At 40.1% G+C, this 57671-nt stretch carries 65 protein-coding genes and 1 pseudogene (2 of these 66 only partly in view); 54 read left to right on the plus strand and 12 right to left on the minus strand.

The window, feature by feature from the left end:
* Positions 1–4, plus strand: the final stretch of a protein-coding gene (locus AC0VYJ_RS10500) for a hypothetical protein (RefSeq protein WP_194221513.1). 254 nt of this gene lie to the left of the window's left edge; the window shows 4 of its 258 coding nt (coding positions 255–258); its start codon lies beyond the left edge, outside the window; the stop codon is at positions 2–4.
* 39 nt (positions 5–43) lie between these two features.
* Here AC0VYJ_RS10500 and sspO read toward each other — a convergent pair whose 3' ends face one another.
* Positions 44–193, minus strand: a complete 150-nt coding sequence (gene sspO / locus AC0VYJ_RS10505; protein ID WP_194221514.1) for a small acid-soluble spore protein O — start codon at positions 191–193, stop codon at positions 44–46.
* Positions 194–383: 190 nt separating this feature from the next.
* Between sspO and acnA the strand changes: the two genes are divergently transcribed.
* From acnA to AC0VYJ_RS10545, 8 genes are all read left to right on the plus strand, one after another.
* A complete protein-coding gene (gene acnA, locus AC0VYJ_RS10510; RefSeq protein ID WP_194221515.1) occupies positions 384–3095 on the plus strand; it encodes an aconitate hydratase AcnA in 2712 nt (903 codons plus the stop codon).
* Positions 3096–3312: 217 nt separating this feature from the next.
* On the plus strand, positions 3313–3441 hold the full coding sequence (locus AC0VYJ_RS10515; protein ID WP_194221516.1) for an FbpB family small basic protein: 129 nt from the start codon (positions 3313–3315) through the stop codon (positions 3439–3441).
* A gap of 57 nt (positions 3442–3498) precedes the next feature.
* Complete coding sequence (sspN, locus tag AC0VYJ_RS10520; RefSeq protein ID WP_098443515.1) at positions 3499–3642, plus strand: small acid-soluble spore protein N; 144 nt, start codon at positions 3499–3501, stop codon at positions 3640–3642.
* Between the two features lie 137 nt (positions 3643–3779).
* Entirely contained in the window at positions 3780–4304 is a 525-nt protein-coding gene (locus tag AC0VYJ_RS10525; protein WP_194221517.1) for a hypothetical protein, read from the plus strand.
* Positions 4305–4356: 52 nt separating this feature from the next.
* Positions 4357–4845, plus strand: coding sequence for a polysaccharide deacetylase family protein (locus AC0VYJ_RS10530; RefSeq protein WP_430242487.1), 489 nt, complete (start codon positions 4357–4359; stop codon positions 4843–4845).
* Between the two features lie 70 nt (positions 4846–4915).
* Positions 4916–5122: a small acid-soluble spore protein Tlp gene (locus AC0VYJ_RS10535; protein ID WP_430242485.1), complete on the plus strand. Its 207-nt coding sequence runs from the start codon at positions 4916–4918 to the stop codon at positions 5120–5122.
* A gap of 116 nt (positions 5123–5238) precedes the next feature.
* Positions 5239–5679, plus strand: a complete 441-nt coding sequence (locus AC0VYJ_RS10540; protein ID WP_283152181.1) for an acyl-CoA thioesterase — start codon at positions 5239–5241, stop codon at positions 5677–5679.
* Entirely contained in the window at positions 5679–5987 is a 309-nt protein-coding gene (locus tag AC0VYJ_RS10545; RefSeq protein WP_475367321.1) for a hypothetical protein, read from the plus strand. Before AC0VYJ_RS10540 ends, AC0VYJ_RS10545 begins: the two co-directional genes overlap by 1 nt.
* 42 nt (positions 5988–6029) lie before the next feature.
* Here the strand turns inward: AC0VYJ_RS10545 and AC0VYJ_RS10550 are convergent, their stop codons facing one another.
* Positions 6030–6320, minus strand: coding sequence for a HesB/YadR/YfhF family protein (locus AC0VYJ_RS10550; RefSeq protein WP_303531430.1), 291 nt, complete (start codon positions 6318–6320; stop codon positions 6030–6032).
* A gap of 193 nt (positions 6321–6513) precedes the next feature.
* On the opposite strand from AC0VYJ_RS10550, the gene AC0VYJ_RS10555 reads away from it, so the two are divergent.
* From AC0VYJ_RS10555 to AC0VYJ_RS10575, 5 genes are all read left to right on the plus strand, one after another.
* Positions 6514–7440: an SGNH/GDSL hydrolase family protein gene (locus AC0VYJ_RS10555; protein ID WP_475367322.1), complete on the plus strand. Its 927-nt coding sequence runs from the start codon at positions 6514–6516 to the stop codon at positions 7438–7440.
* A 68-nt stretch (positions 7441–7508) separates the two neighbouring features.
* Entirely contained in the window at positions 7509–8336 is an 828-nt protein-coding gene (locus tag AC0VYJ_RS10560) for an SGNH/GDSL hydrolase family protein (protein ID WP_475367323.1), read from the plus strand.
* A 16-nt stretch (positions 8337–8352) separates the two neighbouring features.
* Positions 8353–9006, plus strand: a complete 654-nt coding sequence (locus tag AC0VYJ_RS10565) for a uracil-DNA glycosylase family protein (protein WP_404682155.1) — start codon at positions 8353–8355, stop codon at positions 9004–9006.
* A gap of 138 nt (positions 9007–9144) precedes the next feature.
* Entirely contained in the window at positions 9145–9282 is a 138-nt protein-coding gene (locus AC0VYJ_RS10570; protein WP_475367324.1) for a hypothetical protein, read from the plus strand.
* Between the two features lie 93 nt (positions 9283–9375).
* Complete coding sequence (locus tag AC0VYJ_RS10575; RefSeq protein ID WP_425589651.1) at positions 9376–9471, plus strand: putative holin-like toxin; 96 nt, start codon at positions 9376–9378, stop codon at positions 9469–9471.
* Here AC0VYJ_RS10575 and AC0VYJ_RS10580 read toward each other — a convergent pair whose 3' ends face one another.
* Positions 9472–10359 (minus strand): helix-turn-helix domain-containing protein, encoded by an 888-nt coding sequence (locus AC0VYJ_RS10580; RefSeq protein WP_430242476.1) that lies wholly within the window; start codon positions 10357–10359, stop codon positions 9472–9474.
* Positions 10360–10491: 132 nt separating this feature from the next.
* On the opposite strand from AC0VYJ_RS10580, the pseudogene AC0VYJ_RS10585 reads away from it, so the two are divergent.
* A pseudogene (locus AC0VYJ_RS10585) lies at positions 10492–10686 on the plus strand (SDR family oxidoreductase); the annotation flags it as partial.
* 93 nt (positions 10687–10779) lie between these two features.
* On the opposite strand, the gene AC0VYJ_RS10590 reads toward AC0VYJ_RS10585, so the two are convergent.
* Positions 10780–11331: a hypothetical protein gene (locus AC0VYJ_RS10590; protein WP_430246222.1), complete on the minus strand. Its 552-nt coding sequence runs from the start codon at positions 11329–11331 to the stop codon at positions 10780–10782.
* Between the two features lie 196 nt (positions 11332–11527).
* Here AC0VYJ_RS10590 and dat point away from each other — a divergent pair, with 196 nt between their 5' ends.
* The 4 genes from dat to AC0VYJ_RS10610 all read left to right on the plus strand — a co-directional run bounded on the left by dat (position 11528) and on the right by AC0VYJ_RS10610 (position 18705).
* Positions 11528–12349 (plus strand): D-amino-acid transaminase, encoded by an 822-nt coding sequence (gene dat / locus AC0VYJ_RS10595; RefSeq protein ID WP_430246224.1) that lies wholly within the window; start codon positions 11528–11530, stop codon positions 12347–12349.
* Between the two features lie 212 nt (positions 12350–12561).
* The gene (cshA, locus tag AC0VYJ_RS10600; protein ID WP_242057383.1) at positions 12562–14049 is read left to right on the plus strand and encodes a degradosome RNA helicase CshA; all 1488 of its coding nucleotides are present in this window, start codon (positions 12562–12564) and stop codon (positions 14047–14049) included.
* 213 nt (positions 14050–14262) lie between these two features.
* A complete protein-coding gene (locus tag AC0VYJ_RS10605) occupies positions 14263–17886 on the plus strand; it encodes a dynamin family protein (protein ID WP_475367325.1) in 3624 nt (1207 codons plus the stop codon).
* A gap of 3 nt (positions 17887–17889) precedes the next feature.
* On the plus strand, positions 17890–18705 hold the full coding sequence (locus AC0VYJ_RS10610) for a sulfurtransferase (protein ID WP_475367326.1): 816 nt from the start codon (positions 17890–17892) through the stop codon (positions 18703–18705).
* A 40-nt stretch (positions 18706–18745) separates the two neighbouring features.
* Here the strand turns inward: AC0VYJ_RS10610 and AC0VYJ_RS10615 are convergent, their stop codons facing one another.
* Both AC0VYJ_RS10615 and AC0VYJ_RS10620 read right to left on the minus strand, forming a co-directional pair.
* Positions 18746–19903, minus strand: coding sequence for an aminotransferase A (locus AC0VYJ_RS10615; RefSeq protein ID WP_475367327.1), 1158 nt, complete (start codon positions 19901–19903; stop codon positions 18746–18748).
* Between the two features lie 353 nt (positions 19904–20256).
* On the minus strand, positions 20257–21708 hold the full coding sequence (locus AC0VYJ_RS10620; RefSeq protein ID WP_475367328.1) for a PucR family transcriptional regulator: 1452 nt from the start codon (positions 21706–21708) through the stop codon (positions 20257–20259).
* Between the two features lie 135 nt (positions 21709–21843).
* Between AC0VYJ_RS10620 and AC0VYJ_RS10625 the strand changes: the two genes are divergently transcribed.
* The 11 genes from AC0VYJ_RS10625 to AC0VYJ_RS10675 all read left to right on the plus strand — a co-directional run bounded on the left by AC0VYJ_RS10625 (position 21844) and on the right by AC0VYJ_RS10675 (position 31676).
* Positions 21844–23214, plus strand: coding sequence for an aspartate aminotransferase family protein (locus AC0VYJ_RS10625; RefSeq protein WP_475367329.1), 1371 nt, complete (start codon positions 21844–21846; stop codon positions 23212–23214).
* Between the two features lie 18 nt (positions 23215–23232).
* Entirely contained in the window at positions 23233–23925 is a 693-nt protein-coding gene (locus AC0VYJ_RS10630) for a CoA transferase subunit A (protein WP_430246235.1), read from the plus strand.
* Positions 23895–24557 carry a 3-oxoacid CoA-transferase subunit B gene (locus AC0VYJ_RS10635; RefSeq protein WP_475367330.1) on the plus strand — a complete coding sequence of 221 codons (663 nt, stop codon included), beginning with the start codon at positions 23895–23897 and terminating at the stop codon, positions 24555–24557. The genes AC0VYJ_RS10630 and AC0VYJ_RS10635 overlap by 31 nt, the downstream gene beginning before the upstream one ends.
* The gene (locus AC0VYJ_RS10640; RefSeq protein ID WP_430246239.1) at positions 24554–25804 is read left to right on the plus strand and encodes a peptidase; all 1251 of its coding nucleotides are present in this window, start codon (positions 24554–24556) and stop codon (positions 25802–25804) included. Before AC0VYJ_RS10635 ends, AC0VYJ_RS10640 begins: the two co-directional genes overlap by 4 nt.
* Before the next feature lie 127 nt (positions 25805–25931).
* A complete protein-coding gene (gene ablB, locus AC0VYJ_RS10645; protein WP_430246242.1) occupies positions 25932–26816 on the plus strand; it encodes a putative beta-lysine N-acetyltransferase in 885 nt (294 codons plus the stop codon).
* A 12-nt stretch (positions 26817–26828) separates the two neighbouring features.
* Complete coding sequence (locus tag AC0VYJ_RS10650; protein ID WP_475367331.1) at positions 26829–28214, plus strand: sigma-54 interaction domain-containing protein; 1386 nt, start codon at positions 26829–26831, stop codon at positions 28212–28214.
* A gap of 196 nt (positions 28215–28410) precedes the next feature.
* Positions 28411–29820: a lysine 2,3-aminomutase gene (gene kamA, locus AC0VYJ_RS10655; protein WP_475367332.1), complete on the plus strand. Its 1410-nt coding sequence runs from the start codon at positions 28411–28413 to the stop codon at positions 29818–29820.
* A complete protein-coding gene (locus AC0VYJ_RS10660; protein WP_404682137.1) occupies positions 29817–30104 on the plus strand; it encodes a YokU family protein in 288 nt (95 codons plus the stop codon). Before kamA ends, AC0VYJ_RS10660 begins: the two co-directional genes overlap by 4 nt.
* Before the next feature lie 136 nt (positions 30105–30240).
* The gene (locus AC0VYJ_RS10665; protein ID WP_194221541.1) at positions 30241–30498 is read left to right on the plus strand and encodes an IDEAL domain-containing protein; all 258 of its coding nucleotides are present in this window, start codon (positions 30241–30243) and stop codon (positions 30496–30498) included.
* A 59-nt stretch (positions 30499–30557) separates the two neighbouring features.
* Positions 30558–30683: a hypothetical protein gene (locus tag AC0VYJ_RS10670; RefSeq protein WP_255622402.1), complete on the plus strand. Its 126-nt coding sequence runs from the start codon at positions 30558–30560 to the stop codon at positions 30681–30683.
* A 114-nt stretch (positions 30684–30797) separates the two neighbouring features.
* A complete protein-coding gene (locus AC0VYJ_RS10675) occupies positions 30798–31676 on the plus strand; it encodes a 5'-3' exonuclease (RefSeq protein ID WP_475367333.1) in 879 nt (292 codons plus the stop codon).
* Positions 31677–31775: 99 nt separating this feature from the next.
* Here the strand turns inward: AC0VYJ_RS10675 and AC0VYJ_RS10680 are convergent, their stop codons facing one another.
* Positions 31776–32165, minus strand: a complete 390-nt coding sequence (locus AC0VYJ_RS10680) for a reverse transcriptase-like protein (protein WP_194221543.1) — start codon at positions 32163–32165, stop codon at positions 31776–31778.
* Between the two features lie 127 nt (positions 32166–32292).
* Between AC0VYJ_RS10680 and AC0VYJ_RS10685 the strand changes: the two genes are divergently transcribed.
* Both AC0VYJ_RS10685 and AC0VYJ_RS10690 read left to right on the plus strand, forming a co-directional pair.
* On the plus strand, positions 32293–32469 hold the full coding sequence (locus AC0VYJ_RS10685; protein WP_430246252.1) for a zinc-finger domain-containing protein: 177 nt from the start codon (positions 32293–32295) through the stop codon (positions 32467–32469).
* A gap of 13 nt (positions 32470–32482) precedes the next feature.
* Positions 32483–33145, plus strand: coding sequence for a DUF771 domain-containing protein (locus AC0VYJ_RS10690; protein WP_194221545.1), 663 nt, complete (start codon positions 32483–32485; stop codon positions 33143–33145).
* A 25-nt stretch (positions 33146–33170) separates the two neighbouring features.
* On the opposite strand, the gene AC0VYJ_RS10695 is transcribed toward AC0VYJ_RS10690, so the two are convergent.
* The gene (locus AC0VYJ_RS10695; RefSeq protein WP_194221546.1) at positions 33171–33419 is read right to left on the minus strand and encodes a DUF2564 family protein; all 249 of its coding nucleotides are present in this window, start codon (positions 33417–33419) and stop codon (positions 33171–33173) included.
* Positions 33420–33572: 153 nt separating this feature from the next.
* Positions 33573–33773, minus strand: coding sequence for a cold-shock protein CspD (cspD, locus tag AC0VYJ_RS10700; RefSeq protein WP_194221547.1), 201 nt, complete (start codon positions 33771–33773; stop codon positions 33573–33575).
* A 286-nt stretch (positions 33774–34059) separates the two neighbouring features.
* Here cspD and AC0VYJ_RS10705 point away from each other — a divergent pair, with 286 nt between their 5' ends.
* Complete coding sequence (locus AC0VYJ_RS10705) at positions 34060–35748, plus strand: formate--tetrahydrofolate ligase (RefSeq protein ID WP_475367334.1); 1689 nt, start codon at positions 34060–34062, stop codon at positions 35746–35748.
* A 16-nt stretch (positions 35749–35764) separates the two neighbouring features.
* Positions 35765–36283: an acyl-CoA thioesterase gene (locus tag AC0VYJ_RS10710; protein WP_194221549.1), complete on the plus strand. Its 519-nt coding sequence runs from the start codon at positions 35765–35767 to the stop codon at positions 36281–36283.
* 124 nt (positions 36284–36407) lie between these two features.
* Here the strand turns inward: AC0VYJ_RS10710 and AC0VYJ_RS10715 are convergent, their stop codons facing one another.
* Positions 36408–36677, minus strand: coding sequence for a DUF2524 family protein (locus tag AC0VYJ_RS10715; protein WP_404682131.1), 270 nt, complete (start codon positions 36675–36677; stop codon positions 36408–36410).
* A gap of 131 nt (positions 36678–36808) precedes the next feature.
* Here AC0VYJ_RS10715 and AC0VYJ_RS10720 point away from each other — a divergent pair, with 131 nt between their 5' ends.
* The 14 genes from AC0VYJ_RS10720 (at position 36809) to trhO (AC0VYJ_RS10785) (ending at position 51364) form a co-directional block, all read left to right on the plus strand.
* Entirely contained in the window at positions 36809–37669 is an 861-nt protein-coding gene (locus AC0VYJ_RS10720) for a CvfB family protein (RefSeq protein ID WP_475367335.1), read from the plus strand.
* A gap of 77 nt (positions 37670–37746) precedes the next feature.
* The gene (locus AC0VYJ_RS10725; RefSeq protein WP_194221551.1) at positions 37747–38004 is read left to right on the plus strand and encodes a YhdB family protein; all 258 of its coding nucleotides are present in this window, start codon (positions 37747–37749) and stop codon (positions 38002–38004) included.
* Positions 38005–38104: 100 nt separating this feature from the next.
* Positions 38105–39115, plus strand: a complete 1011-nt coding sequence (locus AC0VYJ_RS10730; protein ID WP_430246260.1) for a glycoside hydrolase family 15 protein — start codon at positions 38105–38107, stop codon at positions 39113–39115.
* A gap of 297 nt (positions 39116–39412) precedes the next feature.
* Complete coding sequence (gene glgB, locus AC0VYJ_RS10735; RefSeq protein ID WP_430246262.1) at positions 39413–41320, plus strand: 1,4-alpha-glucan branching protein GlgB; 1908 nt, start codon at positions 39413–39415, stop codon at positions 41318–41320.
* Positions 41313–42452, plus strand: a complete 1140-nt coding sequence (locus AC0VYJ_RS10740) for a glucose-1-phosphate adenylyltransferase (protein ID WP_194221554.1) — start codon at positions 41313–41315, stop codon at positions 42450–42452. Before glgB ends, AC0VYJ_RS10740 begins: the two co-directional genes overlap by 8 nt.
* Positions 42453–42469: 17 nt before the next feature.
* Positions 42470–43576: a glucose-1-phosphate adenylyltransferase subunit GlgD gene (gene glgD, locus AC0VYJ_RS10745; RefSeq protein WP_475367336.1), complete on the plus strand. Its 1107-nt coding sequence runs from the start codon at positions 42470–42472 to the stop codon at positions 43574–43576.
* 15 nt (positions 43577–43591) lie between these two features.
* Complete coding sequence (gene glgA, locus AC0VYJ_RS10750; protein WP_475367337.1) at positions 43592–45022, plus strand: glycogen synthase GlgA; 1431 nt, start codon at positions 43592–43594, stop codon at positions 45020–45022.
* Between the two features lie 177 nt (positions 45023–45199).
* Positions 45200–46234 carry an EAL domain-containing protein gene (locus tag AC0VYJ_RS10755; protein ID WP_475367338.1) on the plus strand — a complete coding sequence of 345 codons (1035 nt, stop codon included), beginning with the start codon at positions 45200–45202 and terminating at the stop codon, positions 46232–46234.
* A gap of 92 nt (positions 46235–46326) precedes the next feature.
* Positions 46327–47430, plus strand: coding sequence for a sporulation integral membrane protein YtvI (gene ytvI / locus AC0VYJ_RS10760; protein ID WP_194221558.1), 1104 nt, complete (start codon positions 46327–46329; stop codon positions 47428–47430).
* 15 nt (positions 47431–47445) lie between these two features.
* On the plus strand, positions 47446–48039 hold the full coding sequence (locus tag AC0VYJ_RS10765; RefSeq protein WP_194221559.1) for a lytic transglycosylase domain-containing protein: 594 nt from the start codon (positions 47446–47448) through the stop codon (positions 48037–48039).
* A 62-nt stretch (positions 48040–48101) separates the two neighbouring features.
* Positions 48102–49226 carry a conserved virulence factor C family protein gene (locus AC0VYJ_RS10770; protein ID WP_475367339.1) on the plus strand — a complete coding sequence of 375 codons (1125 nt, stop codon included), beginning with the start codon at positions 48102–48104 and terminating at the stop codon, positions 49224–49226.
* Between the two features lie 14 nt (positions 49227–49240).
* Positions 49241–49669 (plus strand): BrxA/BrxB family bacilliredoxin, encoded by a 429-nt coding sequence (locus tag AC0VYJ_RS10775; protein ID WP_475367340.1) that lies wholly within the window; start codon positions 49241–49243, stop codon positions 49667–49669.
* Between the two features lie 59 nt (positions 49670–49728).
* Positions 49729–50169 carry an OsmC family protein gene (locus AC0VYJ_RS10780; RefSeq protein ID WP_475367341.1) on the plus strand — a complete coding sequence of 147 codons (441 nt, stop codon included), beginning with the start codon at positions 49729–49731 and terminating at the stop codon, positions 50167–50169.
* A 226-nt stretch (positions 50170–50395) separates the two neighbouring features.
* Entirely contained in the window at positions 50396–51364 is a 969-nt protein-coding gene (gene trhO / locus AC0VYJ_RS10785) for an oxygen-dependent tRNA uridine(34) hydroxylase TrhO (protein WP_194221563.1), read from the plus strand.
* Positions 51365–51399: 35 nt separating this feature from the next.
* Here trhO (AC0VYJ_RS10785) and AC0VYJ_RS10790 read toward each other — a convergent pair whose 3' ends face one another.
* Positions 51400–52263: a hypothetical protein gene (locus AC0VYJ_RS10790; protein ID WP_475367342.1), complete on the minus strand. Its 864-nt coding sequence runs from the start codon at positions 52261–52263 to the stop codon at positions 51400–51402.
* 17 nt (positions 52264–52280) lie between these two features.
* Positions 52281–53351 (minus strand): toxic anion resistance protein, encoded by a 1071-nt coding sequence (locus tag AC0VYJ_RS10795; RefSeq protein ID WP_430246280.1) that lies wholly within the window; start codon positions 53349–53351, stop codon positions 52281–52283.
* Between the two features lie 215 nt (positions 53352–53566).
* On the opposite strand from AC0VYJ_RS10795, the gene AC0VYJ_RS10800 reads away from it, so the two are divergent.
* The 6 genes from AC0VYJ_RS10800 to AC0VYJ_RS10825 form a co-directional block, all read left to right on the plus strand.
* Positions 53567–53809 (plus strand): glutaredoxin domain-containing protein, encoded by a 243-nt coding sequence (locus AC0VYJ_RS10800; protein WP_430246283.1) that lies wholly within the window; start codon positions 53567–53569, stop codon positions 53807–53809.
* A 39-nt stretch (positions 53810–53848) separates the two neighbouring features.
* A complete protein-coding gene (locus tag AC0VYJ_RS10805; RefSeq protein ID WP_430246285.1) occupies positions 53849–55000 on the plus strand; it encodes an acyl-CoA dehydrogenase family protein in 1152 nt (383 codons plus the stop codon).
* Between the two features lie 141 nt (positions 55001–55141).
* Positions 55142–55756, plus strand: coding sequence for a cell wall hydrolase (locus tag AC0VYJ_RS10810; protein WP_475367343.1), 615 nt, complete (start codon positions 55142–55144; stop codon positions 55754–55756).
* A gap of 74 nt (positions 55757–55830) precedes the next feature.
* Entirely contained in the window at positions 55831–56226 is a 396-nt protein-coding gene (gene kapB / locus AC0VYJ_RS10815) for a kinase-associated lipoprotein KapB (RefSeq protein ID WP_430246290.1), read from the plus strand.
* A 99-nt stretch (positions 56227–56325) separates the two neighbouring features.
* Positions 56326–57228 (plus strand): oxygen-dependent tRNA uridine(34) hydroxylase TrhO, encoded by a 903-nt coding sequence (gene trhO / locus AC0VYJ_RS10820; RefSeq protein ID WP_475367344.1) that lies wholly within the window; start codon positions 56326–56328, stop codon positions 57226–57228.
* 58 nt (positions 57229–57286) lie between these two features.
* On the plus strand, positions 57287–57671 hold the 5' portion of the coding sequence (locus tag AC0VYJ_RS10825) for an NRDE family protein (RefSeq protein WP_194221571.1). The gene runs 371 nt beyond the window's last position; 385 of the gene's 756 nt are visible here — the first part of the coding sequence; the start codon lies at positions 57287–57289; its stop codon lies beyond the right edge, outside the window.

Raw genomic sequence — 57671 nt, forward strand, 5'->3', positions numbered from 1 at the left:
ATAAGAATGAAAACCCGTCATCAGGTGATGACGGGTTTCAAGCCTATTGGCGTTTCTTTGTCTTTTTATTATATTGACGCTGCTCTTGTGTCATATGCTCGTTTGCATATTCATTGTCATAGCCTGCGCCGTTTCCTTGAGCATCAGCATCATTCATTCCTGGACGCACACCGTTTGCTTTTCGCTTACCCATATTCATCACCTCCCTTCATCTAACTTTTCCTATAAGGGAGAAAATATGTGGTGATAAGCTAGACTTATCAATAGCAATAACAATCTTGTTATTTACTTATGTTTAGAAATTTACTAAACTGGATAAAGGGTAGTTGAAAACGTTTTTTCGACATCCGCTTTGTTATGCAATTTGGAGGAGGGAACTACATATGGCAAATCATGAACTTTATAATTCCAAAGCAACATTCGATGCCAATGGTAAATCATACTCTTTCTATCGTCTTCAGGCGTTAGAAGAAGCAGGCATCGCTAAGGTAAGCAAGCTCCCTTACACGATCAAAATTTTACTTGAGTCTGTTTTACGTCAATATGACGGTAAAGTGATCAAAGAAGAGCACATCGAAAACCTCGCTAAATGGGGAACTAGCGAGCAGAACAAAGATATTGACGTACCATTTAAACCTTCACGTGTCATTCTTCAAGATTTTACAGGTGTACCTGCTGTTGTTGACCTTGCGTCACTTCGTAAAGCAATGGCTGATATCGGTGGCGACCCTGACAAAATCAACCCTGAAATCCCAGTGGATCTTGTTATTGACCACTCGGTACAGGTTGATAAATACGCATCTGAGGATGCGCTTGAATTTAATATGAATAAAGAATTTGAACGTAACCTTGAGCGTTATAAGTTCCTTAAATGGGCTCAAGATGCATTTGATAACTATCGCGCCGTTCCACCGGCAACTGGTATCGTTCACCAGGTAAACTTGGAGTACGTTGCGAACGTTGTTCAAGAAAATACAGTTGATGGCGAGAATGTTGCCTATCCAGATACATTATTCGGAACTGACTCACATACAACCATGATCAACGGTCTTGGCGTACTTGGATGGGGTGTAGGCGGTATTGAAGCTGAAGCTGGAATGCTTGGTCAGCCTTCTTACTTCCCGGTTCCTGAAGTAATCGGTGTGAAGCTTACTGGAGAACTTCCAAGCGGAACAACAGCTACGGATCTTGCGCTTAAAGTGACTCAGCTTCTTCGTGAGAAAAAAGTTGTTGGGAAATTTGTTGAGTTCTTCGGACCAGGGCTATCAGGCATGCCGCTTGCTGACCGTGCAACAATTTCCAATATGGCACCAGAACAAGGTTCTACATGTAGCTTTTTCCCAGTTGATGAAGAAGCGCTTGAATACATGCGCCTAACTGGTCGCTCTGAAGAGCATATTAACCTTGTGCGTGAATACTCAATTGCTAACGGATTGTTCTACACGCCGGAATCAGAAGATCCTGAATTCTCAAGCGTTGTTGAACTTGATCTTGGAACTGTAGAGCCAAGTCTTGCTGGTCCTAAGCGTCCACAAGATTTAATTCTTCTTTCCGATATGAAGAAAGAATTCAATAAAGCAGTCGTTGCCCCTCAAGGTAACCAGGGTCTAGGTATGGATAAGAAAGAATTCGATAAGGAAGCTGTTGTTAAATTTAACGATGGAAAAGAAGTAACGATGAAAACAGGTGCAGTTGCGATCGCAGCGATTACAAGCTGTACAAATACTTCCAACCCTTCCGTTATGCTTGGTGCGGCTCTTCTTGCGAAGAAAGCTGTTGAAAAAGGACTACAAGTTCCTGAATACGTGAAAACAAGCCTTGCTCCAGGATCAAAAGTTGTAACAGACTACCTTGATAAGTCTGGACTTATGCCTTACCTTAGAGACCTTGGTTTCCACCTGGTTGGTTATGGCTGTACAACTTGTATCGGTAACTCTGGTCCACTTAAAGAAGAGATTGAAGATGCGATTGCGAAGAGCGATCTTACGGTGACTTCTGTACTTTCAGGTAACCGTAACTTTGAAGGACGTATCCATCCACTAGTAAAAGCAAACTATCTTGCTTCACCACCGCTTGTAGTTGCTTATGCTCTTGCTGGTACTGTAGATTTCGATCTTCATTCTGATTCATTCGGTAAAGACAAAGACGGCAACGATATATTCTTGAAAGATCTATGGCCTTCAGCAGAAGAAATCAAGCAAGCCGTTGCTGAAACAGTAACACCAGAAATGTTTAAGCGTCAGTACAAAACAGTATTCGACGAAAACAAACGCTGGAACGAATTAAGCACAAGTGAAGGAGATCTTTATAACTGGGACGATGAGTCTACTTATATTCAGAACCCTCCATTCTTCGAGAATCTTTCTAAAGATCCTGAAGACATTCACGAACTTAAAGACCTTAGAGCGATCGCGAAGTTTGGCGATTCCGTTACTACGGACCACATTTCACCAGCTGGTGCGATTGCGAAAGATATGCCTGCAGGGCAATATCTACAAAATAACGGCGTTCGTCCAATTGACTTTAACTCTTACGGATCACGTCGTGGTAACCACGAAGTTATGATGCGCGGTACGTTTGGTAACATTCGTATTCGTAACGAAGTAGCTCCTGGCACTGAAGGCGGCTGGACAACATTCTGGAACACGGATGAAGTTATGCCGATTTATGATGCAGCAATGAAATACAAAGAAGAAGGAACAGGTCTAGTTGTTCTTGCTGGTAAAGACTACGGCATGGGAAGCTCACGTGACTGGGCTGCCAAAGGAACAAACCTTCTTGGAATTAAAACGGTTATTGCAGAAAGCTATGAGAGAATTCACCGTAGTAACCTTGTGCTGATGGGTGTGCTTCCACTTCAATTTAGAGATGGTGAGACTGCAGATACGTATAACCTTACTGGTAAAGAAACGTTTGCTGTTGAAATCACAGAAAACGTGAAACCACGTGATGAAATTAACGTAACGGCAACATCTCCAGAAGGCGAAACGCAAACATTTAAAGTACTTGCTCGTTTCGATAGTGAAGTTGAAATCGACTACTATCGCCACGGCGGTATTCTTCAAATGGTTCTTCGCGACAAAATTGCAAATTAATTTAGAAAAGGATGGCTCTTTGCCATCCTTTTTTATTGTGCTTTAATTTGTTGACAACATAGCTAGAAAGATGACGACATAGCTTAAATGTTCCAAGAATAGCAATGTTCATGGGCAGAACCCAATAAAATAAACAAAAAAATCGGATTTTTGTAATAAGTTTTGATCAATCGGGAATAATGGTTTTAAATACTGTTGAAGAGGAAAGGAGACTAACATGAGGAAATCTAAAAAAGTTTCTTTCAAAGAACTTGTTATGCAAAATAAGCTTGAATTAATGAATGATAAACAAGCGATTGAACGTATTGAAGACAAATTTGAACAAAAGCACGCAAAAAATTTGTAAGGGTATAGATATTTCTCTTTTAGTTGCACAGCCTATTACCTAAAGGAGGAGATACAAATGAGTAACCCAAAGAAATTCCCAAAATCTTTTAAGCCAAATCACCTCGCTTCTGTCAATCCAGAAGCTGAAGGGAACAAAGGAAAGCAAATGCAAACTAAAGGCAACGCTGAACCTGACTACGCCCCTCCAAAAGGGAAATAGGCTGATGACGACCAGAAAGGAAAGCTCTTTCTGGTTTATTTCAATTTTAACAACTTCTTTTCATTTCTTGTAAAGTTGTCCAAAAGTGTGGAGAGATGACGAAAGATTAGGAGACAAACGTTTTCGGGGGGAACTTTATGACAATTACAGCAAGGATTGAACCCATTTCAGTAATGGGGTCTGAAGAAGAACCAAACAAAGAGCTTCTTGTAAAAGAACTTGAAATCAAAATGCAGCAAATGGGCTATCTAGTGCCATATCGAGAAGAATTAAATTGGAGTCGCACAATTGCGAGCCTTGAATTAGGTGAAGCACAAACCCTTCAAAAATTAAAAAAAGCCGCTGCTAAAAACGATCGCGTTCTTCTTATTTACGCACGTCTTTTCAAAGGGACGATTTTTCAGCATCTTATTCTTCATCCAAATCAATCTGGAATTTATCTTCCTTTTCGATTTGATGAGCCTTTTGTCATTCAAATAGAAGGTAGAAAGATCTGGATTGGTTCTTCTGTAAGGCTTCTTGAGGAATTATCATGGCTCCAAATTAGTTTTGATCAAGGAGATCATCAGGAAAGTGTGAAAGAGTACTGGCAGAATTTGATAGAGATCTCTAGAAAAAGCGTCAACTATATGAGTCCGATTATTTTTGAAGAAGCCATTTAGAAGATTTTAGTAAAGGAAGAAAGGGTATGGGCATATAAGAGGGGTGATAGTAGTGGATAAAAAAGATAGGTTAGGCAGTGATATATACCGCATGCTTGAGGAATCTGGACCACCTTATGGGTGTGGGACTGCATCCATTATAGGTGGTTTCGCTGCCAGGCTTGCTGTTATGAGTCTTACGATTTCTGATATTGACCACGAATTACATGACGTACCAGGTACTTTCTTTCTGATGTGTGATGAAGACGACCGTGAATTTCAATCGTTTTTAGATGAGGGAGGCAATCATTCACCAAACGATGTTCCGATACGATTATTAGAGTGTACGTATCGGCTTCTCGTCGAGCTGTCTTCCTATGAGGACCGAATTCAGAGCAATGTTGTCGTAGACTATCGAATGGGGATCAGAATGTTGAAACAGGTATTTACTGCGGCTGAGAACATTTTGCTTTCCAACGGATGTAGTGCAGAAGTGCGCAAGGATATGTTGTACTATGAAGGCAAGCTAGAAGGGGCGCTTCCCAAAAGCCTTCAATCTTAATTAAAATGAATACCTATTAAGATGATTAGTCATAATAAGCTCGTACCTACTTATTTCGGGAGGGCTTATGATGGTATCTAAACGAGATGATCGCAGCGATAATGCAGAGAAGTTATCTAAAATAATTCAGGATACGAAAGAGAATATTCATGATTCTGAAGCTTCGTTAGAATTTACGGATAGCGATTTGCAGAAAAAAGCTATTCAAGATAAAAACCAGCACCGAAAAGAGAGTATTCAGGCGCTGGAAAATGAAGTGAAAGACGAAACAAAGTAATAGCGATTTAAAGAACTGAGTGACAATAAGTCACTCAGTTCTTCTCATTCATGCTTCATGGGTGGATTATGGTAAAATAACATAGACACCACGTTGAAGTTAGGAGAGGAAAGATTATGTACATAGCAACTACGTCTATTGATGTTCGATATGCAGAAACAGATCAAATGGGAGTCGTATATCATGCCAACTATCTCATCTGGTTTGAACTCGGACGAACGTCGCTAATCAATGATTTAGGATTTCGTTATGCTGATATGGAAAAAGAGGGGATTCTTTCTCCCGTTGTAGATATTAAAGCAAGCTACAAACGACCTGTCAGGTATGGGGATGAAGTAAATGTAAGAACCTGGGTCGAGCATTATGATGGACTTCGTGTGAATTACGGCTATGAAGTCATAAACGGAGAGGGCGAGATTTGTGTTACGGGCGAATCGATGCATACGTGTGTAAAGCGAGATACGTTCCGTCCTGTCTCAATACGTAGAAAATTTCCGGAATGGCATCAGGCGTATGAACAAGCGAAGAAACAATCTGTTTCTACTGGAGCAGAATAATGGCCTTTGGTCTGTCGAAGCGAGAGCTAGCAGAATGGAAGGCAGCCGTTTCGAACGGAGAGGTCGCTTTATTGACTCATTTTTGGTATGATCCTCGCTTTCCACAGTATCACTCTGTGACGAAAGCAGGGTGTCGTAATAAAGAAAAGCTTGCCCGATGGGGAGAACAGTATGCTTTAAAAAGAGAGTGGATGCATGACCGTGAAGAATTTCCGCACTTTGACCTGTTAGGGGATGACCAGATCCGTATTCTTGAAGCAGAGGGTCTTGCAGCGCACATTCACCGATTTAGATTAACAAAAAAGTGAAATAAAAAACGCGAAAGCTTCTCGCTTTCGCGTTTTTCTCAATCAATTTCCGTGTACAAATTCTATTTCCTCTTTTTTTCGGCTGAATTTTACAGCGAAATCCTGATCCTCAAAGAACCAGATATCTTTTTGTTCTACAAAAAAGGTTATGCCTTCTTCTTCAACTGTAAGAGCAGGTTCCGTTGGTTCTTCCACAGTCATACCAAGGGAAAAGCCATCTTGAACAGTGCTGCAGCCACCTACACGTACAAAAAAGCGGAGGTTGTCACCTTTTTCAAGATCCATTTCTCGTTTAAACCAGTTCAATGCGGGTTTTGTAATTGTCATTTTCAAGTGTATTTCCTCCTTTGCCGTACGAGTCTTCTCGTACTATTATAAAGAAGTAGCGCCAACTTGCAAAAAGAAAAAGGTTATAAAGCGAAATAATGGCAATAAATCCACTTAAATATGTAAACCATCTCTTAATTCACGTTACATCAGCATAGAATAAGGGTATAAAAGGAAGTGTAATGAGGAGGTTTTTGGAATGAAAAAACAGAGAATATGGCTGTTTTTATTCCTCATTCTTGCTGCGGGTATTTTACTCAGTGTTAAACCAATTATGGAACACCGTAGTCAGCGTTTGAATGAAATAAAGCAAGCCGCATCCATGATGGTTATGAATGAAGCGCCGAATGAAACGGTCATCTCATCGATCGCGAATAAAAATGATCGAGAGAAAACGGATATAGTACCTGAAGTCTCTAAAGAAAAGTCAGATTCATCAGAACCTGAAGAAGTAACGCAGCCTGAAGATCCCGATATAAGAATGGTGGGATTAGGAGACTCACTGACGAAGGGTAGCGGTGACTCGACAGGGCAAGGGTACATTGGTCGACTTGCTGCGAATATAAAGAATGAAACAGATACGTCTGTACTTGTAGAGAACTACGCTGTTCATGGAAGGCAGACGCCAAAATTATATAAGATATTAAACGAAGACGATGTGCAGGATTCCCTTTCAGAAGCAGATGTGATCGTCATGAGTATTGGTGGAAACGATCTAATGAAAGTTGTGAAAGAACATTTTCTAGATTTACAAATGGACGTTTTTCAACAAGAACAAACAAACTATGTAGAACGTCTAAGTGCCATTATGAAACGAATTAGAAGTATTAATTCCGACGCGCCGATTTTATTTATTGGTCTTTATAATCCTCTATTAGAGAATTTTCAATCGGTAACGGAAATTGATCAAATTGTGCAAAGGTGGAATGGAGCAAGTGAAGATACGGTTCTTAAAGATGGTAACACATCCTTTGTACCCGTGTATGAATTGTTTAATTCTGTAGATGAGAACTTGTTTTTTGATGATGGCTTTCATCCAAATGATCAAGGATACGAACTGATGGCGAGGCAGATTCAATATCGGTTGAAGCAGGATGAGTTATTAGAAGAAATCCCATTTGAATAGTTCATATACGAGTGAACTTCCGTTTGATAGAATAATAGGTACAATCGTTAGAGTAAAGGAAAATGACAATGAATCGATTTATGAAGCTAATCCTCATCTCGTTAACGCTCCTAGTATTTGTGGGAGCGAGCGCCTTAACCTATGTCTATTTTAAGGATGATCCAGAGCTAACGGACTCACTCCCTGTGAGTGATGAAATAAAGGAAACCTTTCAAGATGAAGAACCCATTCCTCAGAAAGTGCCAGATAATGTGCGGATTGTTGGTCTTGGTGATTCTTTAACAAAGGGCGTCGGTGACCAAGAAAAAAAGGGATATATCGGTTATGTAAGTGATTATTATTTCGAAGATGAACAGAATGGAAAGGTTACACTAGATAACTATGCGATAACTGGTAGTGAAACGGAAGATCTCATAAAAAGGTTAGAAGAGAATGAAGTTCAAAGCGGTGTCAAAAAAGCGGATTATATCTTCTTAACGATTGGTGGAAATGATTTGTTTGGTGTTGTTAAAAATCATTTCATGAATCTTGATCAACAATATTTCTCTCTTCAAGAAAAGATTTATTTAGAAAATTTGACGACGATATTAGATAAGCTTAGAAGTTTAAATGGTGATGCATCAATTTATTTTACAGGTTTATTCAATCCGTTCTCAAAAGCTTTTGGGGATATTCCAGAAATGAATGAAATCGTAGACGATTGGAATGATGGTAGCCAATTAACTGTTTCAAATTATTCTGAAGTTACGTTTGTTCCAGTTGCCGATCTCTTCCTTGAGAGTGATGAGAACCTTCTATATGAAGATGCCTTTCATCCAAATGAAGATGGGTATCATTTAATGGGGGATCGGATTGTCTCTTATTTAGAAGAAAACAACGTAGCATTTAATCAATAAAGGTAGGGAACCATTTATGGATACGGTAGAAAAGTTTGAACAGCAATACGTAGCCCTCGCCCAACAGTATGAAGTGTCGGAAGTGATGACACCAAAATCAAAGCTCATCTTCATACTAGAGTCTCCTCACGTTTCTGAAGTGGAAAATGGTGTACCGGTCGCAGGACCTTCAGGAGCTACAATGTCAAAAAAGCTATTTGGTCCGGAGTATTCACATCCACTCGGCCTCTTGCTGAAGAAACATCAGGAAGAAAGTATGGAAAGGCCATCGCTTGACGTTGTGGGATTGCTTAACGTATGCAATATTCCGATGCAATCGAAACCATATGCTGAGAGTGATCGAAATGCTAACAGTGAATTACTTGAACACTTAAGTAAAATCCGCACTTCTAATCAAAAGACTCCTTTTAAAGATAATGAGTTACTAGCTGTGCAGCAGCTTATATTAGAAAAGTTTAGAAATCGACTGAAGGCGATTTCTGATCGGGAACTAACGATCATTCCTTGTGGACGATTTGCTCAAAAGTTCTTTCAGCTAGCTAATGTGTCAAGTGAAAAATGGACGGTCATAATGGATGTTCCTCATCCTTCGTATAATTCTTGGAGTCGCGAACGTTACCAGGATGCGATTAACAATGTATTAGATGAATTCAATCGTCATAAAATATAAGAATGTTTATTTGATTCCCCAAAAAGCCCCGTTCTCTTGAGAACGGGGCTTTTGCCATTTAGTAGAGAAGCACATATAGCAAATGCATAAATATTGGATGCGTTGTAATATAAATGTAATGAAGGGAGGGGTGACAAAATGAAGAAATGGGCAGCTTTACTTCTTCTATCTCTCGTTGTAGTGAGTGGGTACGCGATCGCACCAAATGACTCATCACAAATGGTACAGGCCTCTGCTTATATGGTGCAAGATGAAGATTTACCTTATTGTCATTAATTAAAGAAAAGGGGTCTGAAGTGTGTTGGTATCTTTCCAAGTTATCATTTGTCGAATGAATAGCCCTTAACCTCTTTGAAAGGAGGACGTACAATGGAAGAACTCACATTGTTTATCACGGCTGGCCTGTTCTTCGTGTCTCTCTTCAATTTTATTGTTATCTTAATCGAGAAAACAAAGCACAAATAGTTAGGCTTCGTGGACAATACCTATTTTTTTAACATAATTTTCAACGTGAGTTTTAAAGTTATTATTTTGGTCTAGTTCAAAGATCGTAGATGCTGTCTTCAGATATTCAATTGCCAGCTCTTGATTCCCAAGCAAATAATGGAGCTTACCGCACTGGTAACTAAGTTCGCCAAAAAGATAGAGGCGCTGCTTCTCCCTGCAAAGCAGAAATCCTTCCCTAGCAATCGAGAGAGCTTTCTCATAGTTTCTGCAGGTGGATAGCGCTTTTGAGTAATTATAATAAAGGCGAATTTCGATCGTTTCATCCTTAATAATGGGGAAAAAGCGAACGTGATAAAGAGCTTTATGAAATAACGGCAGAGCACATTCCCACTCTTTTTCCTCACTATGCAAAATGGCCATACTAATTAAAATTTCGATTTCACGTTCCGAGAAATTTTTAGACGTTGTCGTAGTAAGATGAAGGGCTTCATGGAGAAGTAGAAGGGCTGTAGAGGCATTATGTTCAAGATAATACGTACAAATAGCTTTATGCCAGAGATAAAACTGCTGGTTTTTGATTGTTCGGAAAAGGGGGTTCGATTCTTCTGCTTCAAGAATATCAGATACTTCATTATACTCACGTCGTTTAATGTGCCTTCTGACTTGGCGGATCACTTCATTAACGTAATCAAGTCGAGGGGTTTCCTTCATATGAAAAAAGTAATTAATATCAACACCGAGTCTGGAAGCAAGTTGGTACAGTAATTCTGCAGATGGTGAGACATCATTATTTTCAATTTGACTAATTAATGCCTGTGTACAAATGCCTTCCGATAAATCGGCCTGTGAGAGTCCAAGGTACAATCGAAGTTCACGCATCGCATATCCGAGTGTATCCTGACGCACCTGTAATCCCCCTTTTTTATCCAATTGTATCATGGATGTTTGTTTCCTATACATATTTTTCTAAATGACGTGAAAGATTACTATAATTTTATTATGTGAACCTATAAGGTGCAGGAGTTTTCTTATTTTTAGAGAAACCTCTGTACAGAAAAATTATTAGAAAATAAACAATATCTTAAGGAGATCCTTGATCGAACGCCAATGAACAGAGTAGGTGAACTAAAAGATCTCGTAGGGGCAGCTGTGTTCTTATCCTCTGAAGCAGCAAACTACATAACAGGACAAACGTTGTTCGTAGACGGTGGAATGACGGTTTATGGATTCTAATTAGTAGTATTGTTCGTGAATAGTGGTTATATTTTGAATTTTTCTCGCACATAGCTAATAAAAAACCGTTACAATATGTAACGGTTTTTCCGATTAATCGACTAAGTCAGCTGAGAAACTAGGAGCTGTCAGTCCAGCATCTTCGTAGACAGTAGCCATTTTTTCTTCGAAAGAAGCGAATTGAGCGTCTGATTCTTCATACGTTGCTTCCGGGTCATCCGAAAGATTCGCAGCTCTTGTTTCATATGATTTTGCAAGCTCTTCTAAAGCAGCTTCGATATCACTTTTGTATGTTTCAAGTTCAGCAGGAATTTCCATGGCACGCACATCTTCAGCAACGGTCTTTGCAGCAGATTCTGCATCAGACTTCATCGTTGCAAGCTCTTCATCAGAAGGCTTTTCTTCAGCGACTTTAGCAGCTTCAAATTCATAAATTGGTGAATCGCTTTTGTTGACAGTTTGAATTAAGTTCAATTGAAAATCGAGCAGATCACTTTTTACATCTGATTCATTTGCACTGCTTGTTTCTTCTGAGTTTGCGGAATTAGTACTAGCGTTAGAATCGTTCTCATTTGAAGCGCCATTGTTACTACAAGCAGCTACAAATACAAACAGTAGCATCACGAGAGGTAAAAATCTTTTCATTCAAAACCCTCCTAATTTTTAGAAAAATCATCTTACGAGTACAAATTTTAGTTTATTAGGAAGGTTTTGTAAACTACTAAACTACTATTTGGCATAAAATGTAATAAGTAAAACTATTCAGATAAATGTGTTCATAGTCCGTGCTTAAAATATGTTAAGGTAGAGAAGGAGAAAATAGAAGGTAGGAGTGAGCATAATGATTTTATTTAATCAGGATTTGATTACAAGAGAGCAGGCAACCATTGATATTGAAGATCGTGGTTATCAATTTGGAGATGGTGTTTATGAAGTAATCCGTATTTATAACGGAAGCTTTTTTGAGTTGGATGCTCACCTGGAACGTTTAGAACGAAGCGCGAGCGAGATCAAGATTTCTTTACCGTTTACTCAAAAAGAAATCAAGGGGAAAATCGAGCAGCTTGTGGCTGCTAATCGCGTACATAGCGGGCACGTCTACATGCAAGTAACACGAGGCGTAGCTCCACGAAATCATCCCTTCCCGGCAAAATCAGAACCTGTGCTTGTCGCTTATACGAAAGAATATGAGAAAGAACCATCACGCGCACCAGGTCAAGCGATTTTTATGGAAGATATCAGATGGTTAAGATGTGATATTAAAAGTTTGAATTTACTTGGGAATGTATTGGCTAAACAATCTGCAACGGAGCAGAACGTTGACGAAGCGATTTTTCATCGTGGCGACTTGGTAACTGAAGGAAGTTCTACGAATGTTTTTATAGTGAAAAATAACATCCTTTATACTCATCCGGCTAACAACTTTATTTTAGATGGGATCACGAGACGGGTTATCCTTTCGGTTGCTTCTGAACTAGGTATTCAAATAAAGGAAGAAGCGTTTACAAAGCAGGAGCTGCTTGAAAGTGATGAAGTTTTCATTTCTAGTACAACCCAAGAAGCAAGACCAATTGTTGAGGTGGATGGCCGGCAGATTGGGAACGGAAAAGAAGGTGAGATAACCTCATCCCTTCATGCTAAGTTTGCTAGTCGTTTGTCATAACTAGAAGGTGTTGTTAAAATATTTTTAGTGTGCGCAGTTGAAATTTGCGCATATTAATGGTACTGTTATCTTTGGCTATATGTGAAAGAAGAGTTGCTTGTTCCGAGCGTTTTCCAACATTAGGGAAATGCTTTTTTTGAACACTATCAGGAGATTTTTCTCCCGTCTATAGCATTTAATGCATTTTAAAAGTAAAAAGGAGTTTTTAAAAGTTGAAAAAATTTCAAGATCTAGGTTTAAGTAATACGCTGCTAGAAGCAGTTAATCAAATGGGATTCGAAGAAACAACACCAATTCAAGCAGGTACGATTCCTCTAGCGCTTGAAGGCAAAGACGTTATCGGCCAGGCTCAAACTGGTACTGGTAAAACGGCTGCTTTTGGTATCCCAATGATTGAAAAAATCGACACTTCTCTATCTCATGTACAGGGAATCATTCTTGCGCCAACACGTGAGCTTGCTGTACAGGTTGCAGAAGAATTGAACCGTATTGGTCAAGCAAAAGGCGTGCGTGCCCTTCCTATATATGGTGGACAAAGCATCGTTCACCAAATCAAAGCACTTAAAAAGAGACCTCAACTAGTTGTTGCAACTCCAGGGCGTCTGATCGACCATATGGAACGTAAAACAATCCGTCTTCAAGAAGTATCTTTTGTTGTCCTTGATGAAGCAGATGAAATGCTTAACATGGGCTTCATTGAAGATATCGAAAAGATTCTTAAAGGTGTTCCAGACAAGCGTCAAACGCTTCTGTTCTCTGCTACAATGCCGAAACGTATCGCGATTCTTGCAGAGAAATTCATGAGCAATCCTGAAACAGTTAGAACAAAATCAAAAGAAATGACTGTTCCTTCAATCGAACAGCATTACTATGAAGTTCGTGATTCTAAGAAATTCGATATTCTTTGTCGCCTTCTTGATACTCAGTCTCCTGAGCTTGCAATTGTGTTTGCAAGAACTAAGAAACGCGTTGATGAAGTATCTGAAGGACTTAAGAAACGTGGATACATGGCTGAAGGAATTCACGGTGACCTTCCACAGGGTAAACGTGATCAGGTTATTAAACAGTTTAAAGACAGCACAATCGATATCATGGTAGCGACTGACGTTGCTGCACGTGGTCTAGACATTAGTGGTGTTACACACGTTTATAACTTTGATATTCCTCAAGATCCTGAAAGCTACGTTCACAGAATCGGTCGTACTGGCCGTGCAGGTAAGTCAGGTCTTGCTTCGACGTTTATTACTCCACGTGAGTACGATCACCTTAAAGTGATTGAGAAAATTACGAAGAAGTCTATGCAAAAACGTACGATCCCAAGCTTTGCTGAAGCAATGGAAGGCCAGCAGCAAATGGCGATTCAACAGCTTCAAAGCACAATTGAAGAGCAGGATCACTCAGTATACCGTTCATCAGCTGAACAGCTTCTCGATGATCACGATTCAGTAACGCTTCTTTCTGCAGCTCTTAAGTTGCTAACAAAAGAGCCGGATACAACTCCGGTTAAAATTACTGAAATTGCACCACTTCGTGCTAAAAAGGCTCATGGCCGTGGCGGCAGTGGCGGTGGAAACCGCAACCGTAACCGCAGTAATGATCGCGGAGGCCGTAAAGGTGGAAGCGGTGGCGGATATCGCGGAGACCGCAACAGCGGTGGCGCTAACAAGCGTCGTAAGTTCAACGACAAAGGAAATAAATAAGATATATGTAGAAGTCGGGAGAAATCCCGGCTTTTTTTATGTGGATTTTTGCTATTGCCCCTCGGAAGCTAGGCTTTTGATAGTAGCCATATATTCTTTTAATGATGGTTTTACCGTGTTCATCATGGAGTTTATTTTTTAAAATGCTGGGAAAAATCTACTGAAAGCGTTATTCTAAGAGGGACACTATTTACGGAAAGGCAGCGGGATATTATGAAGCATGATCACCAGTCACACACGAAACTAAAAGAGGACGTGCTGTTTGAACGTCTTGCACTAATTGAAAAAGAATTAGAGGCTTCGGAATCATCGAAAATCAAACAACTGATCGACAAGTTGTTGAGTGGTGAACAGCACTTCCTTTTCTCGGGCCATTTTTCTGCAGGGAAATCTTCATTAATAAACGCGTTATTTCAATCAAACCTCTTACCGTCAAGTCCCATACCGGCGAGTGCTAATACGGTTCGTATCCGTTCAGGTGAACCAGGCGCTTCCGTTCATTTCTTGAATGGAAAGAAAATGATTTTTAAAGCGCCGTATGATATTGATCAAGTAAAAGGGTATTGTTTGAACGGAGAAGAGGTCGAGCGCGTTGAATTGTCCGCTCCGTCTTCTTTAGAAGAGGACGTTATTTTCATTGATACTCCTGGAATTGATTCGACAGATGAAGCGCATAGGCTTTCAACGGAATCTTCGATGTATTTAGCTGATGTTGTTTTCTATGTTATGGATTACAATCATGTTCAATCTGAAGTGAACTATCAATTCATCCGAGAACTTTATCGTCAAAATAAAAAAATAATCTTAATTGTGAACCAAATTGATAAGCATCATGAATCTGAAATTTCATTCACATCATTTCAGAAATCAGTGGTCGAGTCTTTTGAAACGTGGGGGATGTCTCTTGAATCCTTTTTCTTTATCTCATTACGCGATTACGATCATCCCCATAACCAGTTTCATCAGTTGAAAACATACATTGACGGGCTTTCAAGGAAAACAGATGAAGACAAAGTGAAGCGAATTTTTAATGCAGCAAGAGAGTTATTGGATGATCTGAATCAAGTAGATGCTCATAACGACGAAGTAGAAGAAGCTTATGAGCAGATGAAAAACAAGCTTGCATTTTCAAAGGAACGCATTGAACTAATCGATCAGGAATTTCAGACTGAAGCGGCGGCTATCCAAAAAAGTGCAATTTTAATGCCGTATGAAGTGAGAGAAGCAGGACGAGCGTATCTTGAATCTCTTCAACCAGACTTTAAAGTAGGATTTGTATTTCGTGATAAGAAAACCCAGCAAGAACGAACGGCGAGGTACGAAACTTTCATTGCGGGTTTAAAAGAACAGGTAAAGTCGCAACTAGAGTGGCATTATCAGCAGCTATTACAACAGCTAGTTTCGACAGCTGGATTAAAAGACGTATCATCTTCTCTCATTGATCAGCCATATGAAGTTGATTTTTCAGTGATACAAGAAGAAGCTAACAAAGGAAACGGTGCAACAGGAGAAGCAGTTCTTCATTATACTGAGAATATCGCTTATCGCTTGAAGACACAGGTCAAGCAGCAAGCAGAACAAAGGAAGGACAAGCTTGTTGATCAAGTCAATTCCGACCACGATAGGCAGGCTGAGGAGCTTAAGCAGTCATTCAAATCTCAAGTCGGAGAAGAGGATGCGGAGACTTTCTTATTAGAGCTGGAAGCTGCTAGTGAGAATACTGAAGAGCTTTGGTCTATTTTGGATGGGAGCCGTGATGAAGAGGCTCGACGTGCGGGAGAGGCATTTAAGAAAAGGTACACGCAAACGGAGGATGTTACTATCGTAGAGTCGACCAAAAGCGATAGTGGACAACAGCGTAAGCAACAGGAGCCTAAAGAGGTGGATTCACCTGAAGGTCAAACTTCTCTTCCTGATCCCGAAGCGACTAGTATCGCCCTTCAAAGAATGGCAGATGAATTAGAGGATCTTCCTGGTTTTGACTATACGAGACAAAACTTGATCAAGCGTGCAAATAAATTATCAGAAAAGTCATTTACGGTCGCATTGTTTGGTGCCTTTAGCGCTGGGAAATCCTCTTTTGCCAATGCGCTCATTGGCGAAAAAATACTGCCTTCTTCTCCAAATCCAACAACGGCTACGCTTAATCGTATTTGCCCGGTAACAGAAGATCATGCTCATAAAACGGCGATGATTTATTACAAATCGGAAGAAGAACTTTTGGAAGATTTGAATCATTCCCTTTCTTATTTTGGTGAGCAAGCTTTTTCACTAAGGGATTGTCTCCAAATCATTTCACAAGGGAAATTGTTTAAGAGAGAGTCTTCTGCAACAAAACCTCATGCCCTTTTCCTAAGAGCTGTACTTGAAGGTGAAGCTGAGCTAGCATACCTCGGTAAGGAACGTGAAGTCACACTGGATGACTATGAGGATATGGTCGTAAATGAGTCAAAAGCGGCCTTCGTTGCTTCTATCTCGCTCTATTATGATTGTACTTTAACGCGAAAGGGAATAACGCTTGTAGACACTCCAGGGGCAGATTCCATCAACGCACGACATACAGGTGTAGCGTTTCAATATATGAAAGCAGCCGATGCTATTCTTTACGTCACCTATTACAATCATGCATTTTCAAAAGCAGATCGAGAGTTCCTCATTCAGCTTGGACGAGTGAAAGACGTTTTTGAAATGGATAAAATGTTCTTTCTTCTTAATGCATCTGATCTTGCTGCAGATGACGAAGAGCTCGAAATCGTTCTTGATCATGTTACAAATCAGTTACAGCAGTACGGTATTCGCTATCCTGCACTGTATCCTGTCTCAAGTCTTGCAGGAATGCTTGCTTCTGAAGAGAATGTAAGTGAAAAAGAGGCTAAGTTTCTTGCGGCGTTACCAGAAAAATTGAGACAAAAAGGCGGTATTAAGCGGTTTGAATCGCGCTTCTATCATTTTATTCGCAAGGATCTTTCAAAAATGGCAGTGGAGTCCAGCTTAACTGAATTAACAAGTGTGATGAGCGAAATCGAGCGTTGGATCGAGAACTTTGAATTAAATGCGAGTGAAAAAGAACAGCAGATCACAGAGCTTCGTAATCAGAGTGACGAAGCAAATAGGAAGATTAATCACTATTCAAACACTTCATCTGAAAAGCTGATCAAACAAGAATTAACAGAACTTGTTCATTATATTCCTCAGCGTCTTTTTTATCGATTTAATGATTTCTTTAAGGAAGCCTTTAACCCATCGACTATTCAAGGGCGTGAAGGACTGCAACCTGCTTCAGAAACGCTGGTTGAAGATATTGAACAAGATTTATTACAGGAGCTCAGGGCAGCTTCTCTTCGAATCGATCGATTTATGAAGCGAGAAATTCAAAAGAGTGAGAAAGAAATACAAAAGCTTACTCGAGAAATGCTATCTGATTTTCATTACAGCAGTCTACCTGATCGGGACATGGAAACCCCGCAGTTTGATGAGTCTCTTACATCATGGATAGCGGTTGACCGTGTTTTAAAGCACGCTCGTAGCTCCTTTAAATCTTCGAAGCAATTTTTCGAACAGAGTGGAAGAGATACGCTTCATGATGAGTTGAAAAATGAGTTTCAACTACCTGTTAATAACTATTTGAAAACAGAACATAAAGTGATTGAAGAGGCGGCTACGAATTTCTTTGATCAATTAACTGTAGAGGTAAAAGGCGAAATGATGAAAGAAGTTACATCATATGTCAAGGCCAGAACAACGATGCTAACAAGCGATATATCAAAAGATTTCCTTGAAACTAAGCGAAATAATGCTTTCGAAATTCAAACGGAGCTACTGTCGAAGGGAGAATAGGAAATGAAAAATCTAGTTTCAATTGAATGGCTATCAGATCATTTGTATGATGAGCAATTAGTGATTGTGGACTGTCAATTTGAACTTGGCAATCCAGAAAACGGTTATGCTTCCTATTTAAAAGGTCATATTCCAGGAGCGCAGTATGCTGATCTCGAAAAAGATTTATCTGGTGAAGTTGGGGAGCATGGTGGAAGACATCCTTTACCTGATCAAGAACAGCTCCAGACGCTCGTTGAAAGGCTAGGGATTGAGCAGGATTCGAAAGTGATCCTATACGACCATGAGTATGGTGCTATGGCAGCAAGATTATGGTTTCTACTCGGATTTGCTGGCCATAAAGCGCGTGCTGTTCTTGATGGGGGTCTTCAAGCTTGGAGAGGGGAGGGGTATAAACTTGAGACGAAAGTTCGTCAAGTAACTCCTTCATCGTATCCTATAAGTCTTGATAAATCGATGATTGTTTCTATGAATGATGTGAAGCAGGCGCAGATAGAAGGGCGCACAATTATTGATTCGAGAGCAAGCGAGCGCTATTCTGGAGAGATAGAACCTATTGATCCTAAAGCAGGTCATATACCGGGCGCTATCAATTACTTCTGGAAGAATAACCTTAATGATAATAAAACATGGAAAGACCCTGAAGAGAGAGTAGGGGAGAAAGAGCATGGTCATGAACCAATTGTATACTGTGGTTCTGGTGTGACTGCTTGTGTTAACCTGCTTGCTTTACAAGAGGCAGGTATTCATGCAAAGCTTTATCCTGGAAGTTATAGTGACTGGATATCCTATGAAGAAAATCAAATTGAAACAAAATAAACGAAACGCCAGCCCTTACGAGGGCTGGCGTTTATTCATTCTATCTAAGGGTGTGAATGAACTTTTCTAAGCGATCCATACCTTCTTTTAGTACATCAAGTTTATAAGCGAAAGAAATTCTTACATAGCCTTCACCGAGTGATGAAAAGGCGCTTCCTGGTACAACTGCTAAATTACCTTCTTTCGCGAGTTTCATTGCAAAGTCAAATGAAGATAAGCCGAACTCCTGAATGGAAGGCAAGATATAGAAAGCACCGTCAGGCTTGATTGGAGATAACCCCATACCAACTAAGCGATCATAAACATAATTCATTCGTTCCTTGTAAGCAACTCGCATCTCAATCGAGTCTTGCAATCCATTCTGTAACGCTTCTAGAGCGGCATACTGAGATACTGATGAAGCACAGGAGACATTATACTGATGAACTTTCAAGATATGCTGGCATAGTTCTACTGGGGCGAAGAGAAAGCCAATGCGCCATCCTGTCATAGCGTGAGATTTAGATAGTCCATTGATTACGATCGTTTTATCACGCATGCCATCAAATTGAGCGATCGAAGAATGATCACCTGAAAAGTTAAGCTCTGAATAAATTTCATCAGATAAAACAAATATGTTTTTAGCTTTAAGTAAATCAGCAAGATCGGCTAATTCATCATAAGACATCGCAACACCAGTAGGGTTAGATGGGGAAGGTAGAATAATGCATTTTGTTCGCTCTGTTAGGGCATCTTCAATTAGGTCGCGCGTCATTTTAAATCCATTTTTAGTCGTATCGACGTGTACTGGAATTGCGCCACATAATGTAATGATTGGCTCATAACCTGGATACACTGGACCTGGCAAAATCACTTCGTCACCTTCAGTGAGAAGTGTTCGAAGTGTCACGTCAATTGCCTGACTTGCTCCTGAAGTGGTAATGATCTCAGATTCAGCTTGGTAGTTAAGATTGTATTTTGATTGTAGAAAATTAGCTGCTGCCTTTCGAAGTTTTAGGATGCCGGCATTATGAGTATACGTTGTTTTGTTTTCACTAATAGCGGCTTGAGCTGCTTCCTTAATATGAGCTGGTGTCTCAAAATCAGGTTGGCCGATTGTTAATGAAATCATGTTCTCATAATCAGCTACCATATTAAAAAAAGTTCGAATCCCAGAAATCTCAATTTCCTTCACGCGAGGGTTTAATAAATGCTCCATAGGTCTGTCTTCCTTTCCGTCTCTTCTTCTCATAAACATCATTGTAGCATAATTTCTATATTATCGTCGAAATGAAGATGTTCTCTTTATAAAGACATGAAACCTCTGGAAATTCAAGTGTTGATAACTTTGGAAACTATTGATAATATAGGCTTTCTGACACTTATCAACAGATGATTTCGTATACCCGCCCCTGGTATATTTTAAATACATGGGGGTATAGGTGCCGTAGATGGGTTACCCACAAAATTCTGTGGATAACCAATATTCAGATAATTTTCTTCTGAATTGGTCTTCGCTATCGTCTCAATAAAAAAAGCAGATTCCCTATCATTGATAGGGGATCTGCTTTTTTAAATAGCTGGAAGAATGCAATCGGTCCGATAAGCAAGTAGAGCAAACTGAAGCTGCATGCGCTGATCATATGCGTATATATCAATACCGGTGAGCCTTTCTAATTGTTTGATTCGATAGTTTAGTGTATGCCTATGAATAAATAATTTATCAGCTGTCCGGTTAATGACAAGGTTGTTTTCTAGAAAAGATTCAAGTGTCTTCATTAACTGAGCCTGGTGCTTTCGATCATAGTCAACTATTGGTGATAGAAGAGGTGAATAGTAGGGTGAAAGATCTTCGCCATTTTCTTTTAATCGAATGAATAACTGATAAGCACCTAGGTCAGCGAAGGATAGATGATGTTCGTTTCGATATTTAGCAAATTGATGGGCAACCGTAGCTTCTTTAAGTGCTAGTTCAAGCTGTTGTATGCCTATTTTGGTCATGCTGACTCCAATGATAGAAGAGCTCTTTCCTTCTTTGAAAGGAATGGTGTCACCTAAAAGAAGCACAACAATATGATCCATCTTCCTCTTTATTATACCTTTTGTTCTTGTTTCGATTAATTGCTGCTGACAGTCTTGCTCAAGTTTTGTAAGGTTTGATGATGAAAGAACTGCGATTGTATTAGAACCGGTTAAATCATAGCCCATTTCTTTGCTCTTTTTTAATATTATTTTCTCGTCTTCGTAGGATTGGGAGAGTAAAATATCAAGAAAATCAGCTTCGATCTGAGATCTCGTATCTTCAATAATACGTAGTTTTAGAAATTCAATCGCAAAAATATTAGCCGCATGCTTTAAAGCAAGGTGATCGAGTGCCGTGAGTGGTGTTAGTTTCTTGATATGAATTGTTCCAATTGCTTTTCCTTCGGTTTTGATCGGATAGAATTGATCGGTAGAATCATTTTGATTCGTGAGATAAGTCTCTGCTAAAAGAGCATTATCCGCATGATAAATTGAAACAGTGCAGTTTAGTAGTTTCGATAGTGCATCAGTGATAGCTGAAAAGCCAGCATTTTTAATAACAAGTGACGTTAAGTCATCCTGAATACGCTGAGCCTGTGTAAGAATGGACAGTTGTTTATTAACGAGCTGTTCCAAAATGCTTCTTGTAACCATTGAGAAATTCATCGTTCTCGGAATTTCAAGAAGCGGTAATCCGGTTCGGTTCGCCGCTTCGATCATCGCAATCGGAACTACGTCTAGATAAAATCCAGTATGAATGGCAAGAGCAGAGAGCTGTCTGTTCGAAAGGGCATCAATGAGTTTCGCATAAGAATCGGATTTCTCGTGCCATCCGTATGCCGTCGTTATTAAAAACTCCCCTTCATGAAGCCGTGTCATATCTTCCATTACTTCCACGATTGTTAACCATTTAATATCTCGGTCAATTCCTTTTTTTCCAGCAATTAATTTAATTCCACTCATCTCAGGCAGCTGTAAGGCTTCTCGAACTGATAGTCCCATAGGCGTCCCTCCGTCTCTTCTTATCCAAAGCGTACAATAATGTCAGAATTTTTTGTAGATGATGTGGGATAGAATTTTGCTTCATTTCAACATAGGCTATACATATAGACAAAAAAGTGAGGTGTCGATTCGGTGATGAGTAAAAGAACCCACTTAATAAAACCTTTATTAGGAATGGATTATGCCTTTATTTCTCATGGAAAAGGGATCTATTTATATGATGAGGATGGTCATGCGTTTATTGATGGATGTTCAGGTGCTGTGACAGCAAATATCGGCCACGCCGTTCCTGAAATTAAGGAAGCGATGGTAAAGCAAGCCGATCAAGTATCATTTGTTTATCGCTCTCAGTTTACGAGTTCGTCTGCAGAGCTTCTTGCTGAAAGACTATGTCGCCATGCTCCGGGTGATCTGGACTGGGTGTTTTTTGTGAACAGCGGATCAGAAGCATTAGAAACCGCTTTGAAAATAGCCGTTCAGTATTGGCAGGAACTGGGTCGACCAACGAAGAACAGAATCATATCGAGGTGGATGAGCTATCACGGGATTACAATGGGTGCCCTTTCAATGTCCGGTCATGTCATACGTCGGAGTCGCTTTAGCGCGATGTTAGAGCATTATCCAGAACTCTCTCCTCCTTATTGTTACAGATGTTCTTACAATGAGCACTGTCCGAATTGTTCAAAGCACTATGCGCTAGAATTTGAAAAAACGATTCAAAGACTTGGGGCAGAAACAATTGCGGCGTTTGTTTGTGAACCTATCATTGGTGCAGCTGGGGGTGCGGTTGTTCCACCTGATTCCTATTTTAAAGAAATGAAAGCCGTATGTGAGCGCTATGATATTTTGTTTATTGCAGATGAAGTTATGACAGGAGTCGGGAGAACAGGGAAAATGTATGCAATGGAACATTGGGGTGTCGCACCAGATATCTTAGCACTCGGAAAAGGAATGAGCGCAGGTTATACACCGATGGCAGCTACCCTTGTATCTGATCGGATCATACTGGAAATTGAACGCGGATCCAAAGTTGTGCTAAGCGGTCATACGTTTAGTGCAAACCCACTCTCATCTGCTATATGTCTCGCTGTTCTTGACTATATAGAAGAAAATAATCTTGTGAAAAATGCCGAAGAAAAAGGTGGTCTTCTCTTAAAAGGATTAAAAGAGCTTCAATCGATTTATCCTTTTATTGGTGATGTAAGAGGTAAAGGGTTATTAACAGCTATTGAATTTGTTCAGGATCAACTGACGAAGGAACCGTTCTTGCTACAGAATGAAGTGACAAATCGTTTTATCAGAAAATGCTATGACTACGGTTTACTCGTTTACACGGCTGCTGGGGGATTGAATGGGATAGCGGGTGATGCAGTCATTGTGGCACCACCTCTAATCATTCAAGAAAATGAGGTTCATCTCCTTCTGAATAAGCTGAATCAAGCATTAGCTGAATTGGAGAAAGAGCTTACAATAGAAGGCCTCTATAGTAGACGATCGATAAGCTGACGAAAGGATGAGAAATCCGTGAGAAGTAAAAGATGCGCATTGTCAGAGCTCGATCTATTAAGAGATAACATGACGATAATGTGTGGTGGATTTGGTGGAGTAGGTTCACCTCCAACACTTATTCAATGGATTCTTGATTCTGGTATTAAGAATATAACGCTCATTTGTAACGATGCTGGCTTCCCGTGGATTGGACCTGGAAAGCTTGTCACCGAAAAAAGAGTTTCAACACTTATTGCATCTCATATTGGCTCAAATCCTGAAGCAGGAAAACAAATGCATAACGGAGAACTTACCGTTCAATTCTACCCGCAGGGAACGCTGGCAGAAAAGATTCGCGCTGGGGGGATGGGGCTTGGTGGTATTTTAGTAGACGTCGGGCTTGGGACATCTATTGAACACGGAAAGGAAAAGACAATCATTCACGGTAAAGAATATATGATTGAACCTGCTCTTACGGCAGATTTATCTATTATTGCCTGCAAACGTGCTGATCCATATGGAAATCTAATCTACGATCAAAGTGCACGAAACACGAACCCACTTGTCGCCCAAGCAGGTGATGTTACTATCGCTGAATCTGTTGAAATCGTACAAACAGGTGAGCTAGGTCCAGAGGAAATTATCACTCAAGGTGTTTTCGTTGATCACGTCATTGAAAGCAAGGGAGTTGATTGGAAATGGGTATGGGAGCTGAAGCGAGAAAGTTAATTGCACAACGTGCTGCTCGTGAAGTCACGTACGGCATGATGGTTAATCTTGGGATCGGTATTCCTACGCTTGTAGCTGACTTTATTCCAAATTCCCTCGATGTCATGTTGCATACGGAAAATGGCATCTTAGGAATGGGGGGGAGTCCTGAGCAAGGTAAGGAAGATGGAAATCTATCTAACGCCGGGGGATATCCAGTTACCATTCAATCAGGTGCTTCATTTTTTGATAGTGCAGAAGCGTTTGGAATGGTTAGGAGGGGACATCTCGATTTAACGATTCTTGGCGCACTTGAAGTGAGTGGAAGAGGAGATATCGCAAATTGGATCGTACCTGGAAAACGAGTGCCTGGCATGGGTGGGGCTATTGATCTCGCTCAAAAAGCTAAAAAGGTGATTGTATTAATGAGTCATACAACAAAAGATGGGCAGCCCAAAATTGTCAAAGAATGTTCTCTCCCTTTGACGGTAAAAGAAGGTGCACACATAATTATTACAGAGAGAGCTGTTATGCGAATTGATCAGGGAGAGCTTTTTCTTCTCGAAGTGATGCCTGGTTATTCTGTTGAAGATGTGTTAGGCGCTACTGAAGCGGTTGTAAATGTTGATCATGTGGGGAGGCGGACCTCATGAAAGAAGAAATAAACAAATGGATGATGCTTCATCGGGACTATGGGATAGAAATGCTTCAACGCTTTGTTCGTTGTGATAGCGTGCAAGGAAACGAGGCAAATGTGCAAGACCTTGTTCAGTCAGAACTTCATCAACTCGGAATGAAAATAGATCGGTTTACTCCTGGAGACGAAACCCTTAATCATCGTGCATTTTGTGCGAATCGAACAGATTTTACACAAAGCCCTAATGTTGTAGGTGTGTGGAAAGGTAAGGGAGGTGGTCGTTCACTTATTTTGAACGGTCATATTGACGTTGTCCCCCCTGGAAATAGAAGTGACTGGGAGTTAGAACCTTATAGCGGGGAAGTAAAGAACGGCAGGCTGTACGGTAGAGGGGCAACCGATATGAAAGGCGGAAATACGGCGATGCTTCTTGCCTTAAAATGCCTTAAAGATTTGGAGCTTCCTCTAAATGGCGATCTGATCTTTGAAAGCGTAGTGGAAGAAGAAAGTGGGGGAACAGGTACACTTGCGGCAATTGAACGAGGTTACCGTGCTGATGCCGCTCTTATTCCAGAGCCGACGAAGATGAAAGTGTTCCCTAAGCAGCAGGGATCAATGTGGTTTCGTATCACCGTATCAGGGCGCGGTGCACACGGTGGTACGCGTTATGAAGGAGTATCTGCTCTCGAGAAAAGCCTTTCGGTGATTAAAGCCATCCAATTATTAGAGGAACAGCGCAATAATCGAATTACAGACTCTTTATATGAAAACATTCCGATCCCTGTTCCGATTAATATAGGAAAAATTTCAGGTGGAGATTGGCCATCCTCTGTTCCAGATCAAGTAGTTTTAGAAGGAAGAATGGGGGTGATTCCTGGAGAAGAGCTTGATGACGCAAAGCTTGACATGCGCCGTGCCCTAGAAGCTATTGAAGATGATTGGCTAAAGGATCATCCAGTAGAGATCGAGTGGTTTGGAGCAAGATGGCTGCCTGGAGAAGTTGATGAAGATCATCCGCTAGTGGGCGTAATTCGCCGTCATTACGAAGAAGTCACAGGGAAAGATCTCGTTATCGAAGCTTCTCCTTGGGGGACAGATGGGGGATTGCTACAAGAAGAAGGGAATACGCCATCGATTATTTTCGGTCCAGGAGAGACAGCGGTAGCACATTTTGCAAATGAATACATTGAAATTGATCAAATGATGCTTGCAGCAGAACTTTTTGTGCACATCATTCTAGAATGGTGTGGCCAGCATAAGTAGGAGCGGCTATGCCGTTCTTTTTCATGTGGTTCTTTCACTTTGTTTTTCTAATATAGCTTACCTTTAGGAAGGAGTTTACAAAAGAAAGAAGAACTACTGATTTAAGACATGAATGAGGGGGAGGTTAATGGGAAATAAGCGAATTGAAGCGGTTGAGCATTTTTATAAAGGGAGCGATTATGTCTTTACCTGTACGTTTGATACATTTAATGAACGCATTCGTATTGATGTTTATGATGGAAGCGTCCAAGCAGTTATCGCTCATATTCAAGAAGTGTTTACGAGCGAATATTCAAAGTGCATTGTAAAAGTAAAAAGTGAAGATGTTTCCTCCTTTCTTTCAATTGGCTATACCTACGAAGGGAAGATTCGTTTCTATTTTTCTGGTAGTGATGCTCATCTCATGACGAAGTATCGAGCGAATTGGCGTCGAAATAGTGAGTCTTGGGTAGATGAAGACAAGTTATTAAAGGCTGTACAAAACAAACCTCTTACTTCTCTCAAAGGAAACCCTCCTATGCGGATTGGAATTGAAAGTGATGCTGAAGCGCTAGCCAAATTATATCAAACTGTGTTTTCGGTCTACCCAACCCCAATGGATGATCCTAGTTACATTAAGAAAGCTATGAAGAGTGACACGATTTTTTATGTAATGGAAGATCAGGGAATAATCAAAAGTGCCGCCTCAGCTGAAGTGAATCGTACGTATAGAAATGCCGAGATGACGGATTGCGCAACCCTTCCTGAGTATAGGAAAGGTGGAACGATGCGTCACTTAATTCTTGCTTTAGAAACGGAGTTGTTAAAGCAAGAGGTGTACTACGCTTACTCGATCGCGAGGAGTCTTTCTTTTGGAATGAATGCTGTATTTCATCAGCTTCACTATGAATATGGTGGGCGTCTTGTAAACAATGTAAAGATCTATAAAGATTGGGAAAATATGAATCTATGGAGTAAAAAGCTTCTAGGTAGTGCCGGAAAATCAGCACAGATAGATGAAAATTCGGCATAAAGGAGGACGTCTATGAGAGAAACGATTCCACTTACGGATGGAATGTTTGAAGCGATCCTAGAAAGTATTGATGAAGGGATTCATGTCGTTGATAACAGAGGGATGACGATCTATTATAATGAAATTGCTGCTAAGCACGACGGATTGCAAGTAGGCGATGTGTTAGGAACGCACTATTTAGAAGCTTTTCCATCACTCTCCAAAGAAACGAGCACACTATCTCATGTGTTAACGACAAGAAAGCCAATTTTTAATAAAGATCAAACTTACAGAAATATGAAGGGACACTTGATCTCGACGATTAATACGACACTGCCTATCGTTGTGAATGGGCACTTAGAAGGAGCTGTGGAAATTGCTCGAGATCTTTCGCGTATCAAAATATTGTCTGATAAGGTAATGGAATTACAATCTAAAATAAATCGAAAGACGGTCAAGGAGTTCGACAACGGCACTATCTATACATTTGAGCACATTCTAACGAACGATCCCGTTTTTATAAAGGTAAAGGACCGAGCCCAAAAAGCTGCCGTTCTTCATTCTCCAGTTCTTGTCTATGGTGAGACTGGCACTGGAAAAGAACTCCTTGTTCAAGCAATTCATAATGCTTCTAAGCGGGTGGGGCCATTTATTGCACAAAATTGCGCCGCCTTACCTGCATCGATTCTTGAGTCGATTCTTTTTGGTACGTCAAAAGGAAGCTTTACAGGTGCTGAGGAGCGTGAAGGATTATTCGAACTAGCTAATGGCGGTACTCTTTTTCTTGATGAGATTAATTCGATGCCCATTGATGTACAAGCAAAATTGCTTCGGGTTTTAGAGGATGGTGTCATCCGGCGAGTTGGAGCAGGAAAGACGAGAAAAGTGGATGTCCGAATCATAGCTGCAATGAATGAAGAACCGGAATCTGCTCTTGAGGCAAAGAGGCTTCGTGTTGATTTGTTTTACCGTTTGAATGTTATTTATCTTAGATTACCACCTCTTCGAGAACGAAAAGAGGATATTTCTAATCTCATTGCTCATTTTATTAAGAAATACAACGATAAATTTCATAAAAACATAAGAGGAGTCGATCAGAAGTCGGCAACGCTGCTCTCTTCGCGTCACTGGCATGGAAATGTTCGGGAGCTTGAGCATGTGATTCAATCGGCCATGAATTTCGCAGAAGGACATACATTAACCTTCGACGATTTTGAGGTGCTTCTTCCAGAAAATCAATCTCGTGTAACGGCACCACTCCGCGACGTTTTGTTAAAAACAGAATATGATTTAATAAAACAAGCCATGAATGTCAGCCAGGGTAATGTGAAAAAAGCTGCAGAGCAGTTAGGCATCCCCAGACAAACATTACAATATAAACTTTCTAAACACCCACTAAGCCAGAGTGCCGAATATTGAGCACAGCTGGCTTTTTATTGTGGAAATAAATGAAGGGAGTGGATAAGTAGGGATCTTAGTTGTAACCGTAATAGACTTATCTTATAAGCGTCTTGATCCCACGATAAACCAAAAAGTAGGCTTTTTTGAAGAATTAATGGAGCTGGCACGCTACTTGCATAGTATAGGAGTAGATTATCTGAAGGGGGAATGTATTGTGCTGATGCAACTGTATAAGCCAACTCGGAATTGGAAGGATATTGAACTTTGGAAGGATGTCACGGAAGACCAATGGAATGATTGGATTTGGCAGCTTACTAATACGATTCGAACGCTTGATGACTTGAAGAAAGTAGTGAACTTAACACCTGACGAGGAAGAAGGTGTGAAGATCGCAACGAAAACCATTCCACTTAACATCACGCCATACTATGCTTCCTTAATGAATCCGGATGATCCGCGCTGTCCGGTTCGCATGCAATCAGTCCCTATTTCGCAAGAGATGTATAAAACGAAATATGATCTCGAAGATCCTCTTCATGAAGATGAGGATTCCCCAGTGCCTGGATTAACGCATAGATATCCTGATCGCGTTCTTTTCCTAGTTACAAATCAGTGTTCGATGTACTGCAGGTATTGTACTAGGAGACGCTTTTCAGGGCAAATCGGAATGGGGGTTCCAAAAAAACAGCTTGATGAAGCCATAAGCTATATTTCAAGAACCCCTGAAGTGAGAGATGTCCTTATTTCTGGAGGAGATGGGCTACTTATCAATGATAAGATTCTTGAATATGTGCTCAAGAACTTACGAGCGATTCCACATGTTGAAATTATTCGAATCGGAACGAGAGCCCCGGTTGTGTTTCCTCAGCGAATTACAGAGGATTTATGTAACATTTTAAAGAAATACCATCCTGTCTGGCTGAACACGCACTTTAATACAAGTATTGAAATTACAGAAGAATCGAAGAAGGCATGTGAAATGCTGGCAGATGCCGGCGTTCCTGTTGGAAATCAAGCGGTTATTCTTGCAGGGATCAATGATAGCGTACCGATTATGAAGAAGCTGATGCATGACCTTGTGAAAATTAGGGTGAGGCCATATTACATTTATCAGTGTGATTTATCTGAGGGGATTGGGCATTTTCGTGCACCGGTTTCTAAAGGATTGGAAATCATTGAAGGATTAAGGGGACATACGTCAGGATATGCCGTACCGACTTTTGTAGTTGATGCCCCTGGAGGCGGTGGAAAAATAGCCCTTCAGCCAAATTACATGATTTCCCAAAGTGCAGATAAAGTTATTTTACGAAACTTTGAAGGGGTTATTACTTCTTACCCTGAGCCGGAAAATTATACTCCTGGTACGGCTGATACGTACTTTAACCAGGTTTATGAAATGGAGAAAAAACCTGCTATCGGCATTCATTCCTTAATGACAGATGAGCGGTTTAATCTTGTTCCAGAAGGCATTCAGCGGTTTAGTCGAAGATCTCAATACGAAAAGGACGCAACACATAGCTCGCTAAAAGATAAGCGCGATAAAAGAGATGTTATGAAGGAAAAGAAATTTAACGCAGAGCAGGAGAAATACAAAGGTAATGATAAAGGAGAGGAAACCGTATGATCTGTAAATGGTGTGAACAGGAGGGAGCTTTTGAGACGCTTGATAAAGGTTACTGGGAATTACCTGATGGATCGAGAGCGGTCGAAATTAGTGATTTGCCCTCGGTTCAATGCGGTTATTGCGGGATGTGCTATCAGACAGATGAATTAGTTGGAGACGTGGAGGAGCAATTGATGCTAATCGATACGGCAAAACTACCCTCCTCCTTTTCGTATAAAGAATTAATGAGTCAAGAAAGACTCTTAAAGAAAAATTATTTTGATCTTGATCGTTACCCGCTCTAATCCTTGAGTTAATAGCATTTTCTCTTGAAAAGAAAACAAGTAAAAAAAGTTATATCGGAATATTCTGAAAAATATTGATATTTTGACGATTCCCTCGTATAATAGAAAAAAGAGCTTCAGAGGGGGGAGAGCTAGCATGAACAATCATCATAAGTCGTATAAAGACAATATGAAACAACGTGCTATGAAAAAGAAACAGGAACAGGAAACGTTTGAGTTGGAATTGTACGCCCAATTGATCCTTGATGAAGCCGTGTTTACTTTCCAGGAAAAACGTTACCAACAATCCATTGATCAAGCTCTCGACAGAGGAGACAAAAAAGCATTTCAAGAAGCATCCAAGCAGTATGTAGCGTTTCTTCGTTCTTACAAACAGGAGCTTCATTTCGACTGAATAGAATGAGGCCAATCTGGCACAAACTAGAGAGGAAGTACTTCTAAAGGAGTGTCACGATGGGCAGACAGAAAAAAGGAAACCCCAATGCACAGCGTAATAATAATGCAAAACAACAAAAAGCAAAAGCGATGCCATCCTATGCAGAGATGGAAGCAGAAAAGCTGAAAAATCCGCAAGAATAAAAGAAGGAGCCTTCATTAAAAAGGCTCCTTCTTTTATTGTGATCATTTTGTTATTTCGTTTATGTTACCATAAGAAAAGAAAATGGTTTATAGGGTGAAAGGAAGATCAAATATATGGGCCGATTAGTATTAATTGATGGATTTAATTTATTAAGTAGAGGTTATTTTGCGACAGCCTATGGAAAGTCTGAAGACCAGCTTTCGCAAACGCCTGAAGGGTTATATACGAATGCTTTAAGGGTGAAGCTGCAAAAAATCATTTCTCTTGTAAAGGAGTATGAACCGACGCATTTTGTTGTTACATGGGATGTGAAACGGAATGAAGTAAAGCGTAAAGCGCTCTATGAAGAATATAAAGGAACGAGGGAAGATTTACCAGGTCCTCTTATTCAGCAATATGAAACGGCTGTGAATTTGTTTAAGGCAACAGGAATCCCGCAGATAAGTGTAGAAGGATTTGAAGCAGATGATGTAATGGGAACACTCTCCGACCGGTGGACAAAAGAAGGTCTGGGTGATTGTTACATTTATAGTAATGATCGGGATCTTCTTCAGCTTCTGAATCCTTCTGTTTCACAAATTATTGCGATTCGCAAAGAAGGCGATAGGGTATACACAGAAGAGCATTTCAAAACAGAGTATGGAATTACACCCGATCAGTGGATTGATGTGAAAGCATTACTTGGAGATAAGAGTGATAACATTCCAGGTGTTGCCGGAGTAGGGGACAAGGCTGCTTTACCGCTAATTCAGCAATATGGTTCCGTTCAAGGGGTATATGAGAACATTAGCGAACTAGACAGTAAATTTAATCGGTATCGTAAAAAGCTTATAGATGGCGAGGAGTTCGCGAAATTAAGTCTTGAACTTGTGACAATTGAGCGCGCGATTCCTGATCTTGATGATTATTCGTTTGCTAATTGCAGGTTAGATATGGATTTAGATCGGTTTAAAGATGAGCTGGATCATCTCGGATTGAGAATCCGCATGTAGAAATAATGGTTGGTTAACAAATCCTAAATAAAAAAAGCGCCTTGGATTGAAAAGGCGCTCATTTTAATTAGGATTTGATAGAAGATAAGGACGTTTTTATCATTTGTTTTGCTGAATCGCTTTTCGCGCTAGCTCGTCAGCCATTTTATTTTTTGAGCTTGGGATCCATTTAATGAAACAAAGGTCGAATTGATCAACTAACGCCAAGCATCGAATTAAGTAGGGTTGATAACCTTTGTTTTTGACATATCTGCCGTCGACTGCGCTACTGACTAGCTGTGAATCTGTCCGAACGGAGATTGTGCGGAACTGTTTATCTATACAAAGCGTAAGAGCGTGAATTAACGCTTCAAATTCTGCTTCATGGTTTGTGAGCGTGCCAAGCGGGAGAGAAGATCGAATGACACTTCCTTCTGCTTTAACGAAAACACCTGCTCCAGAGGGACCAGGGTTACCTGCGCTTGCTCCATCTACATACACTTCAATCATGTGCCTTTCCTCCCCTGTGGGCTGGTCTTGTTGTATTTTATCATAATCATGTTCGTAGAGAGAAGACATACATTTAAGGTAAAAGGAGAAAACTGTTAAGAAGGGACTGTGTGTAGGAGTGAAAAGTATGAAAAAGAAAGAAGTTATGATGGAAGTAGGGTTAATCCTAGATACATATTGTCAGGATTGCTTGCTCAAAAGAGTCAATCAACATGATTACGGTAAATGTCATGCCCAAAAGTTTTGTATTACCGAATGTACAGTTGGAGAAGAATTGAAGCAATTAGGTAAACATTTGACATAGGGAGGGCATAGTCATGGATGTTATAGTGAAATGGAAATACAAAACGCCAAGAGGCCTTTCCTCCTGGATGACGTCAGACGAAGTGCCATTTAATGAAGCGCTTCTTTTGGCACGTGATATTGCTAAAACTGGTCGATCCATCGACCTTTACTTTCTTGATAATAGGGGAACGAAATGGTCTGTTAAGGAATTGGAAACATACATGACCAAAAAACAAGAGCGACCAGCTTCAATTGAGGTTATTTTCGACGGTAGTTTTGATAAAGAAACAAAGAAGGCTGGATGCGGAGCGGTTATTTATTATTATGAGGGTAGGCAGAGAAAACGCATACGAATAAATAAAGCGATGGATTATCTTGAAAATAATAATGAGGCCGAATATGCATCGTTATGGTTAGGTCTTCAAGAAATAAAATCAATCGATGTTGAGGATACAGAGATCCTCATCAAAGGTGATTCCCAGGTGGTGATTAACCAGCTTGGAGGAGAATGGGCCGTGTATGAACCACTCTTAACGAGGTGGATGGATCGCATTGAAGATACGCTACGTGATCTTAGACTTCAACCTGTGTACAAGCATATTTCTCGCGAAGAGAATAAAGAGGCGCATCGTTTAGCCAAACAAGCGCTTAAGGGTACAGAAATTAGTAGTTCCATTGAAGTTGATAACGAATAAGAGAAGCAGCGCAATGCTGCTTCTCTTATTCGTTTGCTTCTCTTAACTGCGTTTCACATTTTTCGATTAATTCACTAGAAAATTCATAGAACTGTTCATTCGTTCCCGATTTATGTGAGAGCGCTTGTTGGAACTGTTCTTTCGCTTGATTTATCGCATCCTGTGCCGCTTGTAACTGGTTACCATTCATGCTTTTCGTTGCCTGGCCGACGAGGTGCTGAGCTGATTTAATGGACATTTCAATTTGTTGCAAATCAGAATATGGTTCTGACATACTATCCCACCTTTACGATTCATTCAAGAATAGTATGACCATGAGTCTGCTTTTTAAACCAAAGGGTTTATCGTGATTTAGCGTCTATCTCATCGGAAAATGACATGAAAAAAGGAACTGATGATTTCATCAGTTCCTTTTGAAAATTATATTTTAGAGTTTGTTTACGTTAGCAGCTTGAGGTCCGCGATTTCCTTCAACGATTTCGAAAGAAACGTCTTGGCCTTCTTCAAGTGTTTTGAAACCTTCATCATTGATTGCTGAGAAGTGTACGAATACATCGTCAGCTCCGTCGATTTCGATGAAACCGAATCCTTTTTCTGCATTAAACCATTTTACTTTACCGTTTTGCATGTTTGTTCCTCCTAAAAGCTTAGCACAATCTTTGTGCACTTTAAAATTCAACCATTCACTGGAACATTGAATAAGAGATATTCGATGTGTACGAGATTAGTGCACGAAAAATCGAAATCAAAGTCTCAATCAAATATCCTATGTGATAAATGGTTAACTACAATATAACGTCTCATTAGAAAAATGTCAAGACTATCAACTGATTAAAACATAATCCTTAACGGGAAGAATAAAGTTGGGTAAGATGGAAATTGGAAAGATGCATTCTTACATATGGAGGGGTTCTATGAAGCCGGAAGTAAAATTCAAAAGTGATATTGATATTGCACAGGAATCTAAGATGACTCGCATCTCTACAATTGCCGAGCAGCTAGGATTATATGAGAATGAATGGGAACCTTATGGTCATTATAAAGCAAAGATTTCATTAAATGCGATGAAACGTTTGAATGAAAAGCCCTCTGGAAAAGTCGTCCTTGTAACAGCGATCAATCCTACTCCTGCAGGGGAAGGGAAAAGCACTGTAACAGTTGGTTTAGCGCAGGCATTAAATCGAATCGGTGAAAAAGCCATCGTTGCCATGAGAGAACCTTCACTTGGTCCGAGTATGGGGATTAAAGGAGGTGCAGCTGGAGGTGGTTATTCGCAAGTAATGCCGATGGAAGATATTAACCTCCATTTTACTGGAGATTTACATGCGATAACGTCTGCACATAATGCTTTATCTGCTCTTATCGATAACCATATTCATCAAGGAAATGAAATTGGTTTTGATACGAGGCGTGTCACTTGGAAGCGCGTTGTGGATTTAAATGACCGAGCATTACGTAATGTCATTGTTGGTCTAGGCGGCCCTACACAAGGTGTACCTCGTGAAGATGGGTTTGATATTACAGTAGCCTCTGAAATCATGGCGATTCTATGTCTAGCTTCAGACATAACTGATTTAAAGAAACGTCTTTCATCAATTGTAGTAGGATATAGCATGTCAAAAGAGCCGATTACTGTTGGGGATTTAGGTGTAGAGGGAGCGATTACACTTCTTTTAAAAGATGCGATGAATCCGAATCTTGTTCAAACGTTGGAGAATACTCCAGCCCTAATCCACGGTGGCCCTTTTGCTAATATTGCTCATGGATGTAACAGCGTGGCAGCAACCAAAATGGCGCAAAAGCTTTCTGACTATGTGATTACTGAAGCAGGATTTGGGGCTGATCTCGGAGCTGAAAAGTTTTTCGATATTAAAACTAGAGCTGGCGATATTGATCCTGCAGCAACCGTAATTGTAGCAACCATTCGAGCCCTTAAAATGCATGGCGGAGTACCAAAAGATAACCTAAAAAAAGAAGATGTTGGTGCGCTAAAAGCTGGACTATCAAATCTGGAACAGCATGTCTCTTCAATAAAAAAATTTGGTGTACCATATGTTGTTGCCATTAATCGGTTTCTAACAGACACGGATCTAGAAATGAATACTCTCTTAGAATGGTGTAAAGAAAATGATATCCCTGTAGCGCTAACAGATGTATGGGCACGAGGAGGAGAAGGCGGCGTAGAGCTCGCAGAAACGTTATTAAACGAAATGGAACGAACTGAAAATCAGTTTAAGCCTCTTTATGATCTTGATTGTTCAATGACTGAGAAAATCGAAACGATCGCTAAAGAAATTTACGGTGCTTCGGGGATAGAATTGTCCTCTAAAGCTAAGAAACAAATGAAAGAATTCGAAGAAAATGGTTGGGGGAAACTTCCTGTTTGTATGGCAAAAACACAATATTCTCTTTCGGATGACCCTTCGTTACTCGGAAGACCTTCTGGCTTTACGATAACCATTCGCGAATTCCGTCCTTCCATTGGAGCCGGATTTATCGTAGCATTAACCGGGAACGTAATGACGATGCCTGGATTACCTAAAAAACCAGCGGCCCTTAACATGGATGTTTCTGAAGACGGAACAGCAATTGGGCTTTTCTAGAAAGAGTGGATATACGATGTCGAATACAGCTTTAACAAAAAAATTAATACGTGATTCAAGAACGACCAAATCAAGCTTCGTACTACCTTCTGACACAAATACACATGGAACCTTGTTTGGTGGAAAGCTAATGTCTTACATAGATGACATTGCTGCCATAGCTGCATCTAAGCACGCTAGATCAGCAGTAGTTACTGCATCAGCTGACTCAATTGATTTCCTTAGTCCTATTCGTGAAGGTGAAGTAGTCAGCTTAGAGGCCTATGTAAGTTGGACACACAATACTTCAATGGAAGTGTTTGTGAAAATATTTGCCGAAAATGTGTTAACAGGAAGAAAGAAAGTGTGCGCAACGTCCTTCTTAACTTTCGTTGCTCTAGATGAAGAGAGTATACCTGCAAGAGTGCCTGAAGCAATGCCTGAGACAGAAGAAGAAAGATTTGTGAATGATGGTGGACTAGAGCGTATGAAGGCAAGAAAAGCGAGAAGAAAACACTCGCAAACATTAGCCAGTGAATTTGGTTCATTTTCTTAAGAAATAAGCTGCTTTTACTTAAATTATCGATTGTGTCTCATTCGACTGGTTATCAAAGAGCATGAATGAGCTAAAAATCAACTGCGTTAAACATAGCTAAAAAAGATCTGCAAATATGCAGATCTCATGTTTCAAACCCGAGAATAAAATTGTTTTGCCGATCCTGAATTTGCTGTTGCGCTCGATTAAGGGCGTCACGCTGTTCAGGATTTGCACTGTGAATCATTTTATCTAATTCTCCGGACATTCGCTCAAGTAATTGCTGTGTTTCAGTATAGCTATTATCAGTAATGGCTGATTGCTGTTTGGTAGCAAGCTGAAGCTGTTCATCGGCATATTCAACTAGCTCATGAGCGTTTTTTAACATTTCCTCTAGTTTTCGGTATGTGGACAATGTGCACATCTCCTTTTCGTAATTGGTCACGATTAGTATTGACAGGAAAGACACTTTTATGAGAAACAAGGGGAAATTCCGGCTGTGGAAGTGATATACTAAGACAAGCAAAAAGAAAGGCGTGAATCAAGTTGGCAAGTGAATTATATGCAGGAGAAATGGCGACGCTACGTGTCGCACGTATACAAGAATACGGATATTTTCTAACAAATGGATTCGAAGACGTTATGCTTCATAAAAAAGAAGCTAAAAATAACTATGAAGAAAATGATGAAGTTGAGGTGTTTTTGTACCATGATCATCAGGGGAGACTTTCAGCAACTGAAACAATACCAACTGTTACAGTTGATTCTTTTTCGATTCTAAAGGTCGTAGAAGTGAAAAGAAGCCTTGGGGTTTTTGTTGATATTGGTATTCAAAAGGACATGTTGTTATCAAAAGATGATTTACCTTATGATTGGGCAACTTGGCCAGCAATTGGTGATGAATTGTATTGCGGACTAAAGCTCGATAAAAAGCAGCGTCTATTTGCAGATTTAAGTAAATTTGAAGAAATACAGGAGCTTTCTAAATCAGCACCGGCAGAATGTAAAAATGATGAAGTAGAAGGCCTGGTTTTTCGCTTTCTAGAAGACGGTGTTTCAATTTTAACCAATGAAGGATATCTTGCTTATCTTCATAAGGATGAGATGAAGGATCAAGTGAGACTTGGCCAGCGTCTTACAGTGAGGATCACGTTTGTTAGAGAAGATGGACGTATAAATGTATCCACAAGACCACTTGTTAAAGAAGCAAGACTTGAGGACTCTGAACGTTTAGTTGCTTATATGCAAGAGCGTGACAATCGGATGCCATATACAGACAAAAGTGATCCAGAAGCCATAAAGAGTGAGTTTAACATCAGTAAAGCTGCTTTTAAGCGAGCTATGGGGAAACTTATTAAAGAAAAGAAAATTGAACAAAAAGACGGTGTAACGTTCCTTAGAACGTAATATGACATCTTTTTCTTCGTGTAATGGGTGCTTACGAGCGGATACTATATGTAAGCTCCTAGAAAGGGGGCATGTCATTGGACATTACTGACTATGACAAAGCTCTATATTACACACATCATTGTGCTTGCATTGAATTAAGTATCCTGATGATGAAGACAGAAGACGATATTCTTTCGAAGCGAATTGAGCATTTTGTTCATGCGTTTATACGTGAAACTGAATTTTTGAAGGTGAAAGAAGCGCGAGACACACTTCTTACCTATATAGACTATGTGTATCGAATGGAACCTGAAATGAGCGATATGACAGCAATAAATCAGACTTTTGACTGACCCTAAACTACCCGGGTCAGTTTTTTTTTGTGGCATAAAAAGGTTTAAAATTGTCGAATAGGGTATAATTGTAGTAAAAAATAAGGAGCAGGTGAGAAATATGAATCAACAGCAGCTGCACAGTGTACTTGAAAGCATGCGATTACCCAATGGAGCTTATGTTGCAAGTACATCCGATGATTACGACTACGTTTGGATCAGAGATGTATGCTATGCGGTTATGCCATATTTAAATTCAAAGTGTTCACGATATGAAAAAGCTTATCATGCGCTGCTCACATTATTGAGAAAGTATGAATGGAAAATCGATATTCATACGGAGCAGAAACCACATTACTTACATGAATACATTCATGCCAGATACACAAGAGATCTTGAAGAAATTCCTGTTGAATGGGGTCATGCACAAAATGATGCAATAGGAATATTGCTGTTTGGTATAGGACAAGGAATTCAAAATGGAAAGCCTATGCTAAGGGACAAAGTCGATCATCGCATCGTTCAGAAGCTTGTCGACTACTTAGAATGTCTAGAATACTGGAAAAGCCCAGACAACGGCATGTGGGAAGAAAATGTAGAAGTTCATGCATCAAGTGTCGGAGCATGTGTTGCAGGATTAAAAGCAGTAAATACGCTCGTTAATGTTCCCTCTTATATGATTGAAAAGGGTCAGGAAGTCCTAAATGAACTTCTGCCTTGTGAGAGCGAAACGAAAGAAGCCGATTTAGCGCTATTATCCTTAATTTATCCTTTAAATGTTGTAACAAGAGAACAAGCCATTCAAATTGTAGATCGTATCACGGGACAACTCGAGCGAAAACGCGGAGTTATTCGTTATGAAAACGATGTTTATTATAATGAAGGTAGTGAAGCAGAGTGGTGCTTCGGATTTCCTTGGCTCGGTTTATGTTATGAGCAGCTGGGTGAACTAGATAAAATGAATGAATATTGGACGAAAACCATGAGTATTACACCTGAAAGTGGTAAAATCCCAGAACTTTATATTGGTGGTACTGATATTCCAAATAAAAACACTCCCCTTGCATGGTCTATTTCGATGGCATACCAGCTACAGGTTCGAATGAACGAAATGCAAGAGAATGTATCATAACTTAAAAAAGTTTTTTTCAAAAATGATATGTTCGCTTATATTGTTGCTCATTCGATTGAAACGTTCATTAATATAGCCATTCTAAAGGTTGCGGTTTATCCGCAACCTTTTTTCTATGAGATATGAATCAAAAAGCATTTTTTATGAAATATTATTCCGTTATTTGTCGAAAAAAGCATGTATTTTTCGACAAATATTTTTTTTGAAGGAATGACCATATTACATGTCGAATCTTTAGGATGTAGAGGATAACTATGGTGGAATCCCTATATTTATCAATGAGAGCGAGGTGCCGCAATGACTGTATCGATGCCGACAGATTACGATCGGTATTTATTTCATCAGGGAAATTTATTTCAGGCTTATCGTTCAATGGGCGCCCATTTAAGGGAAGAAGACGGACGATTTGGAGTCAGGTTTACAGTCTGGGCTCCTCACGCTGCAGCCGTATCTGTAACAGGGAATTTTAATCAATGGGATCCCACATCGCATCGAATGGAGAAAATCGAAGAGTCCGGTCTCTGGTCGTTATTTGTAGAAGATCTATCAGAAGACGAACTCTACAAGTATGCTGTCGAAACAGGTGCAGGCGAGATTCTAATGAAATCTGATCCGTATGCATTTTATTCAGAGTTAAAACCGAAGACAGCATCTATTGTTAAAAAAGTCGATGAGTATGATTGGCAAGATGCAAAATGGATGAACAAAAGAAAGAAAACGGCTCCTTATGATAGCCCGCTGTCGATTTATGAAGTTCATCCAGGGTCCTGGCGTAGAAAAGAGGACGGCTCTTATTATTCTTATCGGGATCTTATGGACGAGCTCATTCCTTACGTAAAGGAACTCGGTTACACGCACATTGAACTAATGCCCGTTATGGAGCATCCTTTTGATCGATCTTGGGGATATCAGATTACCGGCTATTTTTCTGTAACAAGTCGGTTTGGACAACCGGATGATTTAAAAGCATTTATTGATCGATGTCACCAAGAAGACATTGGTGTACTGCTTGATTGGGTACCTGCTCATTTTTGCAAAGATGCGCATGGACTAGGTCAATTTGATGGAGGTCCTGTTTTTGAGCCATCTGATCCCGCTCGTGCTGAGCGACATAATTGGGGAACGTACAATTTTGATTATAGTAAACCAGAAGTTGTCAGTTTTCTTATTTCAAATGCGTTGTTCTGGTTTGACTACTACCATATAGATGGTTTAAGAGTGGATGCTGTATCACAGATGTTACTTTATCATCATGACCATGAAAGTGGTGGCGTTGAAGGCGAGAACTCTGCAGCCAAGGAATTCATTCAGAAACTAAATCGGACGGTATTTGAACAATACCCGAATGTGCTGATGATGGCAGAAGAATCAACCGACTACCCGCTTGTAAGTGCTCCGATCCATGAAGGTGGGCTCGGCTTCAATTATAAATGGAACATGGGATGGATGAATGACGTACTGAAGTATATGGAGCTCCATATGGATGATCGAAAGCATCATCACAATTTATTAACTTTTTCGTTTTTTTACGCTTTTTCTGAGAATTATCTTCTTCCTCTTTCTCATGATGAGGTCGTACATGGGAAGAAGTCATTGTTGAATAAAATGCCAGGTGATTATTGGCAGAAGTTTGCCAATCTTCGAACGCTTTACGGGTACATGATGGCTCATCCAGGAAAGAAACTGCTTTTTATGGGTGGAGAATTTGGTCAGTACGATGAATGGAAAGATTTATCTGAACTAGACTGGATGGTTTTGGACTATGACATGCATAGTAAGGTGAATGCCTATGTAAAAGATTTGAACCACTTTTACCTTGATTCAAGGGCCATGTGGCGAATTGATCATGAATCAGAAGGATTTGAATGGATTGATGCGAACGATAACTCACAGTCCGTTCTAACGTTTATGAGAAAAGGAAAAGCGAAGGGCGATTGTGATATCGCCATCATTAATTTTTCTCCTAATGTCTACTATGATTATCGCATTGGTGTTCCATCTTCCGGTACTTATATCGAAATGTTTAATAGCGATCAAGAAAAGTATGGTGGTTCAGGTCAACTTAACGCAGAAATCTTACAAAGCGATAGAAAACCGTATCACAATCAGCCTTGTAGTCTAATGCTTAAAGTACCACCACTTGGAATTGTTATTCTCGGCAAAAAAAATAAAAGCAACCTTGAAAGGAGAAATCGCTATGTCTAAAAAGCGTTGTGTCGCTATGCTACTTGCAGGAGGTCAAGGGACAAGACTTGGAAAGTTAACAACACGTCTTGCTAAGCCAGCAGTCCCGTTCGGAGGGAAATACCGTATTATTGATTTCACCCTCAGTAACTGTAGTAATTCAGGAATTGATACGGTAGGGGTTCTGACGCAATATCAGCCTTACATATTGAATTCGTATATTGGAATCGGGAGTTCTTGGGACCTTGACCGAAAAAATGGAGGTGTATCTGTTCTACCACCATATATGGGACAAAAAGGTGGCGAATGGTATCGCGGCACAGCGAATGCGATTTACCAGAACATGTACTACATTAAACAATATGATCCTGAGTATGTTCTAGTTATTTCAGGTGACCACATCTATAAAATGGATTACTCTGAAATGTTGGATTACCATGAACAGCGCAATGCAGATGCCACAATTGCTGTGCTTGAAGTGCCATGGCATGAAGCAAGTCGCTTCGGAATCATGAACACGGATGATGAAGATCGTATTGTCGAGTTTCAAGAAAAGCCTGCTGAACCGAAAACTAACCTTGCCTCTATGGGGATTTACATTTTTAACTGGAAAGCGCTTGAGAAATATTTAACCGAAGATGAGCAAAAGTCAGATTCATCAAATGACTTTGGTAAAGATATCATTCCGGCTATGATTGAAGATGAAAAGAACGTTTTCGCATATTCGTTCAACGGTTATTGGAAAGACGTTGGTACGTTACAAAGTTTATGGGAAGCCAATATGGATTTACTTGATGATGATCCAAGCTTAATTCTAAATGATCCTGCCTGGAAAATTTATTCAGTTAACCCGAACCAACCACCTCAATATATCGCACCTCAAGCAAAGGTAACGCGTTCTCTTGTTAATGAAGGATGTGTTGTATATGGAGAAGTGTATCGTTCCGTATTGTTCTATGGTGTGCATGTTGGCCTTGGAAGCACAATTAAAAATTCGATCATAATGCCAAATGTGAAAATTGGCGCGAATGTAACGATTGAGAACGCTATCGTAGAAAGTGGAACGGTAGTAGAAGATGGCATGACACTAGGATCAAGCGATGGTTCGATCTCGTTAATTGCAGATGGCGAAATTGTATCGGTACCAAAATAGAGTAGGGGGATGAAACGATGAAAAAAGTAGTAGGAGTTATTAACCTCGTAGATGAAAAGAACACGCTGAGTGAGTTAACCAATCATCGGAGCTTTGCCTCTGTTCCATTTGCAGGGCGGTATCGACTCATTGATTTCTCATTATCGAATTTAACAAACGCAGGAGTGAATACAGTTGCCGTATTCACTCGTGAAAAATACCGTTCTTTATTTGACCATTTAGGATCCGGACGCGAGTGGGATCTAGATCGTCATCAAGGAGGTCTTTTCTTTCAGCCTCCAGCAGATGAAGAGCGCAGAAGCACTGGAGATATTCACTCTTTTCATGAAAACCTTTCCTTTTTCAAAAGAAGCCTTTCCCATTACGTTCTCGTAACAAATGGTCAGCTCGTTTGGAATATTGATTTCGATCAGATTATTGAAGAACATGAATCTCAGAACGCCGATATCACTGTTGTCTACAAGCCGTGTGATGATCCTTATACGAGCGGAAGTCATTACAATGTGCTTTATACAAACGATGATGAGCGCGTTGATCGCTTAAACCTTGGGGTTGAGCCTCTTCCAGGAGATAACGTTTATTTAAACACTTTTCTGATGAAATCTTCTCTTCTCATTTCCCTCGTGGAAGATAGTATTGAATCAGGTAAGCATCAATCAATTAATGAAGCAATTGCCGCAAGTCTGGATCGCTATCATGTGCATGCGCACCATTTCGGTGGATATGTAACATTTATTGATAGTGTTGAAAGCTACTATCGCTATAGCATGGAGATGCTTGATCCAAACGTGACGCAGGAACTATTTTACAATACTGGCCCGATTTATACGAAGGTAAAACACGAATCACCGGCTAAATACCTTGAAAGCTCCACCGTATCGAACTCATTAATCGCAAACGGTTGTACGATATCAGGGACAGTCGAAAATAGTATTTTATTTAGAGGTATCCGCGTTGGAAAAGGGGCTGTGATTCGAAATAGCATTATCATGCAAAAGTGCGAAATTGGTGAAGGAGCCGTTATCGAGAATGTGATTCTTGATAAAGACGTATCCGTTTCGCCTAATGAGACAGTGACTTCTGAAGATCAGCCGAGAGTTATTGCTAAATCCACCGTCATCTAGTAGGAGGAAGTTGAAATGAATGTATTATTTGCCGCTTCTGAAGGTCATCCCTTTATCAAAACAGGGGGATTGGGCGATGTAATAGGCGCCCTTCCAAAGGCCCTTCAAAAGCAGGGAGCGAATGTATCCGTAATTTTACCTAAATATCAAGATATGAATGAAACGTACAAAAGTCAGCTTGAACTGAAAGAAACGATCACAGTTTCTGTAGGTTGGCGCGATAAGTATTGCGGAATTGAAATGCTCAAGCTTGATGGAATTACCTATTATTTCATTGACAATGAGTATTATTTTAAGCGTAGCGGTAGCTATGGTTATTTTGATGATGGAGAACGCTTTTCATTCTTCTGTAAAGCTGTATTAGAAGCGATTCCGTATTTAGAAGAGCAACCGGACATTCTTCATTGTCATGATTGGCAAACAGGGATGATTCCTGTTTTGAAAAAAGCTCATTACCGAAATCATCCTTATTATGAAGGGATGAAAGTGGTATATACCATCCATAACCTTCGTTACCAGGGAGTGTTTCCAAAAACAATCCTTCATGATTTGCTCGACTTAAGTGAACTCCACTTCAATAATGAAGGTGTGGAATTTCATGGGAACGTTAGCTTTATGAAAGGCGGACTGCTTTATGCAGATTATATTACAACGGTAAGTCCTGCCTACGCAGAAGAAATTAAGCAACCATACTTTGGTGAATACTTGGATGGTGTTATGAGAAAAAGAGAAGATGAATTTGTTGGGATTATTAATGGAATTGATACAGAACTTTATGATCCTGCTACAGATACAGCACTTTCTTATTCCTATCACGCAACACATTTACTTAAAGAAAAAAACAAAACAGATCTTCAGAAAAAGCTGGGCTTACAAGTAGGAGAGGGAATACCTGTCCTGGCTCTTATCACAAGACTCGTAGAACAAAAAGGAATCGATCTTTTCTTTAGAGTTCTTCCTCAAATCATGGAGGAAAAGGTTCAGGTTGTCGTTCTTGGAACGGGTGATGAGCACTACGAGCATATGCTGCGAGAGGCTGAAGCTCGTTACCCAGGCAGGTTTAGCGCGAATATTTACTTCGATGACGGGGTTGCTAGACAGCTTTATGCTGCCTCCGATTTATTCCTAATGCCTTCTCAATTTGAGCCATGTGGAATCAGTCAGCTGATTGCTTTAAGATACGGGAGTCTACCGATCGTTCGAGAAACAGGCGGGTTAAAAGACACCGTACTACCTTATAACCAATTTACCGGTGAAGGCCACGGTTTTAGCTTTGCGAACTACAATGCTCACGAAATGCTAGATACAATTAATCTTGCTCTAGATCTTTATCATCATAATGAAATCACATGGAGAAAATTAGTCGTGCGAGCGATGCGTCTTAATTACTCATGGGAAGCTTCATCAGCGAAATACATGAATTTGTACAATAATCTATTAAAGTAACGCTTATATATTCCGATAAGAGAAGCAGGGGAATTATTCCTCTGCTTCATTTTTGATTCGGAAAGTGACCAGGCTTAATTGATGAGTCATTTGAACGAGTCAAAACGTGTGAATTAACGATGATTCTTACCAACTATTACATAGACAGATTATGACTTAGATAGGAGAAAGACCCTTATGTATACATGCTCAAAATGCACCGCGATACCAGATATTCCTTCTTCTGGTTACTTAGAAATCGTTACAGCTGTGCCGCAACTTCAACGAAGTTTAAATGAATTGATGTTCCAAAGTGAATCTTTGAATTCTCTTACAGTCTCCTATCAAAATTCGGAATCCCTGCTTGAAATTTGTCATCGCATCAGTTCTCATTTTAATGATGCGGCAAAACAAATGTTTTTTTGTGGAACGGGAACAGTGGATGAAATAAAGAGCAGCTCAGTTCTTTCATTTCCTCAATTTTATTCAAGGCTCAAACATCCAAATTTCATAGAGGTTATAAGGAATTCTCTCTTTACTAGCCACATGCAGCCCATCATTACGCTTGATAATAATGATATTAAAGGGTATGAACTCTTGATGCGGCCGACTAATGAGCGCTATCCTTTTTATCCAAATGAATTATTCGATATGGCTAGACAATCTGGTCTTCAAGCCTTTCTTGACAGCGCTGCAAGAATTGCTTCTATTAAAATTAGTGCGTCGCATCTTTCAAAAGGCATTAAACGCTTCATTAATTTTCTCCCTTCTTCGATTTATGATCCAGCTCATTGCTTACGAACAACTTTCCAAACTGTTGAAGCGTACAATCTCGATCCAAGAGATTTAGTATTTGAAGTAGTAGAAACTGAAAAGATTGACGAAGTAGATCATTTAAAACAAATCTTTCGCTCATATCAGCAAGAAGGAATGAAAATGGCGCTAGATGATGTAGGCACTGGATACGCTACGAAAGAAATGCTCCTTCAGTTGAAGCCCGACTATGCGAAGATTGATCGCAGTGTTATTTCTCATTGCGATCAAGATTCTGAAAAACAAGAGAAACTGATCGAAATGATTTATCTATCAAAGGAAGAGGGGATTACGTTACTCGCGGAAGGAATTGAACGTAAAGAAGAAGCTGATTTTTGTAGGCAAATGGGAATACCGCTTGGACAAGGCTATTATTTTGGGCGTCCGGCTGAACGACCAATAGATTCAATACAAGTTTAATATTAAAAGAAGGGGTTTCCCTTCTTTTTCTTATGGAAATTTCTTCTCAAAACCGATATGCTTACGAAAGATTACTAAATTGAGGTGACAGGATGCTAACTTTTTATCGGCGTTATGCGCGAACAGCTTTTGATATTGGACTTATCGTGTTAACGGTTTTTTTAATTATGCTTGTCTCGAGTTTCTTATTTGAAATTGCAGCACCGATTATCGTAGGGTACATTATTTTTCTAGTTATCGAACCTTTCGCTCGGTTTCTAAATCGGAAGGGAATAGGCAAAACAGCTGCAACTACTATATCCACGCTTGTTTTCGTATTAATCGTGGTGAGCGTAGTCTTTCTAGCAGGCGCGATTTTTGTTCTTCAATTGCAAAACTTAATCAGCCTTATTCCTGGATACGTTGCGAAATTCCAGGATCAAATTATGAACTATGTGCATTGGGGGCAGCTCCAGTTAAACGCCTTACCTCCAGATGTACTAGAGAAGGCGCAAGATTTTTCACTAACGCTTGTTGAGAAAGCATCCATTATGTTGACGACTTTATTAAATAGCGTGTTTGCTTTTGTGACGTCCATTCCAACGCTTGTGATTAATTTCATTATTGGAATTGTTCTCGCGTATTTTTTAAGTATTGAGATTGAAATGTGGAAGCGAATTGCGGCGAAGCGAACACCAAATACATTTAAGACGGCTTATTTCTTCCTGAAGGAAAATGTATTAAGCGGAATCGGAGCGTATTTAAAAGCGCAGCTAAAGCTTATTACGATCACATTTGTACTCGTTCTATGCGGGCTATGGATATTAAGAGTGGATAATGCATTCACACTCGCGCTTTTATCTGCTTTTTTCGATCTTCTTCCGCTTCTTGGCGTTTCGGCGATCTTCATACCATGGGCAATCTATCTTCTTGCGGTAGGACAAACCTCTCTCGCAGTATCCCTATTGATTCTACTTGGGGTGGTTATGCTAGTGAGACAAATCATGGAGCCGAAAATTACGGGAGATTCACTAGGTGTATCTGCGTTTACAATTCTTTCATTTATGATTATTTCTCTTTCACTATTTGGAATTGCAGGAGTCGTATTATCACCGATTTTGCTCATTCTCATTAAAGCGTTATATGATCACGGATATTTAAGTAAATGGATCCATCTTCCTAGTGAGGAATTCATAGATCCAGAGGAAAGACGGTAGGAAGGAAGAACGGAAGTGAAGCGATTAGGAAGCTTAATTATCATAACAATCTTTATTAGTGTGTTAATAGGTGTATTTCTTCAGAAAACACCAGATTCTTTTTCCCAACCGCTGAAAAAATCTGAAGTTCCAGAGGAATATATCGACCTTTACAGAGAAGCTGGTGAAGAATACGACGTTCAATGGGAGCTTTTAGCAGCGGTACATCGCGTTGAAACAAAATTCTCGACGATGTCAACATTAGAAAGCCCTAAGGGTGCCATCGGCCATTACCAGTTTATGCCGTTAACCTGGATTGGTTGGAGCTATGGGGGTAGTCGTCTTGGAGAACTGGATAAGGATGATCTAGTTGATATTACAAATTTAGATCTTATTCAAAAGTACGGTGGGTATGGGAAAGACGGAAATGGAGACGGTAAGGCAGATCCATATAATCTGACGGATGCTGCTTATACTGCCGCTAGCTACTTATCTGCTAATGGTGCAAGTGAGGGGAGACTGAAGAGTGCCTTATTCGCTTATAATCAGAGTGATGAGTATGTGGATGAGGTGCTTTCATTTTATAAAGAATACAGAGAAAATGTTTCTGTAGTGAAGTTAGATCCTTAATTCAATGTAATGGTACAGCGCTGTTACATATGATAAAATCACGATTAGAAGGGGGCGATTGCATGAAGATTGTTTCAATCGAACCGACACCAAGTCCAAATTCGATGAAAATTAACTTAAGTGAAGAGCTAGAAGCTGGAGACACAAGGCAGTATAAGCTTGATACTGACATATCTAATGCTCCAGATTATATTCAAAAATTAATGGCCGTTCCCGGTGTGAAAGGTCTTTATCATGTGATGGATTTTATCGCGCTAGAACGGAATGCCAAATATTCATGGGAAGAGATCCTTCCAAAAGCTCGTGAGGCATTCGGAGAGATTAATGAAGAATCCGTCGCGACAAATCAGTCGTCGATAGAAGACTTTGGAGAAGTGAATGTGTTTATTCAAATGTTTCGCGGTATTCCAATGCAGGTGAAGCTTGTAGAAGGTGAGACTGAGCATCGTTTTGGTTTGCCTGACCGATTTATGGAAGCTGCTATGAAAGCCTCTTCAGCTTCTGAAAACATGGTGATGGAACGTGAATGGAAAGAACAAAGTCCACGGTACGGATCACCTGAAGAAGTTGGACAAGAAGTTACCGAAGAAATAGCGGCGACGTATAGTGAAGAGCGTCTTTCGGATCTTGTTACTGCAGCATTCTCAGATCAAAATGCTTCTCCAAAGCAAGAGAAAAAGGTCGTTACACTAGAAATGCTAGATGACTCAGATTGGAAAGTAAGATACGCAGCACTTGATCGCATGGATCCAGAAATGAATGATTTGCCGGTACTGGAGAAGGCGCTACACGATGAAAAAGCTTCTGTACGCCGCCTGGCGGTTGTTTACCTTGGTATGATTGAATCAAAGGATGTTCTTCCGCTTCTTTATAAAGCTTTGCGTGATAAATCTGTTACGGTTAGGCGGACAGCCGGCGACTGCATGTCAGATTTAGGTCATGTTGAAGCCATTCCTGAAATGATAGAATCGTTGCAAGATCGAAATAAGCTTGTTCGTTGGAGGGCCGCTATGTTTCTATATGAAGTTGGCGATGAAACGGCGATTCCAGCACTTGAGCAAGCAATGGACGATCCAGAATTTGAAGTGAAGATGCAGGCGGGTATGGCATTAGAACGGATAAAAGGCGGAGAAGAAGCTAAAGGCTCTGTCTGGCATCAAATGACTCAAGCAAGAAAATCGAATTAACGGAGGTATAGGATATGAATCCATACGAAGAATATATGCGCCAGATGGCACAGCCGATGCGAGATGAGTTAACATCAGCTGGTTTTGAAGAGTTAACGACTGAGGAAGAAGTATTCGGCTTTATTACAGAAAAAAAGGGAACATCACTTGTTTTCATTAATTCTGTTTGCGGATGTGCAGCAGGTCTTGCTCGACCAGCTGCTCGCGAAGCGATTGAACATGACAAAAAACCTGAGCATCTTGTGACGGTTTTTGCAGGACAAGATCGTGAAGCAACAGGTAAAATGCGTGAATATTTGGAAGGATATGAGCCGTCATCACCTTCTATCGCTCTCTTAAAAGACGGCCAGGTGCTTCATTTCATTCCTAGAGAAGAAATCGAAGATCATGAAGTGGAAGAAATCGTTGCGAATTTGACAGGAGCTTTTGAACAATATTGTTAAAGACAAACTCCACTCACTCGAGTGGAGTTTTGTCTCTACTTAATGGGAGGGAATTGAGAATGGATCACATATTTGAACTACAAGGAAGCTGGAAGGGTGGACTTTCTGGCGAAGGTAAGATTCAGACTGAAAACCTAACAACAGAAGTATCGATCCCTACGTCGATGGGCGGCGGAGAGAAAGGAACAAATCCTGATGAGTTACTGTTAAGTTCATCAGCCGCTTGTTATTTCATGACCATTGGACTTTATTTGGAGCGTAATCACATTCCTTTCGAAGATGTTAAAATTTCCTCTAAGCTTAAAGTAAGTGGTAACGGAAAGCTGCACGTAGAGTCAATTCACCATTACCCAGTCATCTATCTTGCAGAAGAGCCGGATGAAGAATTGACAGAGCGTATTCATTCCATTGCTCATCGTGCAGAAGAGGGATGTATGATTACAAGAGCGATTAAAGGAAATGTTAATGTAGTTGTAGAACCAGCTATTAAAAAAGTGTGAGGTTTTTCACTGTCATAAACTTTTTACTGTAGTATGCTAACAACGTCGTGTTTTTTGGGCATGCTCATCTTAGGAGAAAATGGTCAATCTATCGAATGAGCTAACGGAACTTATGTGAAAATGGAAAGCACACTCTTTGCATTTCTTGAGAATTTTATTATAATAATATTTTGGAACGGAAGAGTGACTGGCCACACGGTAACAGTGAAATAAAGGAGATAGAAGTATGAATAAAGACTATCGCGTATTATTGTTTTATAAATATGTACAAATTGATCAACCGGAAGAATATGTAGAAGAGCATCTTGCCTTCTGTAAGGAGCACAACCTGAAGGGAAGAATTCTAATCGCGGAAGAGGGCATTAATGGCACTCTTTCTGGAACAGTAGAAGAAACGCAGCAATATATGGATATGATGCATGCGGATGAGCGCTTTGCTGATTTGTTCTTTAAAATTGATGAAGCGACTGAACATCCATTTAAAAAAATGCATGTTCGCTTTAGATCAGAGCTAGTGACACTTAGACTTGATGATGATCATAATCCGAATGAAGTTGGCGGAAAGCACTTGAAGCCAGCAGAGTGGCGCGAAGCGATGCAGCAGGATGATGTGATTATTCTTGATACCCGAAATGATTACGAGTATGATGTCGGTCATTTCCGTGGTGCCATTCGACCAGATATTAAGAATTTCCGAGATCTTCCTGAGTGGGTTCAAGAAAACCTTGCAGACCAAAAAGATAAGAAAATCCTAACCTACTGCACAGGCGGGATTCGCTGTGAAAAGTTCACTGGCTGGATGGTTAAACAAGGTTTTGAAGATGTTAACCAGCTTGATGGTGGAATTGTTACTTATGGTCAGGATGAAGAGACGAAAGGTGAACTATGGGATGGACAGTGCTATGTGTTTGATGGCCGAATAACTGTTCCGATTAATCAAAAAGACCACACTGTGGTCGGTAAAGATTACTTTACGGGTGAACCTTGTGAACGCTATGTTAATTGTGCAAGGCCTGAATGTAATAAGCAAATTATTACATCTGAGGAGAACGAGCATAAATATTTACGAGGCTGTTCACATGAGTGTCGCACATCGCCACGTAATCGTTACGTAGCAGAGCACGGATTAACTCAAGAAGAAGTCGATGAGCGTTTGCAAAAACTCATGCAGGAGCATATCGGGCAAGAAGTATAATCGAAAAAGCTAGCTGTCCATTTGACAGCTAGCTTTTATTTGTCATATCTTATTTTGTTTACTTTAAGAAGGTGATCTACCTTGGAGAGACGGTGCTTTTCAATTTTCTCCATGTATTCATGAAGCGCTAACTCCATCTGACAAAGAGCTTGAAACAAATCGCGATGGCGTAATTCTTTGTTTTCTTGTGAAAGTGCGATATATCCTGTAAGTAAATCTGGCAGTTCAGTTGAAAGCATTCTTTTCACAATATGACGTTCTTCAAGGTCAAGCGGTTCAAGTTCGGGTGAGATTTGCTTGAATAATTGAATGAGTCTAACTGTTCTAGAATAAATAACCCCGTTGATTAACGGATGTGTCGAAATTCGTTCAAGCTGATTAATCTGTTCCTTCAAGAGGGGATCAATTGACCCTGTTTCTGATTGGGAAGCAATGGATCCTAGTAACGCTAAATCTAAAAGCTTCATTCGTTGAAAAATTCCTGTGAAAAATGGTGATCGTTTTATACTGCGTTTGATGATTCGACCACGATCATTAATGAGAATGGTACCTTGTTTACATTTACCTGCGTCTTTTTTCTCAATGATTTGTCGTTCCCATTGGATAAAAAACTTCTTAGGAGTTGACGTTCTGTTTTTTTGACTATCATATCCAGAGAAAAGGATGAGATTTCGCCTGATTTTTAAATAAATCGTAAAACCTCTCTCAGTACGCTTCCATTTTTGTGGCTTATTCTCCGAAGGATCGAGTTTATCTATAAATTCATCTAACAATTGTTCAGCATATGAAAGGAAGCTTGTGGTGCTCGCATCCTGAAGAAGTGATGCTTCCACCGTTTTAAATTGCGGTGGTAAAAGCTTTTCAAGCCACTGGGGTTCAGAAGAATCGAAAAGCCCCATGCCATTACCTCCTATCGTCAAAGTCGATCGGCTGCCTCAGAGAGCTGTTTCTGCCTCTCTGTTGAGCTATCTAATTTGGATTTCATTTCTTTATTTAATTGATCCATTTCTGTTATAAACTTCTTCCCACTATCGATAATACGTACGTTTGATTTTTCTGTTAAATCAATGGCTTCAAACACATCTTGATAAGCTTTGCGGAAGGATTCAATCGCAATCGCTGGCTTTTCAAGTGTTTTAACCGTTTCTTCTGTATTTTGTTTCAGCATCTCAGCGTTTTTCAGAAGCATCGATTCGGTTGCCTGGTTCACATTTTGTACAGCTGAAATCACTTTTTGTTGGTTTCCGAGAGCCAGCTGAATGGAAGCTGTTACGGTAATGATGTTTTTGGTCATCGTCACTGCATTAAAAATAGCTTCTTCTAGCTTTTCGTTGTTTTCCATGATCAAATCAACCGATGCCATGGATTGTCTTAAGACCATGACAGCCTGTGACATATTTTTCACTCGGCTAACGACTTTTTGTTGAGCCTTTTGTAGGGGAAGAGGGTTCTCTTTCCATTCGTCTTTAGCGGCTTCCTCCTCAAGCATCGTCATAAGCGTCTGACCTAGCTCCATCTGATCTTCCAGTCCGACAATGCGGTCTTTTGCTACATCCTTTAGTTCTTTTAACATAACATTATCTTCTTGTAGCTTATCTTTACCAGTTAAAAGTGATTCAACAATAACTTCTACTTGGGATTCGACCGTTTTGTATTTCTTCGCATATTGCTCGACTTCGTTTCGCCCCATTACTCGATTTAGCAGTTTATTGAATTTACTCTTTTGCAAATAAGAGGGCTCTAAGTCTGAGACATGCTCTCTGAGTTTGTGTAAGTTATCAGGTAAGTCGTTATTCGGTTGGTCAATCATGCCCTTTACAGGACGCTTCAATGCTTCAAGGGATTCCCCAGCGTTGCGCTGGGCATCTTCACCAAGCCCTGATAATGACTGGAGAATCTTATCTGTATCGTCTTCATGATAAAAGCTTTGAATGATCTCTTCAGCCTTTTCACGTTGTGAGTTGATTTTCTCAGGTTGATTACTCATATATGTCACTCCTTCAATTGAATGAATTCGTTAAATTATTCTTCTATCATTCTATACGAATAGATTTCGTGAAAAGTTTCAAAACACCTTCAGCAAAACAATTCCCTTTGAGTGAATCGAGCAAACTCACCTAACTGAAATAGTTGAAAGATGCAAAGTAGGGTGGTATGTTTTAAACGGAATTACTTGTAAATTAGTGATAGGAAGTGAACAAAATGAAAAAAGTCAAATTGTATACACAACCGGCATGTCCACCATGTGAGTTTGTGAAAAATTATTTTCAAATGCATGAAGTGAAATATGAGCTACTAAACATAAAAGAAAACGTTGCTGCGCGCAATGAATTGATTCATGATCACGGTTCTATGTCTACCCCAACGATTGTCATCGACGGCGAAGTCATTATTGGATTTGAACAGGAGCGTATTGATGAACTTCTGAATATTCCATCATCTTGATGATAGATTAATGACTTTGGTGAAAGAGGGTGTCTTAGAATGATTGATAAATTTGTTCGAAATGAGCGTGATCATAAGCTGCTCGAATTAGCTAATAAACATCGAGCAGAACTTAAGGAGAGTGCCACACATATTGATCAGGAAGCGTATATTCCTGATTCCATTATAGCAAGTATGAAAGAATCAGGCTTTACTTCACTTACGATCCCTGAAGAATTTGGAGGTGGTGGTCTTTCTCTTTATGAGCTTGTCCTTGTTCAGGAAGAGCTTGGTAAAGGAGAAGGGTCTGGTGCGCTATCACTCGGCTGGCATCTGGGAGTACTAAAAGATTTAAGCGATCGTAGGCCATGGAATGCTTCAACTTATGAAAGGCTTTGTCGTCATGTTGTGGATGGTACGCTCATAAATCGAGCTCAAACAGAAGAGGAGACAGGTGACCCAACTCGAGGTGGTATGCCTGCTACGATCGCGACTGCGGTCGAAGGAGGATATAAAATAACTGGTCGAAAAACATTTACAACATTAAGTCCTCACCTTAATCAAGTGATTGTCAAAGCAACGTGCGAAGGTGTCCCTACAGATTTCTTAGTGTCCATGAGTCAAGAAGGTGTAGAACTTGAAGGGACTTGGGATGTGCTAGGCATGAGAGGTACCCGTAGTGATGACCTTGTATTGACTGACGTATTTGTTCCTTCTAATGCGCTCCTTGAAACTTATGATAAAAATCGGAAAACAGCTTCATTACCTCCGGCCTGGTTGCTCCATATTCCCGCTGTATACATGGGAATAGCAGAGGCAGCACGGGAAGAGGCAGTTCAATTTGTGTCTTCTTACCAACCGAACACACTTGATGTGCCACTAAAAGATGTACCGCACATTCAAGATAAATTTGGACGAATCGGACTTTCATTAATGGCAGCACGTCATTTTCTATATTCGGTTGCAGAGCAGTGGGATCGTTACCCAGAAGAGCGGATGAACATGCAGGGACAGCTTTTCGCTGCCAAAACGCAAGCAATGAATGCTGCACTGGAAGTTGTTGATCTTTCAATGCGTATTGTAGGAGCACGAAGCTTAATGAAGAAGAATCATCTGGAACGACTTTATCGAGACGTTAGAGCGGGGCTTCACAATCCTCCGAGTGATGAATTATCGTTACAAGTTCTTGCAATGAAGCAATTTCAAGACTAATTATCTTACTCCTTCCCTTTTGGAAGGAGTTTCTTTTTGTTCTCATATGTGGAAGACATCCCTGTGACTCCCTATTGAAAGGGACCTGTCCTTCCTCTATCCTTTATGGCGTGGCAAAAAGCTACTGAAAGGATGAGATATATGAACAAAACGATCATTGCTATGATGATGATGAGCCTCTTTTTTGCTCTGTTTTCTGCACAAACTCATCAGGTAGCGGCCGTATCAATGATGAAAGTAAAGCCAGAGATTGAGAATGAGATTAATGAAGAAGTTGTAACAAACGAAACTTTATCTGAACCAGAAACGAAACAGGAGGTTGCCTTATTGCTTAACCTTCCTGTTAAAAATATGAATGATGTTAAGAAAGTAACAAAGGATCAATTTACTGTATCGAACTATTCTGTAGAAGAAATTGAAATGTTGGCCAAATTGGTTAATGGAGAAGCAAGAGGTGAATCGTTTGAAGGGAAAGTAGCGGTAGCTGCTGTAACAGTCAATCGAACACTTTCTGCAAGATTTCCAAATAGCATTAAAGAAGTGATTTTTGAAAGTGGTGCTTATACTGCAGTATCTGACGGTCAATATGATCAAAAGCCAGGAGCAGAATCATATAGGGCTGTCTATGCGGCCCTTAGTGGTAGAGACCCAAGCTCAGGAGCTTTGTTTTATTACAATCCTGATATTGCAACAGACGATTGGATTCGTACAAGGCATATCATCAAAGAGATTGGGAAACATGTCTTCACAAGATAAAATCCTCCTGATAAAGGAGGATTTTATGATATCATCGACGTGTACACACAGTTAGATGAAGGAGTGAAGCGACTATGTCAGAGAAAAAAACGTTTCAGCCAGGAGAAATAGTAACGGCAGGTTATAAAACGGGGAGATATATTGGAGAAGTCGTCGATATGAAGTCCCCCAAGGCTGTGATTAAAGTTCTTGCTGTCATCAAGCATCCAACTCAGGGAGACCTTCATAATCCCAAACAGCTCGATGTTCCTCTTTTTCACCAGCGAAAAGCGTTAGCCCAATTCGAGAAAGCGCTCGTTCCAATGTCAGCCATTAATCATTACGAAGGAAATATTCCTGATTATCATGATTCACTCAAGGAAGCGCTTGAAACACAATCCGCAGAGCTCAAGCACGAAGGCGGAAGATGGGCCGAAGCATCTCTTATCGAAATCGAAAAGCTTAAAGACGACTACTTCCCATCAAGGTAATCTTCTTTACATCAGACTTCGAATCCGGTAAGATATAGTATTGATTTAGGCTCTTGGATTAGAGCTTGATTGAAGAAGACGTAAAGGGTGGTTTTTGATTTGCAATCAGAAGCTTCAGCATATCAAGTGCTGTTATATTATCAATATGTAGAAATAGAAGATCCGGATTATTTTGCTCGAAAGCATCTTAAGTATTGTCAATCACTCAATTTAAAAGGTCGAGTCCTTGTAGGCAAAGAGGGCATTAATGGAACGGTTTCAGGAACCGTTGAGGATACTGAGCGCTACATGGACGAACTAAAAGCAGATGAACGCTTTCGTGATATGGCTTTCAAAATTGATGAAGCAGAAGGTCATGCCTTTAAAAAGATGCACGTACGTCCGCGCGAAGAAATTGTTTCACTAAAGCTTGAGGAAGATGTAAACCCGAAAGAAATAACCGGGAATTATCTTGAGCCAAAGGAATTTATGGAAGCATTAGAAGATGATGATGTAATTGTTATCGATGCAAGAAATGATTATGAGTACGATATTGGTCATTTTCGCAATGCAATTCGTCCTGATATAAAGGCTTTTCGTGATCTTCCAGACTGGATTGAACAAAATCTTTCGGACCAAAAAGATAAGAAAGTACTAACTTATTGTACAGGTGGAATTCGCTGTGAGAAATTTTCTGGTTACTTAATGAAAAAAGGTTTTTCCGACGTTTCACAGCTTCATGGAGGAATTGTAACGTATGGTAAAGACCCGGAGGTACAAGGGAAATATTTTGATGGCAAGTGCTTTGTATTTGATGATCGTCTTGCTGTTAATGTAAACCGTACCGATGAAGATACAGTTGTAGGGAAATGCTATCATTGTGAGGAGCCAGCAGATACTTATATCAATTGTGCTAATGTACAGTGTGACAAGCTTCACATCGTCTGTGATTCTTGCAAAGAGGAGTATAACCATTATTGTTCTTCTGCATGTGAAGAAGAAGTTCGTATGATCCAATCGTAACGCAGCGGCTAACGCTGCGTTTTTTCTTACAGTGAAACGAGAGAGGAGGCGCGTTAAGATGTGCCTAATTGCTGTAGCTCAAAATGTTCATCCTACATACCCATTTATACTCGTAGCCAACCGAGATGAATTCTACGAGCGTCCAACAAAACCTGCGAACTATTGGGAAGATGTACCAGAACTACTTGCGGGGCGTGATTTAAAGGCTATGGGAACATGGCTAGGGGTTACAACAAACGGAAGAATTGCAGCCCTTACGAATTATCGAGAAGCGAATGAGCAGCCTAAAAGTTTATCAAGGGGTGATCTAACGGCCGATTACTTACGTGATCATCAATCCCCATTATCATACCTAGAAAAGGTTCGACAAAAGAAAGATCAGTACAATGGATTTAATTTAATCATAGGAGATTTTAAGAGCCTTTATTATTATTCAAATCGGC

This window comes from Anaerobacillus sp. 63XJN7_5_ISO-PGPR-S23-430 (assembly GCF_056173695.1).

Coding starts and splice junctions, on each gene's coding strand:
- dat (WP_430246224.1), top strand. CDS start 11,528: ATGATTTTATTTAATCAGGATTTGATTACAAGAGAGCAGGCAACCATT.
- AC0VYJ_RS10545 (WP_475367321.1), top strand. CDS start 5,679: ATGGCCTTTGGTCTGTCGAAGCGAGAGCTAGCAGAATGGAAGGCAGCC.
- AC0VYJ_RS10605 (WP_475367325.1), top strand. CDS start 14,263: ATGAAGCATGATCACCAGTCACACACGAAACTAAAAGAGGACGTGCTG.
- AC0VYJ_RS10805 (WP_430246285.1), top strand. CDS start 53,849: ATGATTGATAAATTTGTTCGAAATGAGCGTGATCATAAGCTGCTCGAA.
- AC0VYJ_RS10535 (WP_430242485.1), top strand. CDS start 4,916: ATGGTATCTAAACGAGATGATCGCAGCGATAATGCAGAGAAGTTATCT.
- AC0VYJ_RS10670 (WP_255622402.1), top strand. CDS start 30,558: ATGGGCAGACAGAAAAAAGGAAACCCCAATGCACAGCGTAATAATAAT.
- AC0VYJ_RS10775 (WP_475367340.1), top strand. CDS start 49,241: ATGAATCCATACGAAGAATATATGCGCCAGATGGCACAGCCGATGCGA.
- AC0VYJ_RS10755 (WP_475367338.1), top strand. CDS start 45,200: ATGTATACATGCTCAAAATGCACCGCGATACCAGATATTCCTTCTTCT.
- AC0VYJ_RS10635 (WP_475367330.1), top strand. CDS start 23,895: ATGGGTATGGGAGCTGAAGCGAGAAAGTTAATTGCACAACGTGCTGCT.
- acnA (WP_194221515.1), top strand. CDS start 384: ATGGCAAATCATGAACTTTATAATTCCAAAGCAACATTCGATGCCAAT.
- AC0VYJ_RS10800 (WP_430246283.1), top strand. CDS start 53,567: ATGAAAAAAGTCAAATTGTATACACAACCGGCATGTCCACCATGTGAG.
- AC0VYJ_RS10795 (WP_430246280.1), bottom strand. CDS start 53,351: ATGAGTAATCAACCTGAGAAAATCAACTCACAACGTGAAAAGGCTGAA.
- glgA (WP_475367337.1), top strand. CDS start 43,592: ATGAATGTATTATTTGCCGCTTCTGAAGGTCATCCCTTTATCAAAACA.
- AC0VYJ_RS10555 (WP_475367322.1), top strand. CDS start 6,514: ATGAAAAAACAGAGAATATGGCTGTTTTTATTCCTCATTCTTGCTGCG.
- AC0VYJ_RS10650 (WP_475367331.1), top strand. CDS start 26,829: ATGAGAGAAACGATTCCACTTACGGATGGAATGTTTGAAGCGATCCTA.
- kapB (WP_430246290.1), top strand. CDS start 55,831: ATGTCAGAGAAAAAAACGTTTCAGCCAGGAGAAATAGTAACGGCAGGT.
- glgB (WP_430246262.1), top strand. CDS start 39,413: ATGACTGTATCGATGCCGACAGATTACGATCGGTATTTATTTCATCAG.
- AC0VYJ_RS10570 (WP_475367324.1), top strand. CDS start 9,145: ATGAAGAAATGGGCAGCTTTACTTCTTCTATCTCTCGTTGTAGTGAGT.
- sspN (WP_098443515.1), top strand. CDS start 3,499: ATGAGTAACCCAAAGAAATTCCCAAAATCTTTTAAGCCAAATCACCTC.
- AC0VYJ_RS10540 (WP_283152181.1), top strand. CDS start 5,239: ATGTACATAGCAACTACGTCTATTGATGTTCGATATGCAGAAACAGAT.
- AC0VYJ_RS10620 (WP_475367328.1), bottom strand. CDS start 21,708: ATGGGACTATCAGTTCGAGAAGCCTTACAGCTGCCTGAGATGAGTGGA.
- AC0VYJ_RS10680 (WP_194221543.1), bottom strand. CDS start 32,165: ATGATTGAAGTGTATGTAGATGGAGCAAGCGCAGGTAACCCTGGTCCC.
- AC0VYJ_RS10675 (WP_475367333.1), top strand. CDS start 30,798: ATGGGCCGATTAGTATTAATTGATGGATTTAATTTATTAAGTAGAGGT.
- AC0VYJ_RS10685 (WP_430246252.1), top strand. CDS start 32,293: ATGAAAAAGAAAGAAGTTATGATGGAAGTAGGGTTAATCCTAGATACA.
- AC0VYJ_RS10610 (WP_475367326.1), top strand. CDS start 17,890: ATGAAAAATCTAGTTTCAATTGAATGGCTATCAGATCATTTGTATGAT.
- AC0VYJ_RS10710 (WP_194221549.1), top strand. CDS start 35,765: ATGTCGAATACAGCTTTAACAAAAAAATTAATACGTGATTCAAGAACG.
- AC0VYJ_RS10740 (WP_194221554.1), top strand. CDS start 41,313: ATGTCTAAAAAGCGTTGTGTCGCTATGCTACTTGCAGGAGGTCAAGGG.
- AC0VYJ_RS10660 (WP_404682137.1), top strand. CDS start 29,817: ATGATCTGTAAATGGTGTGAACAGGAGGGAGCTTTTGAGACGCTTGAT.
- AC0VYJ_RS10790 (WP_475367342.1), bottom strand. CDS start 52,263: ATGGGGCTTTTCGATTCTTCTGAACCCCAGTGGCTTGAAAAGCTTTTA.
- cspD (WP_194221547.1), bottom strand. CDS start 33,773: ATGCAAAACGGTAAAGTAAAATGGTTTAATGCAGAAAAAGGATTCGGT.
- AC0VYJ_RS10590 (WP_430246222.1), bottom strand. CDS start 11,331: ATGAAAAGATTTTTACCTCTCGTGATGCTACTGTTTGTATTTGTAGCT.
- AC0VYJ_RS10575 (WP_425589651.1), top strand. CDS start 9,376: ATGGAAGAACTCACATTGTTTATCACGGCTGGCCTGTTCTTCGTGTCT.
- AC0VYJ_RS10515 (WP_194221516.1), top strand. CDS start 3,313: ATGAGGAAATCTAAAAAAGTTTCTTTCAAAGAACTTGTTATGCAAAAT.
- AC0VYJ_RS10695 (WP_194221546.1), bottom strand. CDS start 33,419: ATGTCAGAACCATATTCTGATTTGCAACAAATTGAAATGTCCATTAAA.
- ablB (WP_430246242.1), top strand. CDS start 25,932: ATGGGAAATAAGCGAATTGAAGCGGTTGAGCATTTTTATAAAGGGAGC.
- AC0VYJ_RS10640 (WP_430246239.1), top strand. CDS start 24,554: ATGAAAGAAGAAATAAACAAATGGATGATGCTTCATCGGGACTATGGG.
- AC0VYJ_RS10810 (WP_475367343.1), top strand. CDS start 55,142: ATGAACAAAACGATCATTGCTATGATGATGATGAGCCTCTTTTTTGCT.
- AC0VYJ_RS10690 (WP_194221545.1), top strand. CDS start 32,483: ATGGATGTTATAGTGAAATGGAAATACAAAACGCCAAGAGGCCTTTCC.
- AC0VYJ_RS10560 (WP_475367323.1), top strand. CDS start 7,509: ATGAATCGATTTATGAAGCTAATCCTCATCTCGTTAACGCTCCTAGTA.
- glgD (WP_475367336.1), top strand. CDS start 42,470: ATGAAAAAAGTAGTAGGAGTTATTAACCTCGTAGATGAAAAGAACACG.
- trhO (WP_194221563.1), top strand. CDS start 50,396: ATGAATAAAGACTATCGCGTATTATTGTTTTATAAATATGTACAAATT.
- sspO (WP_194221514.1), bottom strand. CDS start 193: ATGGGTAAGCGAAAAGCAAACGGTGTGCGTCCAGGAATGAATGATGCT.
- AC0VYJ_RS10730 (WP_430246260.1), top strand. CDS start 38,105: ATGAATCAACAGCAGCTGCACAGTGTACTTGAAAGCATGCGATTACCC.
- AC0VYJ_RS10780 (WP_475367341.1), top strand. CDS start 49,729: ATGGATCACATATTTGAACTACAAGGAAGCTGGAAGGGTGGACTTTCT.
- AC0VYJ_RS10615 (WP_475367327.1), bottom strand. CDS start 19,903: ATGGAGCATTTATTAAACCCTCGCGTGAAGGAAATTGAGATTTCTGGG.
- AC0VYJ_RS10770 (WP_475367339.1), top strand. CDS start 48,102: ATGAAGATTGTTTCAATCGAACCGACACCAAGTCCAAATTCGATGAAA.
- AC0VYJ_RS10625 (WP_475367329.1), top strand. CDS start 21,844: ATGAGTAAAAGAACCCACTTAATAAAACCTTTATTAGGAATGGATTAT.
- ytvI (WP_194221558.1), top strand. CDS start 46,327: ATGCTAACTTTTTATCGGCGTTATGCGCGAACAGCTTTTGATATTGGA.
- AC0VYJ_RS10705 (WP_475367334.1), top strand. CDS start 34,060: ATGAAGCCGGAAGTAAAATTCAAAAGTGATATTGATATTGCACAGGAA.
- AC0VYJ_RS10565 (WP_404682155.1), top strand. CDS start 8,353: ATGGATACGGTAGAAAAGTTTGAACAGCAATACGTAGCCCTCGCCCAA.
- AC0VYJ_RS10665 (WP_194221541.1), top strand. CDS start 30,241: ATGAACAATCATCATAAGTCGTATAAAGACAATATGAAACAACGTGCT.
- AC0VYJ_RS10525 (WP_194221517.1), top strand. CDS start 3,780: ATGACAATTACAGCAAGGATTGAACCCATTTCAGTAATGGGGTCTGAA.